This window comes from Neorhizobium sp. 2083 (assembly GCF_031455615.1).
In the GTDB taxonomy this organism is placed as follows: domain Bacteria; phylum Pseudomonadota; class Alphaproteobacteria; order Rhizobiales; family Rhizobiaceae; genus Neorhizobium.
Map to the genome: position 1 here is coordinate 398726 of NZ_JAVDTC010000006.1, position 54555 is coordinate 453280.

Annotated in this window: 53 protein-coding genes and 1 tRNA gene (1 of these 54 running past the window's edge); 24 read left to right on the top strand and 30 right to left on the bottom strand. The window is 62.2% G+C overall.

Features of this window, described 5'->3' with window-relative positions; genetic code table 11:
• From J2X76_RS23735 to J2X76_RS23750, 4 genes are all read right to left on the bottom strand, one after another.
• Positions 1-321, bottom strand: partial view of a hypothetical protein gene (locus J2X76_RS23735; protein ID WP_310219816.1) — the 5' portion only. Its footprint begins 150 nt before the window's first position; only the first 321 of its 471 coding nucleotides appear in the window; its start codon is at positions 319-321; its stop codon lies beyond the left edge, outside the window.
• A 47-nt stretch (positions 322-368) separates the two neighbouring features.
• Positions 369-665 carry a hypothetical protein gene (locus tag J2X76_RS23740; protein ID WP_310219818.1) on the bottom strand — a complete coding sequence of 99 codons (297 nt, stop codon included), beginning with the start codon at positions 663-665 and terminating at the stop codon, positions 369-371.
• A gap of 104 nt (positions 666-769) precedes the next feature.
• Positions 770-1102 (bottom strand): zinc ribbon domain-containing protein, encoded by a 333-nt coding sequence (locus J2X76_RS23745; protein ID WP_310219821.1) that lies wholly within the window; start codon positions 1100-1102, stop codon positions 770-772.
• 16 nt (positions 1103-1118) lie between these two features.
• Positions 1119-1805 carry a zinc ribbon domain-containing protein gene (locus tag J2X76_RS23750; protein ID WP_310219822.1) on the bottom strand — a complete coding sequence of 229 codons (687 nt, stop codon included), beginning with the start codon at positions 1803-1805 and terminating at the stop codon, positions 1119-1121.
• A 161-nt stretch (positions 1806-1966) separates the two neighbouring features.
• Here J2X76_RS23750 and J2X76_RS23755 point away from each other — a divergent pair, with 161 nt between their 5' ends.
• Positions 1967-2164: a helix-turn-helix transcriptional regulator gene (locus J2X76_RS23755; protein ID WP_310219901.1), complete on the top strand. Its 198-nt coding sequence runs from the start codon at positions 1967-1969 to the stop codon at positions 2162-2164.
• Positions 2165-2291: 127 nt separating this feature from the next.
• Here J2X76_RS23755 and J2X76_RS23760 read toward each other — a convergent pair whose 3' ends face one another.
• The 5 genes from J2X76_RS23760 to J2X76_RS23780 form a co-directional block, all read right to left on the bottom strand.
• Positions 2292-3224: a DUF2971 domain-containing protein gene (locus J2X76_RS23760; protein ID WP_310219823.1), complete on the bottom strand. Its 933-nt coding sequence runs from the start codon at positions 3222-3224 to the stop codon at positions 2292-2294.
• 648 nt (positions 3225-3872) lie between these two features.
• The gene (locus J2X76_RS23765; protein ID WP_310219824.1) at positions 3873-4622 is read right to left on the bottom strand and encodes an SDR family oxidoreductase; all 750 of its coding nucleotides are present in this window, start codon (positions 4620-4622) and stop codon (positions 3873-3875) included.
• A 121-nt stretch (positions 4623-4743) separates the two neighbouring features.
• Entirely contained in the window at positions 4744-5658 is a 915-nt protein-coding gene (locus J2X76_RS23770) for an AraC family transcriptional regulator (protein WP_310219826.1), read from the bottom strand.
• A 277-nt stretch (positions 5659-5935) separates the two neighbouring features.
• The gene (locus J2X76_RS23775; protein WP_310219828.1) at positions 5936-6331 is read right to left on the bottom strand and encodes a glyoxalase/bleomycin resistance/extradiol dioxygenase family protein; all 396 of its coding nucleotides are present in this window, start codon (positions 6329-6331) and stop codon (positions 5936-5938) included.
• 67 nt (positions 6332-6398) lie between these two features.
• A complete protein-coding gene (locus J2X76_RS23780; protein ID WP_113126116.1) occupies positions 6399-6833 on the bottom strand; it encodes a tautomerase family protein in 435 nt (144 codons plus the stop codon).
• A 119-nt stretch (positions 6834-6952) separates the two neighbouring features.
• On the opposite strand from J2X76_RS23780, the gene J2X76_RS23785 reads away from it, so the two are divergent.
• Positions 6953-7546 (top strand): TetR/AcrR family transcriptional regulator, encoded by a 594-nt coding sequence (locus J2X76_RS23785; protein ID WP_310219830.1) that lies wholly within the window; start codon positions 6953-6955, stop codon positions 7544-7546.
• Positions 7547-7816: 270 nt separating this feature from the next.
• On the opposite strand, the gene J2X76_RS23790 is transcribed toward J2X76_RS23785, so the two are convergent.
• Positions 7817-7901: transfer RNA gene (locus J2X76_RS23790), tRNA-Leu, on the bottom strand.
• 242 nt (positions 7902-8143) lie between these two features.
• Here J2X76_RS23790 and J2X76_RS23795 point away from each other — a divergent pair.
• Positions 8144-8782, top strand: coding sequence for a hypothetical protein (locus tag J2X76_RS23795; RefSeq protein WP_310219832.1), 639 nt, complete (start codon positions 8144-8146; stop codon positions 8780-8782).
• Positions 8783-8914: 132 nt separating this feature from the next.
• Complete coding sequence (locus J2X76_RS23800) at positions 8915-10549, top strand: AMP-binding protein (protein WP_310219834.1); 1635 nt, start codon at positions 8915-8917, stop codon at positions 10547-10549.
• Here the strand turns inward: J2X76_RS23800 and J2X76_RS23805 are convergent, their stop codons facing one another.
• From J2X76_RS23805 to secA, 3 genes are all read right to left on the bottom strand, one after another.
• Complete coding sequence (locus J2X76_RS23805) at positions 10550-11770, bottom strand: GNAT family N-acetyltransferase (protein WP_310219902.1); 1221 nt, start codon at positions 11768-11770, stop codon at positions 10550-10552.
• Positions 11771-11829: 59 nt separating this feature from the next.
• On the bottom strand, positions 11830-13242 hold the full coding sequence (locus tag J2X76_RS23810) for a lipopolysaccharide biosynthesis protein (protein ID WP_113126111.1): 1413 nt from the start codon (positions 13240-13242) through the stop codon (positions 11830-11832).
• A gap of 294 nt (positions 13243-13536) precedes the next feature.
• Positions 13537-16248: a preprotein translocase subunit SecA gene (secA, locus tag J2X76_RS23815; RefSeq protein WP_310219836.1), complete on the bottom strand. Its 2712-nt coding sequence runs from the start codon at positions 16246-16248 to the stop codon at positions 13537-13539.
• 254 nt (positions 16249-16502) lie between these two features.
• On the opposite strand from secA, the gene J2X76_RS23820 reads away from it, so the two are divergent.
• The 6 genes from J2X76_RS23820 (at position 16503) to J2X76_RS23845 (ending at position 20539) form a co-directional block, all read left to right on the top strand.
• Positions 16503-17375, top strand: a complete 873-nt coding sequence (locus J2X76_RS23820) for a peptidylprolyl isomerase (protein ID WP_113126110.1) — start codon at positions 16503-16505, stop codon at positions 17373-17375.
• A gap of 62 nt (positions 17376-17437) precedes the next feature.
• Complete coding sequence (argJ, locus tag J2X76_RS23825) at positions 17438-18679, top strand: bifunctional glutamate N-acetyltransferase/amino-acid acetyltransferase ArgJ (protein ID WP_310219840.1); 1242 nt, start codon at positions 17438-17440, stop codon at positions 18677-18679.
• A 6-nt stretch (positions 18680-18685) separates the two neighbouring features.
• Positions 18686-19468: a GNAT family N-acetyltransferase gene (locus J2X76_RS23830; RefSeq protein ID WP_310219841.1), complete on the top strand. Its 783-nt coding sequence runs from the start codon at positions 18686-18688 to the stop codon at positions 19466-19468.
• Positions 19465-19878 (top strand): 8-oxo-dGTP diphosphatase MutT, encoded by a 414-nt coding sequence (mutT, locus tag J2X76_RS23835; RefSeq protein WP_113126107.1) that lies wholly within the window; start codon positions 19465-19467, stop codon positions 19876-19878. Before J2X76_RS23830 ends, mutT begins: the two co-directional genes overlap by 4 nt.
• A gap of 108 nt (positions 19879-19986) precedes the next feature.
• On the top strand, positions 19987-20307 hold the full coding sequence (locus J2X76_RS23840; protein WP_113126106.1) for a hypothetical protein: 321 nt from the start codon (positions 19987-19989) through the stop codon (positions 20305-20307).
• 58 nt (positions 20308-20365) lie between these two features.
• On the top strand, positions 20366-20539 hold the full coding sequence (locus J2X76_RS23845; RefSeq protein ID WP_310219844.1) for a Flp family type IVb pilin: 174 nt from the start codon (positions 20366-20368) through the stop codon (positions 20537-20539).
• Between the two features lie 16 nt (positions 20540-20555).
• Here J2X76_RS23845 and J2X76_RS23850 read toward each other — a convergent pair whose 3' ends face one another.
• Positions 20556-21431 carry a methyltransferase domain-containing protein gene (locus J2X76_RS23850; protein ID WP_310219845.1) on the bottom strand — a complete coding sequence of 292 codons (876 nt, stop codon included), beginning with the start codon at positions 21429-21431 and terminating at the stop codon, positions 20556-20558.
• 58 nt (positions 21432-21489) lie between these two features.
• On the opposite strand from J2X76_RS23850, the gene J2X76_RS23855 reads away from it, so the two are divergent.
• The 4 genes from J2X76_RS23855 (at position 21490) to J2X76_RS23870 (ending at position 23884) form a co-directional block, all read left to right on the top strand.
• Complete coding sequence (locus tag J2X76_RS23855) at positions 21490-22266, top strand: ComF family protein (protein WP_113126151.1); 777 nt, start codon at positions 21490-21492, stop codon at positions 22264-22266.
• Between the two features lie 68 nt (positions 22267-22334).
• Positions 22335-22592, top strand: coding sequence for a glutaredoxin 3 (gene grxC, locus J2X76_RS23860; protein WP_113126103.1), 258 nt, complete (start codon positions 22335-22337; stop codon positions 22590-22592).
• Positions 22593-22604: 12 nt separating this feature from the next.
• The gene (locus tag J2X76_RS23865) at positions 22605-23459 is read left to right on the top strand and encodes a carbon-nitrogen hydrolase family protein (protein ID WP_310219848.1); all 855 of its coding nucleotides are present in this window, start codon (positions 22605-22607) and stop codon (positions 23457-23459) included.
• A complete protein-coding gene (locus tag J2X76_RS23870) occupies positions 23456-23884 on the top strand; it encodes a DUF1178 family protein (protein WP_310219850.1) in 429 nt (142 codons plus the stop codon). The genes J2X76_RS23865 and J2X76_RS23870 overlap by 4 nt, the downstream gene beginning before the upstream one ends.
• Positions 23885-24181: 297 nt before the next feature.
• On the opposite strand, the gene J2X76_RS23875 is transcribed toward J2X76_RS23870, so the two are convergent.
• Genes J2X76_RS23875 through J2X76_RS23890 form a run of 4 tightly spaced genes read right to left on the bottom strand, consistent with a single transcriptional unit; the run spans position 24182 to position 25986 of the window.
• Positions 24182-24481 (bottom strand): type II toxin-antitoxin system RelE/ParE family toxin, encoded by a 300-nt coding sequence (locus J2X76_RS23875; RefSeq protein ID WP_113284319.1) that lies wholly within the window; start codon positions 24479-24481, stop codon positions 24182-24184.
• A 7-nt stretch (positions 24482-24488) separates the two neighbouring features.
• Positions 24489-24734, bottom strand: coding sequence for a type II toxin-antitoxin system ParD family antitoxin (locus J2X76_RS23880; RefSeq protein WP_310219853.1), 246 nt, complete (start codon positions 24732-24734; stop codon positions 24489-24491).
• 50 nt (positions 24735-24784) lie between these two features.
• The gene (gene ubiG, locus J2X76_RS23885) at positions 24785-25549 is read right to left on the bottom strand and encodes a bifunctional 2-polyprenyl-6-hydroxyphenol methylase/3-demethylubiquinol 3-O-methyltransferase UbiG (protein ID WP_310219903.1); all 765 of its coding nucleotides are present in this window, start codon (positions 25547-25549) and stop codon (positions 24785-24787) included.
• Between the two features lie 5 nt (positions 25550-25554).
• Entirely contained in the window at positions 25555-25986 is a 432-nt protein-coding gene (locus tag J2X76_RS23890; protein WP_113126098.1) for a hypothetical protein, read from the bottom strand.
• A 492-nt stretch (positions 25987-26478) separates the two neighbouring features.
• Here J2X76_RS23890 and J2X76_RS23895 point away from each other — a divergent pair, with 492 nt between their 5' ends.
• Positions 26479-27372 (top strand): dienelactone hydrolase family protein, encoded by an 894-nt coding sequence (locus J2X76_RS23895; protein WP_310219854.1) that lies wholly within the window; start codon positions 26479-26481, stop codon positions 27370-27372.
• A 60-nt stretch (positions 27373-27432) separates the two neighbouring features.
• Here J2X76_RS23895 and J2X76_RS23900 read toward each other — a convergent pair whose 3' ends face one another.
• The 8 genes from J2X76_RS23900 to J2X76_RS23935 all read right to left on the bottom strand — a co-directional run bounded on the left by J2X76_RS23900 (position 27433) and on the right by J2X76_RS23935 (position 36916).
• Positions 27433-27675: a DUF6719 family protein gene (locus J2X76_RS23900; protein WP_310219855.1), complete on the bottom strand. Its 243-nt coding sequence runs from the start codon at positions 27673-27675 to the stop codon at positions 27433-27435.
• Between the two features lie 108 nt (positions 27676-27783).
• Complete coding sequence (locus J2X76_RS23905; RefSeq protein WP_310219856.1) at positions 27784-28866, bottom strand: sn-glycerol-3-phosphate ABC transporter ATP-binding protein UgpC; 1083 nt, start codon at positions 28864-28866, stop codon at positions 27784-27786.
• Between the two features lie 9 nt (positions 28867-28875).
• On the bottom strand, positions 28876-29928 hold the full coding sequence (locus J2X76_RS23910) for a carbohydrate ABC transporter permease (protein ID WP_113126095.1): 1053 nt from the start codon (positions 29926-29928) through the stop codon (positions 28876-28878).
• Positions 29928-30944, bottom strand: a complete 1017-nt coding sequence (locus tag J2X76_RS23915) for a carbohydrate ABC transporter permease (RefSeq protein ID WP_113126148.1) — start codon at positions 30942-30944, stop codon at positions 29928-29930. Before J2X76_RS23915 ends, J2X76_RS23910 begins: the two co-directional genes overlap by 1 nt.
• 192 nt (positions 30945-31136) lie before the next feature.
• Complete coding sequence (locus J2X76_RS23920; protein ID WP_113126147.1) at positions 31137-32402, bottom strand: ABC transporter substrate-binding protein; 1266 nt, start codon at positions 32400-32402, stop codon at positions 31137-31139.
• Positions 32403-32490: 88 nt separating this feature from the next.
• Positions 32491-34974 (bottom strand): hypothetical protein, encoded by a 2484-nt coding sequence (locus J2X76_RS23925; RefSeq protein ID WP_310219859.1) that lies wholly within the window; start codon positions 34972-34974, stop codon positions 32491-32493.
• Positions 34975-34982: 8 nt separating this feature from the next.
• Complete coding sequence (kduI, locus tag J2X76_RS23930; RefSeq protein ID WP_310219861.1) at positions 34983-35819, bottom strand: 5-dehydro-4-deoxy-D-glucuronate isomerase; 837 nt, start codon at positions 35817-35819, stop codon at positions 34983-34985.
• Positions 35816-36916, bottom strand: coding sequence for a glycoside hydrolase family 88 protein (locus J2X76_RS23935; protein WP_310219863.1), 1101 nt, complete (start codon positions 36914-36916; stop codon positions 35816-35818). The genes kduI and J2X76_RS23935 overlap by 4 nt, the downstream gene beginning before the upstream one ends.
• 147 nt (positions 36917-37063) lie before the next feature.
• On the opposite strand from J2X76_RS23935, the gene J2X76_RS23940 reads away from it, so the two are divergent.
• From J2X76_RS23940 to J2X76_RS23970, 7 genes are all read left to right on the top strand, one after another.
• Positions 37064-38113, top strand: coding sequence for a LacI family DNA-binding transcriptional regulator (locus J2X76_RS23940; RefSeq protein WP_113126091.1), 1050 nt, complete (start codon positions 37064-37066; stop codon positions 38111-38113).
• A 141-nt stretch (positions 38114-38254) separates the two neighbouring features.
• Complete coding sequence (locus J2X76_RS23945) at positions 38255-39025, top strand: SH3 domain-containing protein (protein ID WP_310219865.1); 771 nt, start codon at positions 38255-38257, stop codon at positions 39023-39025.
• 237 nt (positions 39026-39262) lie between these two features.
• Positions 39263-40537, top strand: coding sequence for an aspartate kinase (locus J2X76_RS23950; protein ID WP_310219867.1), 1275 nt, complete (start codon positions 39263-39265; stop codon positions 40535-40537).
• Positions 40538-40618: 81 nt separating this feature from the next.
• Positions 40619-42886: a phosphoenolpyruvate--protein phosphotransferase gene (gene ptsP / locus J2X76_RS23955; protein ID WP_113126145.1), complete on the top strand. Its 2268-nt coding sequence runs from the start codon at positions 40619-40621 to the stop codon at positions 42884-42886.
• A 107-nt stretch (positions 42887-42993) separates the two neighbouring features.
• Positions 42994-44076 (top strand): peptide chain release factor 1, encoded by a 1083-nt coding sequence (gene prfA, locus J2X76_RS23960; RefSeq protein ID WP_113126089.1) that lies wholly within the window; start codon positions 42994-42996, stop codon positions 44074-44076.
• Positions 44073-44936, top strand: coding sequence for a peptide chain release factor N(5)-glutamine methyltransferase (prmC, locus tag J2X76_RS23965; RefSeq protein WP_113286572.1), 864 nt, complete (start codon positions 44073-44075; stop codon positions 44934-44936). Before prfA ends, prmC begins: the two co-directional genes overlap by 4 nt.
• A 301-nt stretch (positions 44937-45237) precedes the next feature.
• A complete protein-coding gene (locus tag J2X76_RS23970) occupies positions 45238-46095 on the top strand; it encodes a DUF4167 domain-containing protein (RefSeq protein ID WP_310219869.1) in 858 nt (285 codons plus the stop codon).
• A 180-nt stretch (positions 46096-46275) separates the two neighbouring features.
• Here the strand turns inward: J2X76_RS23970 and J2X76_RS23975 are convergent, their stop codons facing one another.
• Entirely contained in the window at positions 46276-46854 is a 579-nt protein-coding gene (locus tag J2X76_RS23975) for a TetR/AcrR family transcriptional regulator (RefSeq protein ID WP_310219870.1), read from the bottom strand.
• A gap of 120 nt (positions 46855-46974) precedes the next feature.
• Here J2X76_RS23975 and J2X76_RS23980 point away from each other — a divergent pair, with 120 nt between their 5' ends.
• Positions 46975-47757, top strand: coding sequence for an SDR family oxidoreductase (locus J2X76_RS23980; protein ID WP_310219871.1), 783 nt, complete (start codon positions 46975-46977; stop codon positions 47755-47757).
• 73 nt (positions 47758-47830) lie between these two features.
• On the opposite strand, the gene J2X76_RS23985 is transcribed toward J2X76_RS23980, so the two are convergent.
• Positions 47831-48907, bottom strand: a complete 1077-nt coding sequence (locus J2X76_RS23985; protein ID WP_310219873.1) for a 3-deoxy-7-phosphoheptulonate synthase — start codon at positions 48905-48907, stop codon at positions 47831-47833.
• A 383-nt stretch (positions 48908-49290) separates the two neighbouring features.
• On the opposite strand from J2X76_RS23985, the gene clpB reads away from it, so the two are divergent.
• Positions 49291-51891, top strand: a complete 2601-nt coding sequence (gene clpB / locus J2X76_RS23990) for an ATP-dependent chaperone ClpB (RefSeq protein ID WP_310219875.1) — start codon at positions 49291-49293, stop codon at positions 51889-51891.
• Positions 51892-52006: 115 nt separating this feature from the next.
• On the opposite strand, the gene J2X76_RS23995 is transcribed toward clpB, so the two are convergent.
• Together J2X76_RS23995 and J2X76_RS24000 are read right to left on the bottom strand one after the other, a co-directional pair.
• On the bottom strand, positions 52007-53947 hold the full coding sequence (locus tag J2X76_RS23995) for a M23 family metallopeptidase (RefSeq protein ID WP_310219878.1): 1941 nt from the start codon (positions 53945-53947) through the stop codon (positions 52007-52009).
• Between the two features lie 355 nt (positions 53948-54302).
• On the bottom strand, positions 54303-54555 hold a 253-nt coding region (locus J2X76_RS24000; protein ID WP_310219879.1), incomplete at its 5' end, for a hypothetical protein.

Genomic DNA, 54555 nt, shown 5'->3' on the forward strand with positions numbered 1-54555 from the left:
GGTATACCAGCGCGCCAACATGAGTTTGCTCTTGAGGTCGAATTTCACTTCAAGACCTTGGTTTGTTTCGCCGCCACGTGGAAAATCGAAAAGCTCGCCGGTCCTATTGTTTGCCACAACCACCGTCGTGCAACTGGCGCCACATCCAAACTGGATGACAGAGTATTCACCAGCGAATGTCGAACCTCCCTTCATTCCGGCTAAAATGAGCGTTTTGAAAAGCGAAAAAGCCTTATCTCGTGCCGCGAAATCCGGCGTTTTTGGCTTCCCCCGGTAAACGCTCTCAACTGGATATGCTGAAAACCCAATATCATCCGCCAAGGACGTGAATGGCAGGAGGCATACGCACAAGATCAGCGATACCCGTCTCACTCGCCTTCCCCGTCGCCTTCGAATTGATAACGCTCTTCGTACTGCCGTTCAGTAAGGAACGTAGGCTCGAAAAAGCATTTTCCATTTTGTTTCACCGAAAGGAATTTCTTCGTCTTTGAATTGATATAGGCGTGGTCCGAAATTTTCGGGCCTAACTCCATGGTGCCATAGCGCCTAAGACCGTTCGACTTTGCCAGCTGAATGACTTCTTGCTCGGTAAAACAATTTGTTCGCGCCATGCAAGGAGGTGCGAGGGCAAAGAAACCGGCAGCAACAATGAAATAGCGGTGCATCTATCCTCTCTTAACGTTCGATCAGAAATCCCTTGTTAGGTGGCGCGCCGAAGCTTTCGTCTGTGGAAACGGTGGAGCACGGAAGCGCCATCAGGCAATTGAAGTTATGCAACCTTTGGACGCGTGAACAAAACGAACATTCCCAAAATGATCGCACCGAGTACCCAAACGACGAGCACCATCGCCATTCCGATTCCGGTCCCTACAGCAGCTCCGGCTTGTTCAGCAGCTGAAAGCGAATTGAAATCCTTTGTTGCCGAGTTGAATCCAGCAACGGCCCATATCGCCATAAGGAAGTTGAATGCGATGAATGAGAACTTGAAGATTTTTCCGAAGAATCCTCTCTTTGCCTTACGAAGCTGAGTCCCGCACGATGGGCACTTGAGCGCTGTATCGCTCACGTCGTTTTTGCACTCCGGGCAACTGATAATCGCCATGCTTTTTAGTCTCCTACTATTTTGATATGGTGTTGAAGCGAAAAAGAAATTCGGGAGCCGTCATCGCTCCTTTGATCGTGAGGCTTTGCTCAAAGATGCCGTCGTTCTCAGCCCGAACGAAGGTGCCGGAAACCGTGACCCTGTCGCCGACAGCCATGTTCATCAGAGCCGCATAGAGAGGCGTCCCCTTTTCGACCATGGTTGAATGCAGGACATCGGAGACCGCATTATTCCACGTCAAAATATCGAGGTCTGGCGCGAGGCGAACCGTTATGACAGCCTTCCCGTCCATATTGGTTTCGAGCTTGCGAAGAGTACCGACCCAGCCGTCTACTTGAAGCTGCGAACCGAGAGCCGACAAGATAGCAACGCGCCTTTGGTCACGGAGTGAGCTTTGCTGAAGCTCATTCGAAGCTGAGTTGAAACGCTTGCTGTAATCCGAGATTGCCGAAATGAAGCTGGTTTGCTTGCTCGGCAAAGGCGCCGGCGCAGACTGAGCTGCTACAACGGAGGCTGCTTGCCGGTCCGATTTGCCGGGCGCCAAAGCCGCCGAAACTATGACCAGCCCAATGAAGCCGCCGCCAATCCATTTAAGCGCGCGAAACCGAGAACGCTTCGCACCGCAATTCGGGCACGACTTTGCTTCGACTGCGATCTGCTTGCCGCAGGCCTTGCAATCCATCCATAAACGATCTGACGTCACTCGACCCCTCACAACGCACCCAAAGTCCCCTGCGCTGATATTATCAATTCTGCTATTTTGGGATAATTGATTTCTCGTAATAGGTGAAGACCCCATTTCCAAAATTGGGGTATTTCTTGTCGAAAACTTTAAGGTCCCCGGAGCATTTAGAGCTGATCAAAATGATCACGCGGAGGAGAAATGCAGCGGGCTACACGCAAGAGTACGTTTCTCGGGCTCTTGGGCAGCATCAATCCTATATTGCTAAGCTGGAAACGGGGCAGCGTCGTCTGGACGTAGTGGAATACATGCAGCTTGCGAAAGTCATTGGCTTCGACGCGGCACTGGAATTACACGCGATAGCTTCAAAGTTTGAATGACATCCACGAAAAAAAACTTCACACCCAATGAGTTCGCAATGAAAATGGCTATGGAAAAACAGGCCGCATAAGGCCAGATTGAAAACCCAACACTCTCCTAAAAACTGGAGGGACGATGGGTTTCAGGTCACAGGCTTTGCAGTCGGTACGTATGGCTTGTACGATCAGGGATGGCACGAACGAGTTCAGCACTTGGATAGGACGAAGCTGCGACCTTAACTATCTCGTCTACTGTGGACGAAGACGCTTTGTGTCCAATGACAATGCGACGTACCGCATCTGAGGGAAAATCGAAAAGATGAATTTCATCGTCGGGCAGGCTGATAACCCGCGCTGCCTTATCTCTACTAGAATAGAGCCGCCATTCTTTCTCGTAGGACCAATCCGTAGTCTTTGATCCGAACGCAGCGTGCGGATTTTCTAATACTTCTTCCAGTTGTCCGTCGACATAGGCTACTTTTTGCAATCGGCTTTTTTTAGTTCCTTTATCGTCTCGTTGAAACCATTCGTGGGACGTATTGAATCCAACAATAAAACCTGAGTGGTTGCCTGCGTAGTGTGCCCACATTGGGGGCGAGTCGAAGCGTTCCGAGAGCGAGAAGCAGAGCAAATCGTTTCCAAGCTTCGACAACATGTCTTGGATTGCTGCCTGATCGTTAAGGTGAGGCGCGACGTGGTCAAGCATCCCCTTTGTCTCTCGTTTCAGCATAGTAGTAACCGGTTCGCCCGTCTGCTGCTCGATCAGCTTCTTCGCCACCGAATACGGAATGGACGCCAGCCCGAGCGAACTGAGCCGCTTGGTAATCTCCGCTTCGATGAACTGATCTGTGATACGTGCTTCCATCTCGCTCAAAAGGAATTGAATAAAGCGTGGACCAGCAATCTTTTTGAAGGTTGCGCGAACTTCAAAGATATCATTCGTGCTGATCAAAGGAGTGAAGCGAACAGTTCCCTCTTCTAGTACGTTCCTAACCCGCTCCGCGACCAGATACTTGTATAAAAGACTTGGTGGCGGCTCAACGGGCTGATCGAAATCATCCGCATTAAACGGCTTTACCATTCCATGCCACCTTTCTGAAACTGACGGCTCCTAGCCGTTGATGGTGCATTCCATTATGGTTTCGCATCTCGCGGAAGAGAATACTCAACGTTTACAGTCTTAATCTCCTGCAACCGCATTGCAACGACGCGTCGTAAAAGTGCCTGACTTATGTCGTCAATTCCGCCCTTTTGGCTGCATATCAGACGGGATTAAATTGCTTCAGGTACCGGACCGGCGATGAGAGCCGTACTTTTGAAGGCCGCCAAAAATCTACTCGCGGAAAAAGGGCGAATGAGATCAGGACAAGAAACGCTATCACGGAAGGCAAGGGGGTGCCCCGCCGGTGCGTGCCAATAGCTTGCGGGGCTTTGCCCGCGATCGGTAAAGGTCTGTCGTTGAGGAGCCCAAAGGACAGTTCGGCGCCTAGAGAAAATCTATTTCTTTAGCTAAACCACGCTACGTTTTGATGCTACATACTGGCTTGACGGAGCCTCGATAATATGTTGAATTTATTAATGAATTTCACAATATCAAATCCTGTCGGGTGCGCCAAATTCCGCCGATTGTACGCTATCATGCGGAAGTAATTATTGAAGATTACAGAGAAACAGGTGGCACCGGCCGGTGGGCCGATGCCATACTGTGATTGTCACTGGGCGCCCTGCATCACCCCTGGCGGGCTTCGTACAGAGCCACCGCGTCGGGTCCGCCGGGAAACTGAAGGCGGCTGGATGTATCGTGGACGGCAGCCCAGACCGCCTCTGCGACATCCGCTTCCTTCGTTGTCATGGCCGGGCGTGCGAATGCCTCGAAGATCGGCGTTGCAAAACCGGCATAGGCTGGCGGGATGAGGTCCTCGATCCGCACATCCGTATTCTGTGCAAAGCGCGTCGTCGGCGCATAACCCGGTTCCACCAGCTTCGCCCGGACATCGAAATAACCGAGCTCATGCGCGAGCGATCCGGTGAAGCCCTCGATGGCCTGCTTGCTGGCGGTATAGGCGGCGGCCAGCGGCATGGCGGCCAGCGTCACGCTCGAGGTCACGTTGACGATCACGCCGGATCGACGCTGACGCATTTGCGGAATGACCGCCTGGCATATCGCCATGACGCCAAACGTGTTGGTGGCGAAGACCTTGCGGATATGCGTCATGGGCGTCGCCTCGAATGCGCCAACCACACCGATGCCGGCATTGTTGACCAGCACGTCGATCGGCCCGGCCGCTGCGACGGTTTCCGCGATGCTCTCGTCACTCGTCACGTCGAGCGGCAGGAGACGCAGCCTCGGCGAGGCGGGGAAAAGGCTGGCGTCAGGGCGGCGCATCGTGGCGATGACATTCCAGCCCCTGTCGAGGAAGTGGCGTGCCGTCTCCAGGCCGTAGCCAGAGGATGTGCCGGTAATCAGGATCGTCTGCATGGGAACCTCCATTCGTTTCGGATGGTTCCTTGATAGGCCCGATCCATAAGACGACCTATAATTCAGGATCCATATATCTTTACCAATCGTCCAGAACGGCGATCTAGGGCGCGCTTTGGGCTCAGGCGTGATGGCTACTGCCGTTGATCCGGGCGAATTGGCCCGGCGGGCAGCCGAGCCGCTTGCGGAAGGCCGTGCTGAACGCGCTGGCGGATTCGTAACCGATCTCGTCCGCAATCCGGTCAAGCGTCTTTGCGCCGCGCAGCAGCGCGTCTTTCGCAAGAGCCATTCGCCAGCGGGCGAGATATTCGATCGGGCCACAGCCGAGCACTGCGCCAAAGCGTGCGGCAAAGGCGGAACGCGACTGCCCGGCGATGCGGGCAAGGCTTGCCACCGTCCAGTCGGCGCGCACATCGGAGTGCATGGCAGCAAGCACTCGCGTCAAAGCTGGATCGCGCATGCCATGTAGCAGACCGGCGCGGTCATCATCCATCGTCGTGCCATGCGAGCGGAGCGCCTCGATAAGAAGAACCTCAAGCATACGTTGAAGGATCATGTCCTTGCCGGCCTCTTCGCCACGGCATTCCTCGGCGATGAGATCGATCAGCCGGCCAAGCCGCGCCGATCGACCCTCGGACGGCGGCACGTGGATCATGCGCGGCAACATGGCGAGCAGCAGCGGGGCATTCGCCGTCTCGATGCGAAACGTGCCGCCCAGCGCCATGAAATCCGCTTCACCATCCTGCTCACCGTGCCGAACCGGCATATCCATCGGCTCCGTGGGTGTCCCGTCCATACCGGGAAGACTGCTGAGCGTGAAGGCGGGCGTTGTGGGCAGTAGCAGAAAGGCACCTGTTTCAAGCTTCAAGGGCGTCTCGCCCTCAAATGTCACCCAGCACACGCCCTTCAGAGCGATGGTGAAACCGGGGGCATCATGGGCTGCATAGCGCACGGCCCATGCACCCCGGCCCGAAATTGGTTTGGAGATGGCCGTGTTTGGCCGAAGCAGGGCAATCACATCGCTGAGGGGGTCCATCTGGACGATCCGTATATTATGTCGGAGCAGAATTATGGATCGTCCAACGGGGCAAGTCCAGTGCCTGCCGAGGGGCATGACTACACCTTGCGACAGGCAAACATGCTCGTTTTACACGGGAAGGAAATCTCACCGGTCTTTAAGAGCTCAGGGGTAACAGGCCAGAGCCTCGACTTCTGGAAAAGTCGGCCATGAGTTGCGCGCGCATGGAATCGATAGGCTCGACGGTTTTTAGCTTGTTGACATCGACAATCGATGCGCGCTGGCGGCAGTATAATTAATTGATGCAGTCCAGCATCCACTGAACCTCAAATTTATCGGTGAGCTTTCCGTAGAAGCTTCCCCAGGGCTGCTTCGCGAGAGGCGTTGTCACACGCCCTCCTTTCGCCAGCTTGGCAAACAATTCTTCGGTCTTATCCCGATCATCCATGAGGAGAATGTGCGACGAGCCACGCATCGGCTCCGCATCGTGGTTGTCCGATGCGAAAAAGAGGACACCTGGTCCCTCGAAACGAGCATGCATCACTTTACCAACCATCGCTTCGTCCTGGACAGGGATATCCAGATCACCATGGCGCATCAGCGCAGTCACCTCTCCCAGTCCGCAATCCCTGTAAAAGGACAGAGCGGCTTCGCATTGGGTTGTGAAAAACAAATAGTTGGCAAGCTGCATGATATGCTCTCCCGTTTCGGATCCGTGCCGGACCTTCCGAGTCCGACACGATATGTCTTGAGCTCGCTCAGGCGTTATCCTGCGCAGAAGATTCGGCGATAGCTTTGCCGAGATCGGCGTTCGCATAGCTCCGTCCCGCGATGCCCCAGGCTCCTTCGGGCGCGTAAACAATGTTCGACCAGATATGCTCGCGCCTGATCTTACCTCCCGCCGCTTTTTCCACGACATCCGTCGCCCTTTCTATAAAGGCGCGCTTTGCTTCCGGTGTCGCCAAGGCGACTTCAGGCAGTTTCAATTCGACAAATGCGGCGTCGACCGGTTTGCCTCCCGCCAAGACGTGACCTGACGGCAATGTGTGTATGGAGCCGACGATATTGGCCATCATAAAGCGATTTTCGTTGAGCCCGGAAACGTCCAACAGGGCATCCGTCAATCCTGCAAAGGCTTCCGCCTGCGCAGCGGGCGATAAGAGACCTTCCGGCAGCGTAAGTGTGATGGGCATATTCTCTCCTTGTTTGAATGAGGCGGCGTGGGCATATATACCGAACGCTCTCTATTGATACATACCGATCGCTCTCTATGCAATAGATAAAGAGCGATCACTCTTAAAGGAATTTGACAATGCGCTACAGCGACGAGCACAAGAAAGAGACCCGAGCCAAGGTTCTGCTCGCCGCCGGACAAGTGTTCCGCAAAGAAGGCTACGGCGGAGCCGGCATTGATGCGCTGACGAAGGCGGCAGGCGTTACCAATGGTGCATTCTACGGTCACTTCAAGTCCAAGGGTGAAGCCTTTCTCACAGCTGTCCTTGCGGGGATGGAAGAACTCCTGCAAGGAATTGTAGCCTTGAAGGCCGAAGGAGCTGGAGGCTGGCTGAAAGCCTTTGTCAGTTACTATCTCGGCTACAAGCGAACCTGTGATCTAGGAGATAGCTGCGCCTTACCGACGCTCTCGGTCGACGTTATGCGATCGGATGAGGATACGCGGCTTGCCTATACCCGGGCGCTGGAACGTCTTGTGACTGAGATTGCCACCGGCTTGCCGAAAGATGCATCGCGGGAGGCGGCGGGAGTTTCGCCGGAAGACCGGGCCCTTCTATTGCTTGCCTTGCTCACAGGCGGCGTCACGCTTGCGCGCGCCGTGAACGATGCCGGGCTGTCAGATCGAATTGCGCGGCTCGTGGCGGTCGAAGCATTGCGCGACGCCGGGTGCTGAGGGGAGCGGCCGGTCAAACGCCGGGTGAAGCCTACCCAGCGGAGCGGCTCGCGAAGCCGGGCAGCCGATATGCCAAGGTGGCTGACTGAACAAGGCAGGTTCAAACGCGCCCGGAGGAGGCTATGACGTAGGAATAGTCTCGTCTTCATCCGGCGCGGCGCGCCACCTTCCCCATATTGATGCCAAGCTCATTCGCGACCCCAGTCGGGTGCGCCGCGCGCGGTTGCCGTGCCGAAAAAGCGCAACCATATCAAAGCTTTTAAAGAGAAATGGTGCCCCGTGCCGGAATCGAACCAGCACTCCTTTCGGAACCTGATTTTGAGTCAGGCGCGTCTACCAATTCCGCCAACGGGGCACTCGGGTAGCGGTATGGGCTCTATCACGGTGTCGCACCGGCATGCAAGGATGAAGTGAGGCTGCTATCTCGCATGCCTGATCCGGCAGAAAATGTCCCGCATCAAGACAGCCGGATGTGGTTTTTCCCTTTCCTTAACGGCATATCGCCGTTGTTTAGCGCCTCCTGAAACATGCGTGCCGCCTGGGTATTCGGTCCTGGAGGCCCGGCAATGGTGCCGGGTTTGGAAGGAGAAAATTATCATGCGGAAATCATGGCGTGTGCTGCTGCTGTCCGGATGTTTTGCCCTGCCTCTTGCCGGGCAGAGCGTTGCACAGGGCCTGTCGGTCGGCGGTGAGAACGGTATCAGTGCCGATGTGAATACGAGCGACGGGATTGGTGCCGACGTCTCGGTCGGTGGAGGAGATGGCGTCAATGCCGATGTCGGCATCGGCGGCAGCAGCGGCGTGGCGGATGTCGATGTGTCGGCGGGCGGCGGTGACGGTGCGAGCGCCAGTGCCAATGTCGGCGGGGGTGGTGGGCTCGATGCCGATGCCGCCGTTTCGCTCGGCGGCAGAAACGGGGTCAATGCCGGCGCCACGCTCGGCACCGGCTCCGGTGTCGATGCCGGGACCACGGCGTCGATCGGCGGCGGACGCGGCGTGGCTGCCGAACCCGGCCTGTTAGGCCTTCGAAGCACGGGGATCGGCGCCGCGGCGGTCGATGGCACGGGCGCTCCGGGCGCCGGCGGGCTTACCGCACCGCAGCGCGAGGCCTTCCAGGCGATGTCCGAAGCCGACCAGCGAACCCTTTTGAACCGCTGCGCCGACATCGCCTCCGGCGGCGGAGATGCGGCCCTCGTATCGCTCTGCCGCATGCTGCGGATGAGCGCCTCGCGTTGATCGAGCGGATGTTCCGAAGCCCATCTCCGCCCGAGGGGATGGGTTTCGTCATATCAGGTCCCCTCCGATGTCCCCCTTGTATTTTCGGCATTCTGGATGTTAGCTGGTGCAGCAAAAATAGAAGCGCTGCCCATGAAACTGCCTGCCCGCACCACCTATGAAGACCTTTTTGACGATTTCGCCTGGGAGATCCCTCGGCGATTCAACATGGGGGAGGTGGTCAGCGATGCCTGGGCGAAAGAGTCTCCGGATCGCATCTGTCTTCAGCATTTCAGCCCGGATGGCGCTCACCGGGCCATGACCTATGGCGAGCTCGCCGGGCGGTCCGCCTCTCTCGCGAATGCCTTCGTCGCGCTCGGCCTGAAGGCTGGCGACCGGGTGGCGCTGCTTTTGCCGCAGAGTTTCGAGACGGTGATCGCCCATGTGGCGATCTACAAGATGGGCGGCATCGCCCTGCCGCTGGCGCTTCTGTTCGGGGCGGAGGCGCTCGAATACCGGCTGAAGGCATCGGGTGCGACGGCGATCGTCACCAATCCCTTCGGCCTGTCGCGGCTCGCGGACCTGCGCGACAAGCTGCCGGAGCTGCGGCATGTGATCGTTACGGGCGAGACGCCCGCCGGTGAAGGGCTTCTGAGGCTCGATGCGCTGATAGCGGCCCATCCTCCGGTGTTCGAGGTTGTCGACAGCGGTCCCGACGATCCGGCGCTGATGATTTTTACCTCCGGCACGACCGGCCCGCCGAAGGCGGCGCTACATGGTCACCGGGTGCTGGCCGGCCATATCCCGGGTTTCCAGCTGGCGCACGAATTCGCGCCGCAGCAAGGCGACCGGATCTGGACGCCGTCCGACTGGGCCTGGGCGGGGGGCCTGCTCAACGTGCTTTTGCCGGCGCTGATGCTCGGCATTCCGGTCGTCTCCTCGCCGGCCCAGAAATTCGATGCCGACATGGCCTTCCGGATCATGAGCGAGATGGATGTGCGCAACGCCTTCATTCCGCCGACGGCGCTCAGGCTCCTGAAATCGGTCGAAAAGCCGCTCGAGAAGTACGATCTCAGGCTCAGGACGATCGCGTCGGCGGGCGAGGCGCTCGGCCGCGAGACCTATGACTGGGCAAAAGCGGCGCTGGGGCTGACGGTCAACGAGTTCTACGGCCAGACCGAGTGCAATTTCGTGCTTTCCTCGGCCGCCAATCTCGGCGTGTCGCGCGGCGGGGCGATCGGGCGGGCGGTGCCGGGCCATCACGTGGCGGTGGTCGATGGCCGCGGCATCGAGCTTCCGGCCGGCAAGATGGGGCAGATCGCCATCCGCCGACCCGATCCGGTGATGTTCCTCGGTTACTGGAACGACGAGGCGGCGACGGAGACCAAGTTCGTGGGCGACTGGCTGATCACGGGCGATCTCGGCCGCCAGGATGCCGACGGTTATGTGGAGTTCATCGGCCGGGACGACGACGTCATCACCTCGTCCGGTTACCGCATCGGCCCGAGCGAGATCGAGGACTGTCTGAGCGGGCATCCGGCGGTGCGGCTGGCGGCCGTGGTCGGCAAGCCGGACCCGATCCGCACCGAGATCGTCAAGGCCTATATCGCGCTCGCCCCGGGCTATCACCCGAGCGAGGCGCTTGCCGCGGAAATCCGCGACTGGGTGAAGACGCGGCTGTCGATGCACGAATATCCGCGCGAGGTGGCCTTCGTCGATGACATCCCGCTGACCACCAGCGGAAAGGTTATCCGCCGGCTGCTGCGCGACAAGGCGGCCGCCGAGTAGCTATTCCGAGCGGCCGGCCAGCGACATGATCTTTTCCCGGAGCATGCGGGCCATGTTGCGGGTGTTGCGGTAGAGGTGAAGCTGGGCCGCTACCTGGCGCACGTCGCGGTCGCCGTTCTGGCGCAGGCCGATCACCAGCGTGCCCATTTCCTCGCGCTCTTCCCAGAAACGGCTCATGATCGGATGGTCGGGAACCGCGCAGCTGTCGGTGCGCATGATGTTGGCGTCTTCGAGATGCCATTCGGTCAGTTTCACCATCAAGAGCTTGCCGGGTGAGAACTGGGCAAGGCTCTCGTCGTAGGCGGTCTTCCACGTATAGGCCTCGCCGGCCATGATGAAGACGATCAGCGAAGCGATCGCGCGGCCGTCGAAATCGATGGTGTGGATGCGGACTGCGTCGACTTCCGCCAGGTTGGTGATCGCCTCGCGGGCGAAGGCGGCGCGGTAGCGGTCGTTGATCAGGGCCGAACGTTTGCGGCCCTTCCAGCCCTTGGCTTCGAGCGCCAGGAATTCCTCCATCCGCAGGCGGATCTCTTCCGGCTGGCGGGCGACGGAATAGGAAAGCGAGCCCCTGGAGGCGAGATTACGCCAGAGGCGGCGCATTTCGCGATAATGGTGCGAAGAGATCGCGTGCTTGAGATAGGCCTCGCCGTCGAGCAGGCTTTCCAGCATCGGCCGCAGATAGGGATCGGTGACGGTGACCGGCAGGTTGCGGCCGATGGCGACCGCCTTGGCGAGCTGCGCGAACGGGCCGGAGAGCCGCACGTCAGGCATGACCAGAACGGAGGGCAGGCGGGCTTCGCGCATGCTCAGCGCATCCAGCAGATTGTCGATCGTCTCGGCCGGCTCTTCCGCATCGACGAGCGGCGTGCCGATCGGGCCGAAGGGATTGGCCCAGGCGCGGATGATCGAGGCGCCGACGGAAAAGCCCGGTTTTTCGATCGTGAACGGCATCAGCAGCCGCATGCGGCTGCGGGCGCCCGTCTCGTCGCGGATCACCGCCAGGCGGACCTGCTTGTCCTCCACCCGCGGCATGGCCGGGGCGAGCAGCCGGGCGGAGAAGAAGATGTTCGGCTCCAGCGCGCGGTTGGAGAGGAATTCCAGTTCCTCCTGCAGGTCGTAACCGAAGGCGGCGGGATAGAGGCAGAGTTCGCGGCCGGGCCGGCCGACCTCAAGATGCGTATCGGCATCCGGCCGCTCGGCGCGGAACGCCTGGACCATGCCCACGCGGCCGCCGCCATTGCCCTCGAATTCGCTGCTGAACGGAGGTTGCGCCATGGTCAGGAAGCCTTTGAAGGAGCAGGGGGCGTCGGATCGGCAAACGCGAAGAGCACGATGCCGAGGGTGCGGCGCACTGCGATATGCAACAGGATCGCCTCGATCATCATCGCGGATGCAGTGGCCATCGCAGCACCGGTCAGGCCGAAGCGGGGGATCAGCACGATATTGAGGCCGATGCTCGCCGACAGCGTGACCGCGTAGAGCAGGACGCAGAGCTTCTGGCGGCCCGCCATGCTGAGCAGGACCTCGCCGGGGCCGACCATCGATTTGGCGAGGATGCCGCAGAACAGGATCGCCATCAGCCAGTAGCCGGCCGTGAACGCGCTGCCGAACAGCGACAGGAGCAGTTCACCGGATGCCAGCGCCGCCAGCCCGACGGCAAGCGACGGCCAGAAACTCCAGCGCACGGTCTGGCCGGCAAAGGAGGCCAGCGCTGTCATGTCCTCTTCGGCCATGATCGCTGAAAAGCGGGGGCCGGCTGCGGCCTTGATCGAGAAATAGACGAACTGCACCAGCACGATCGTCTTTGCGGCGGCGTAGTAGATGCCGACCTGGTCCGGCGGCAGGTAGAGGCCGACGACGACGACGTCGGCATTGGTCAGGAGGAAACCGATGCCGTCCACGAGGAAGAGCGGCAGCGAATAACGGAACCAGGCGCCGATCTCGAACTGCATCGGGCCTTTTCCGTAGAGCCGGCGCAGGCGTAATGTCAGGCGCAGCAGCTGCGAGAGCGTCGTGACATAGGTTGCCAGAAGCGCCGCCTCCATGGCGGTGACGGCGGTATGCGGCGCACCGAACCAGAGGGCGGCCAGCATGAAGGCGAGGATCAGGGTCGGGCGGATCAGGTAGGTGGGCGAGAGCGCCGTCGCCGTCCAGCCGTTCGAGCGCGCGGTGCCGTCGAGCACGTCGCCGAGCGCGATCATCGGCATGGTGAAGAAGGCGAGCGACACCGGCACGAGATAATAGGGCTCGACCGTGTGGCCGTAGAAATTCAGGAACAGGAAACCGAGGCCGGCCACCGTGCTTGCCGAGATGAGCGCCACCAGCCGGACGGCGAGATTGAGCCCGCGCACCGTCGCCACCTCGCCGCGTGCCTTGTGCTGGTGCAGGAAACGGATCACGGACGTGTGGAAGCCGAGGCAGGAGAGATTGCCGGCGAGCACGACCAGAACCCAGACGAAGGCGAAGATGCCGTATTCGAACTCGCCCATCAGGCGGGCGAGCACGATCTGCGACACGAAGGCGATGGCGGCGCTGGCGACGCGGATGACGAAGGCGATAAGGGCGCGGCGCTGGGCAAGTGCCGTCTCGTCGTCGTCGGTCAGGATCTTTTCGAGCTTGCGGGTCAGCGGGGCCAGCCGGGTCCTCAGACCAGGCGGAAGCAATCTTTCCGCTGTTTCGATAACCGCCATGATGGGCACGCAATACTCGTAACGACGACGGGAACAATGGGCAAAAGTGTTGCCACAGCAGGGTTAAGAAAGGGTTCGCCCGGGGGTTGGGGAGGAGCCGCCCGACAATGCCGCCATGCGCTCCTCCGTCATGCCCGAGCTTGTCCCGAACATTCGCAACGATATGATTTTATTGAGGAAAGCAGATCCTCTGCACAAGGTCGAGGATGACGCCGGCCAGGAGGCGAGGTTTGCCAAAAAAACTAACGCCGCCCGGAGGCGGCGTTTTCAACGGTGCGGATCGTATGCGCGGCCTCAGGCCTGTTCGAAGGCGCCGTGGCAATGCTTGTATTTCTTGCCGGAGCCGCAGGGGCAGGCCTCGTTGCGGCCGATCTTGCCCCAGGTGGAGGGATCTTCAGGCCGGCGGTCTTCCGGTGCGGCGATGAAGTTCTCGCTGTCGAAGCCGGTGATCTGGTTGATGCCGGTCGTCGGATCGACGTGCTGTTCGTCGTAGATTGCCGGCGGCTGCGGCGGCTCGGGGTTCTGCACCAGCTCGACGCGCATGAGCTGGGCGGTGACCGCTTCGCGCAGGTTGGCGAGCAGGGCCTGGAACAGCTCGAAAGCTTCCGCCTTGTATTCCTGCAGCGGATCGCGCTGGGCGTAACCGCGGAAGCCGATGACCGAACGCAGGTGATCGAGATTGACGATATGCTCGCGCCACAGGTGGTCGAGCGTCTGGAGCAGCACGGAGCGCTCCACATAGGTCATGATCTCGGCGCCGAAGCGCTCCTTGCGGTCGGCCGCGGCGGCATCTGCGGCAGCGGTGACGCGTTCGCGGATATCATCTTCGCCGATGCCCTCTTCCTTGACCCAGTCCTCGATCGGCAGGTCGAGATTGAGGAGGCGGCCGACATCTTCGCGAAGACCCGGGGCATTCCACTGTTCGGCATAGGCGCGCTCAGGAATATGCTTGGCGACGATAATCTCGATCACCTCGGCGCGCATTTCCTCGACGACCTCGGAAACGTCCGGAGAATCCATCATCTCGATACGCTGTTCGAAGATCACCTTGCGCTGGTCGTTGGTGACGTCGTCGTATTTCAGAAGGTTCTTGCGGATGTCGAAGTTGCGGGCCTCGACCTTCTTCTGGGCGCGTTCCAGCGCCTTGTTGATCCAGGGATGGACGATCGCCTCGCCTTCCTTCAAGCCCAGCTTCTGCAGCATGCCGTCCATGCGGTCGGAGCCGAAGATGCGCATCAGGTCGTCCTGGAGCGACAGGTAGAATTTCGAGCGGCCGGGGTCGCCCTGACGGCCGGAACGGCCGCGCAACTGGTTATCGATGCGGCGGCTTTCATGGCGTTCGGTGGCGATGACATAGAGACCGCCGGCGGCCAGCGCCGTTTCCTTGAGCTGCTTTACCTGCTCGCGGATGGCAGCTTCCTTTGCCGCGCGTTCGCCCTCGTCCTCGATGCCTTCGAGTTCGCGTTCGAGGCGCATGTCGATATTGCCGCCGAGCTGGATGTCGGTGCCGCGGCCGGCCATGTTGGTGGCGATCGTCACGGCACCCGGGACACCGGCCTGCGAAACGATATAGGCTTCCTGCTCATGGTAGCGGGCGTTCAGGACCTGGAAGTCGCTGAAGCCGGACTGACGCAGCATGGTCGCCAGAAGTTCGGACTTCTCGATCGAGGTGGTGCCGACGAGAACCGGCTGGCCGCGCTGATGGGCGTCCTTGATCTCGGTAATGATAGCCTTGAACTTCTCGTCGAAGGTTCGGTAGACCTCGTCGTCCTCGTCGATGCGCTGGATCGGCAGGTTGGTCGGCACTTCGACCACTTCGAGCTTGTAGATGTTGCCGAACTCTTCCGCTTCGGTCTGCGCCGTGCCTGTCATGCCGGCTAGCTTTGAATACATGCGGAAATAGTTCTGGAAGGTGATCGAGGAGAGCGTCTGGTTCTCCGGCTGGATCTGCACCTTTTCCTTGGCTTCGAGCGCCTGGTGCTGGCCTTCCGAATAGCGGCGGCCCGGCATCATGCGGCCGGTGAATTCGTCGATGATGACGATCTCGCCGTTGCGGACGATATAGTCCTTGTCGCGGGTGAAGAGCTTGTGGGCCTTCAGCGCGTTGTTGATGTGGTGGACGATTGCGACGTTTTCGACGTCGTAGAGGGATTCGCCCTTCAGGAGGCCCGCCTGGCGCAAGAGGTTCTCGAGCTTTTCGGTGCCGGCCTCGGAGAAGTTGGCGGAGCGCTGCTTTTCGTCGATTTCGTAGTCTTCCGGCGTCAGCGCCGGGATGAAGGCGTCGATCGTGTTGTAGAGTTCCGAACGGTCGTCGAGCGGGCCGGAGATGATCAGCGGCGTGCGCGCCTCGTCGACCAGGATCGAGTCCACTTCGTCGACGATCGCGTAATTGTGGCCGCGCTGGACCATCTGGCTGCGCTCGTACTTCATGTTGTCGCGCAGATAGTCGAAGCCGAGTTCGTTATTGGTGGCGTAGGTGATGTCGCAGGCATAGTTGGTGCGGCGCTCGTCATCGTTGAGGCCATGGACGATGACCCCCGTGCTCAGGCCGAGGAAGCCGTAGAGCCTGCCCATCGTGTGGGCGTCGCGCTGGGCGAGGTAGTCGTTGACGGTGACCACGTGCACGCCCTTGCCGGCGAGCGCGTTCAGATAGACCGGCAGCGTCGCCACCAGCGTCTTGCCTTCGCCGGTCTTCATCTCGGCAATCGCGCCATCGTGAAGGATCATGCCGCCGGTCAGCTGCACGTCGAACGGGCGCATGCCGAGCACGCGGCGGGACGCCTCGCGCACGACCGCGAAAGCCGGGATCAGGATGTCGTCCAGCGTCTTGCCTTCGGCGAGCAGTTTCCTGAACTCGGCCGTCTGGCCTGCAAGCTGTTCGTCGGAGAGAGCCTTGGTCTTCTCCTCGATTGCATTGATGGCGTCGATACTTGGCCGATAGCCGCGCACGCGGCGATCGTTAGCCGAACCGAACAATTTGCGGGCGATGCCGCCAATGCTGACCATACGAATGGTCCTTTCTGAAATCTGTCCCATGGGGGCGCCGGACCGGTCGATCCATCGGTTTTCGATGCCGATAAAATGACCCGTCACGCCCGGAAACTCTGCTGGACGCGAAGTTGCGTGACAGATAAGAGGGGGGTCGAATGATGTCAACGGTGGCGGCCGATACAGAATGGCCACAATCCGGTGTTTGTGAAGGTTTTCTGGCCGGAATCAGGGCTTCTGAAACCGGTATCCTTATCGAAAGGTCTTTATCGATGTTGCGCCACAAATTCCTCATGACGGCCGCGCTGGCCGCCGCGATCCTCTGCCAGGCTCCCGCGTTCGCGGCAGAAGATCCGGTCGTTGCCAAGGTCGGTGACCTGGAAATCCACCAGTCGGAACTGGATATCGCGGTCCAGAATCTCGATCCGCAGCTCGCCCAGCTTCCCGATGACCAGAAGAAGGTCGCAGCCCTGTCCGGCGCCATCGACGTCAAGCTGCTCGCCAAGGGCGCGCTTGCCGAAGGCATCAAGGACACGCCCGATTTCAAGAAGCGGATGGACTATATCGCCGACCGCGAACTGCATAACGCCTATTTCCGCAAGCACGTGATCGATGCCACCACCCCGGCAGAGGTCAAGGCCCGTTACGACAAGGAAATCGCCTCCCTGCCGAAGCAGGAAGAAGTGCATGCCCGCCACATCCTCGTAAAGACCGAGGACGAGGCGAAGGCGATCATCGCAGATCTCGGCAAGGGCAAGGATTTCGCCGCCATCGCCAAGGAAAAGTCGCAGGACAGCAACAAGGATGAAGGCGGCGATCTCGGCTGGTTCGGCCGCGGCCGCATGGTTCCCGAGTTCGAAGAGGCCGCTTTCGCGCTGAAGAAGGGCGAATACACCAAGACCCCGGTCAAGTCGCAGTTCGGCTTCCACGTCATCAAGCTCGAAGACACCCGCGATGCTCCGGCGCCGGCTTTCGAGCAGGTCGAGGACCAGGTCAAGCAGCTCGTGATGCGCGACAAGTACGTCGCTCTCATCACCAAGGCCAAGAGCGAGCAGAAGATCGACATCATGGATGCCGGTCTCAAGAAGGGTTATGACGACGTCAGCAAGATGCAGGAAGCGGGCGACGCGCCGGTCCAGCAGTAACCTTTTGACAACGGGCCCGGATCTTCCGGGCCCTTTTCCTATTTGAGCCAGGTAGTTTTCCGATGTCCGCTTCCGTCTCGCCGCTTGCTCCGAAATCCTATCCCGACATGCCGGTGATCCGCGGCGTGCGCATGGCGACCGCCGCCGCCGGGATCAAGTACAAGAACCGCACCGACGTGCTGCTGATGGTGTTCGACAAGCCGGCGACCGTCGCCGGCGTCTTCACCCGGTCCAAATGTCCTTCGGCGCCGGTCGATTTCTGCCGCGCCAATCTGTCGCATGGCGTTGCCCGTGCCGTGGTCGTCAATTCCGGCAATGCCAACGCCTTTACCGGCGTCAAGGGCAAGGCCGCGACGGCGCTCACCGCAAAGTCGGCTGCGGAGGCGGTCGGCTGTGGCGAGAACGAGGTCTATCTGGCATCCACCGGCGTGATCGGCGAACCGCTGGACGCGTCGAAGTTCGCGGGCGTGCTCGGCGACATGAACAGCGGTGCCACAGGCGACTTCTGGCTCGAGGCCGCCAAGGCGATCATGACCACCGACACCTATCCGAAGGTCGCGACCCGCACCGCCGAGATCGGCGGCGTCAAGGTGACGATCAACGGCATTTCGAAGGGCGCGGGCATGATCGCGCCCGACATGGCGACCATGCTCTCCTTCGTGGCGACGGATGCCGACATCGCATCTCCGGCGCTGCAGAGCCTGCTTTCGGCCGGCGTCGGCCCGAGCTTCAACTCGGTCACCGTCGACAGCGACACCTCAACGTCCGACACGCTGATGCTGTTTGCGACGGGTGCAGCGAGCGCCGACGGCCAGGTTCGTGTCGAGACCGCCGACGATCCGCGTCTGGCAAGCTTCCGCGCGGCGCTCAACGACCTGCTCAAGGACCTCGCCCTGCAGGTGGTCCGAGACGGCGAAGGTGCGCGCAAGATGGTCGAGATCACCGTCACCGGCGCCGAAAGCGATGCGGCGGCCAAGGTGATCGCGCTGTCGATCGCCAATTCGCCGCTCGTCAAGACCGCGATCGCCGGCGAGGACGCCAATTGGGGCCGTATCGTCATGGCCGTCGGCAAGTCGGGCGAGATGGCCGACCGCGACCGGCTGGCGATCTGGTTCGGCGATGTGCGCGTCGCCGTCGACGGCGAGCGCGATCCGGCCTATTCCGAAGCCGCGACCACCGCTGTCATGAAGGAACAGGATATTCCCGTGAAGGTCGATATCGGTCTCGGCAGCGGCCGGGCGACCGTCTGGACCTGCGACCTCACCAAGGAATATGTTGCCATCAACGGCGACTACCGGAGCTGACAGGAATTGAACGAAGCATCATCTCCCCAGAACGATCTGCCGCTGGTCCGGCGGCTCGAAGCCGTCGGCTTTCGAGCCTGGCCGGCGGCATCCGTCGTCTATGACGGAAGCTGGCAGGTGCGGCTGACCGGCGGTCATCCTTCGAAGCGATTGAACTGCATCGTGCCGCTCGATCCGTCCGATCACCGCGACATGGCGGTGAGGCTCGAGAAGGCACGCAAGCGTTTCGAGGATTACGGCCGTCCGCTGGTCGTCCGGGAGACGCCGCTCGCTCCTCCGAAGCTCATCGGACATCTCGACGCCGCCGGCTGGCGGGTGTTCGAGACCGTGGACGTGCTCACCGTCAATCTCACCGAACTGGAACTGCCGGACACGCTCGATTACCTGCCGAGCCACGATATCGGCCGGTTCTGCGATGCGAGCCTTGCCGTCGAAGGCGAGGATGTGGGCCTGAAGCCGGCGCTTGCCGAGATCCTGAGCTCGATCAAGCCGACCTCCGGCTTCTTCATCAAGGAGAACCCGCAGGAGGGGGCGGCGGCCGTGGCGCTCTGCGTGCAGGACAACGATCTCGCCGGCATCATCTCCTTTGCAGTCGCCAAGGCGCATCGGCGTGAGGGTCTCGGCACCGAGATCTTTTCCTCCGCGCTGCGCTGGGCCCGGATCAGCGGCGCCCGCTCGGCCTGGCTGCAGGTGGTCTCCACCAACGAACCGGCTCTGGCGCTCTATCGCAAATTCGGCTTCCGCAAGGCCTACGAATACCGCTACTGGCGGCAGGAGAGCCGGGCATGAGCGATACGCCCCGCAAGATCCTGCTGGTCGCCGCCTGCGCGCTGATCGACACCGACGGCCGCATCCTTCTGGCGCAGCGGCCCGAAGGCAAGTCGCTGGCCGGCCTCTGGGAATTTCCCGGCGGCAAGGTCGAGCCCGGCGAGACGCCGGAGGAGACACTGGTACGCGAGCTCGAGGAGGAGCTCGGCATCGTCACCAAGATCCCGTGCCTTGCTCCGCTGACTTTCGCGAGCCACACTTACGAGACCTTCCATCTGCTGATGCCGCTTTACGTCTGTCGGCGGTTCGAAGGCATTCCGACGGGGCGGGAAGGCCAGGCGATCAAGTGGGTGCGGCCGAACGCGCTGCGCGATTATCCCATGCCGCCAGCCGACGAGCCGCTGATCCCGATCCTTCAGGATCTGCTCTGATCGATAAAATTAGAACAATCGAATTTATACGGCGTTAAGGGATCGTTTAGCCGATTGTGGCACCTTCAAGGCTCATCACGTAACTGCGTTGACGAGGCTTTAGAAGGCATGGACGAGGAATTCTGGAAAACTGTGCGGGTCCGTCAGCGGACGGCGCATGGCTCCGGCAAAACCGGCGCGCTCAATATAGCACTCCTGTTCGGGACGGCCGCGATCGCTCTTTCGCTGATCGTGACGCCGATGCTCGCGAGCCGCAATGACGAGCGCCGGCTGGCGCATGTCCAGGAAGATTTCGACCTGATCAGCACGGGCTCCATCAAGCCCGGCGACAAGAGCGGAAAACATTATACGATCCGGCGCAGCGTATTGCAGGAAACGCCTGGCTCAGTCTGCATCGTACAGGGCTATGGCGTGGGCAACGACTGCTGATTGAATATCGTAATGTAATCCGGCGGCTTGCGAATTCTTTCGCTCAAAAGGACAATTCATGCGTCTCTTCTGGTCCTTCATACGCGACGAGCGGGGAGCGACAGCTGTGGAATATGGCCTCATCGTTGCGGTCCTGTCGCTGTCAATGATCGCCGGGTTCACCGTTTTTGCCGACGCATTGACGAATATGTTCGGAACCATCTCGAACAACGTTGATAAGCCCATCCCCTGAATCCCGGTCGGGCTACTCAGCGCGGGTCACGGTTGTTTAGGGCGTCCGCGAGCCGCATCTTGGCGGAGCCCGGCTTCAATGGTTTCTGCTGGCTTTCGTGCGGTGCCCAGCCCGATGCGTAGATGATCGAGAACGTCGCGCGGATGCGGCCGTCCGGATCGGAATAGCGCTCCGCATAAAGCTCCGCGGCCCTGACGAAAAAACGCCTCGTGACCGGCACCCGGCTGCGTCCCGCCAGCGGGTTGGTCATGCCCATGGCGCGCAGGTCGCGCATCAGCGGAAAGAGCGAGTCGTAACGCACGGTATGGGTTTCGGCGTCAACGACCGGCAGTGAAAAGCCGGCCCGCTGTAGCAGAGCGCCGACATCGCGCACATCGGCGAACGGAATGACGCGGGGGCTTGCGCCGCCGGTCAGCTCCGCCTCGGCGGAGAGAAGCACGTCGCGCAGCTCCTGAAGAGTGCCCGAGCCCGGGATGGCCGCCAGGAAAAGCCCGTCCGGTTTCAGCGCCCGGCGGATGCGGATCAGCGTGCCGGGCGTATCGTTGACCAGATGCAGCGAGAGCGGCGACAGGACGAGATTGGCGCTCTCGGGTTCGAGCGGCACGTCTTCCAGCGGGGCGATAGTGAAGGCGTCGCCGGGCCTGGCGAAGGCGGTATCGGTCTCGACCCGACGGATGGTTCCGACCTTGCCGGTAGCCAGCGCCTCGCGGGCGGCGATACCGGTTCCGCCATGGAGTTCGACCGCCGTTTCGAACCGGCGCTCGACCACGGCGAGGCGGTCCGCAAGTTCGCGTCCGGCGATGTCCAGGAGGAATGCCGCATTGCTGTCGCGTGCGGTTATCGCGCGTCTGCGTCGCGCGCTTACAAGCTGTTCGTCGAAAAGAATTTCCATGGCCGTCCACTCGTATTCTGCCGTCGCAAAGGCGCGCTCCGTCCGCTATTGTCAAGTCATGTCCGTGGAGCCGAACGTCAATCCCTTGCGACTTTTAACATCGCTCGCCGCAGGGTGGACGAGATGGGTCGGCGATCTCGTCTATCCGCCGACCTGCCCTGGTTGCGGGGTCAGGACCGGGGCGCATCAGGGCTTCTGCCCCTCCTGCTGGCGAGAGATCCGTTTCATCGAACGGCCCTATTGCGAGAAGCTCGGGCTGCCGTTTTCCTACGATCCGGGACCTGGCATTCTGTCCGCGCAAGCCATCGCCGAGCCGCCCGTTTTCGACCGCCTGCGTTCGGCTGCGATCTTCGAGGGGGCGGCGCGCGACCTCGTCCATTCGCTGAAATACCGGGACCGAACCGACCTTGCGGGAATGATGGCCGGCTGGATGCTGCGTGCCTCCGACGGACATGTCGCGGCCTGCGACGCCATCCTGCCGGTGCCGCTGCATCGCGCACGTTTTGCCTCGCGCAAGTTCAACCAGGCTGCGGAACTCGCGCGGCATATGTCGCAGAAATCCGGCCGGCCGTTCCTCGCTTCCACCCTCGTCCGCGTCAAACGCACGAACCGGCAGGTGGGGCTTTCGGCACGGGCTCGCGAAGACAATGTCCGGGCGGCTTTCGCGATCGCTCCGGGGCACGAGGACCGGGTGTTCGGCAAGCGGCTGGTGCTGGTCGACGACGTCTATACGACCGGTGCGACGGTTTCCTCCGCCGTGAGGACATTGAAAAAAGCAGGCGCCGCTGAGGTCACGGTTTTGACCTTTGCAATGGCTGTTACCGGGCCTATATGACAGAAGAAGACATTGTTGCGCGGCCTTTCCCCGACATCCTTTCCCTTGGGTCGCGCCCGGAGACGTTCATGGCCGAGGTCACTATCTACACTCGCGAATATTGCGGTTACTGCGCACGCGCGAAGGCTTTGCTGGACACCAAAGGTGTCGCCTATACCGAGCATGACGCCACTTATTCGCAGGAATTGCGCCAGGAGATGATCGGCAAGTCCAACGGCCGGGCGACCTTCCCGCAGATCTTCATCGACGGGACGCATGTCGGCGGCTGCGACGACCTGCACGCGCTCGAACGGGCCGGCAAGCTGGACCCGATGCTGGCGAACTGAGAGGTGTCTCCCATGGCTTTCAAGGTTGCCGCCATACAGATGTGCTCCGGCGTTGTTCCGGAAAAGAACGCCGCCGACATGGCGCGGCTGGTGCGCGAGGCTGCGGCGCAAGGGGCGGTCTACATCCAGACCCCGGAAATGACCGGCTTCCTGCAGCGGGACCGCAAGGCGATGCGGGCGGTGCTGCGCGACGAGGCGGCCGATATCATCGTCTCGACCGCCTGCGGTCTTGCGAGCGAACTCGGCATCCACCTGCATGTCGGCTCGACGGCGATTGCGGTCGAGGGCGGCAAGATCGCCAACCGCGGCTTCCTGTTTGCGCCGGACGGGCGCAAGGTCTGCACCTATGACAAGATCCATATGTTCGATGTCGATCTGGACAATGGCGAAAGCTGGCGCGAGAGCTCGGCCTACGAGCCGGGCAGCGAAGCCCGGGTCGCCGACCTGCCGTTCGGCAAGCTCGGTTTTGCGATCTGCTACGACGTGCGTTTCCCGCAGCTTTTCCGCACGGAAGCGCTTGCCGGCGCCGAGATCCTGACCGTGCCGGCCGCCTTCACCCGGCAGACCGGTGAGGCCCATTGGGAAATCCTGCTGCGTGCCCGGGCGATCGAGAATGGCGCCTTCGTGATCGCCGCGGCCCAGGCCGGCGTCCATGAGGATGGCCGCGAAACCTTCGGCCATTCGATGATCGTCGATCCCTGGGGCAAGGTGCTGGCATCCGCCGGCGGCACCGGCGAAGGCGTCGTGCTGGCCGAGATCGACATCGCCGCCGTCGCTTCGGCGCGGGGAAAAATCCCGAACCTCAAGAACGCCCGCGAGTTCTCGCTTGATGCGGTGCCCGCCGCGGCGGGAGAGGTGGCCGCTTGATCAAGTATTCCCTTTCCTGCGAAAATGTCCATACGTTCGAAGGCTGGTTTTCGACAAGCGCGGACTTCGATACCCAGGTGGCAAGCGGGTTCCTCACCTGTCCGGTCTGCAATTCCGCCTCGATCTCCAAGACGCTGATGGCGCCATCCGTTTCGACCGCCCGTAAAAAGGAGGAGAAGCAGGCGATGGTGATGGACATGGCGCGCCAGGAGGCGATCGCCAAGCTCAAGGAAGCGGTTGCCGCCATCAAGGCGACGGCCGAGGATGTCGGCGAGAAATTTCCCGAGGAAGCCCGCAAGATCCACTATGGCGAGGCGGATGCCCGCGGCATCATCGGCCAGGCGAGCCTCGGCGAAGTGCGTGACCTGCTCGACGAGGGCATAGAGGTTGCACCGCTGCCGGTCATTCCCGAAGACGCGAACTGAATGAGCGGGACGGCGAAACGGTTGACAGCTTGAGCGGCAATGGCCGGCCGCTGGCGCTGTGGTGGGTGCAGCATCGAGCTGACTGGCCGAGGCAGCCACGCGGTTCGAACATCTCCCCGGCCATTTGGCCGGGCACCAGAGCTTTCCATTTCAAAGAACCCTACGGGCCGGATCGGAGGTAACCATCGACCGCGCCCGAGTGCGCCAGATCGTGGCGCGCAATGCGTGGAAGAAGAGGGATCTGCCTGCGCATGTGCTTTCGGCTGAAGTGTAGCCGAGCGGGAGAGGGTGGGGACGTTATTCTTGCCGGAAGAGGATGCTTTCGTAGTCCTGTGCGCCGTGGAAGATATGGAGGATTTCGACCGTCGCATCCGTAATCCTGTAGAGGATTACATAACTGCCGTAAGGACGTCGCCGGATGCCGCTTTCCGGATAGTCGGACAGGGCCGCAAATGCGCTTGGCGAATTTCCGAGCTGTCGGCAGGCGTCACGAAGTTCCAATGCGAAAGAGATCGCGCGTGGAGGATTGTTCTTCTTGATAAATTTGGTGATCGAGGAAATGTCCGAAAGCGCTTCATCCGTGATGACGACTTTCACAGGCCTTCTACTTTTCCAGGTCGCTCAGAATGCGGTCAAATGCCTCTTCGAGCGGGGTGACGCGACCGGCATCGGCGTCGGCTATCGCTCGATCGAGGGACTCATGCATCTTTAGCCTTTGCATATCACGGTCATAGCGATCGCGAAGCGCGTCCTCGATATATCGATCGCGCGATTTGGTCTCACCTCGGTCGATCGCGTTTTGGATATGATCGTCCAGCACTGCGTCAAGCTTTACAGTTACTTGTGGCATCTGCAGCTCCTTCTGGCTCGGCATGCTAACACAAGCGCCATGAATTTCCATCACGCCGGACGTTTCGCCAGCATCATGTAGTTCACATCCATGTCCGGCGAGAGGTTCCAGCGATCCTGGAGCGGATTGAAGAAGACGCCGGTGCGATGGATGATCTCCATGCCGGCAGAGGAGATCGGCTTTTCCAGCTCTTCCGGGCGGACCAGCTTTTCGTATTGGTGGGTGCCGCGGGGCAGCCAGCGCAGGATGTTTTCGGCCGCGAAGATCGCCAGCGCGCCGGCCTTGAAGGTGCGGTTGATGGTGGCGACGAACATCAGGCCGCCGGGGCGGACCATGTTGGCGCAGGTGGTGATGAAGAAATTGACGTCCGCGACATGCTCGACCACTTCCATGTTCAGCACGACGTCGAAAGTCTCGCCGGCTTCGGCGAGCTGTTCGGCGGTGACGGGGCGGTAGTCGACCGAGGTCCCCGTCTCGGCCGCATGGGTGGAGGCGATGCCGATGTTCTTTTCCGAGGGGTCGGCGCCGACGACGGTGGCGCCCATGCGGGCGACCGGCTCGGAAAGCAGGCCGCCGCCGCAGCCGATATCGAGGATGCGCAGGCCGGAAAGCGGCAGGTGGCTCTTCGGGTCCCGGCCGAAATTCTCGCAGATGCGGTCGCGCAGATAGGCAAGGCGAACGGGGTTGAACTTGTGCAACGGCTTGAACTTGCCGGTCGGATCCCACCATTCCGCGGCCATCGCGGAAAACCGGTCGACTTCGCTCTGGTCGATCGTGGTGCGGGGATCGATCGTGCTGCGGGCGGCTTCGGTCATGGTCTTCATCCCTTCGTTTCCTGTTTGAAGTCGGACGAAGGAGCCGGGAAGTCAAGAGCGCTTCTCGGCAGGCGCCGTCTTGCCGCAACTTTGAGGCAGGCGGGGATCAGATCCGTTTCGGGCTCGTCGAGCGTCAACTGCTGAAGGTCGGTCATCAGTTTCTTGTAGGGAGCGAAGATCCACGCGTGCTGGTTTGCTATACAGAGGGGAAGTTTCGCGCAGGCCTTGCCGCTAAGGCCGATCTCCTCATGGGCGCGTACGGCCCATGCCTGATGCGGCGAAGGCAGCATCGGGCCGCTGCACACGCGCTTGCGGCGGCACGAACGCAAGCGGCACAGGCGTAAATCGACGCGCATGAGTGAAGAGGCGGCGCGGCACAGTTCCTCGTGCTGTTCGGCACGAAGTTTTTCGTATTCGCTGAAATCAGGATCGTTCATATGTCATTCCCTTCTGCGGCGAACGGATTCACCCCTTGGTGCTACGCGGTTTTTGAGTTTCGGCCGGGACACGTCGTGTGCCTCGATTGAAATTTTAATAGTGACACGCGACGTGCCCCGTTCGGTGTATTTATCCGCGCAACTCCGGTCCCTCTGCGGCGGTATGGAATTTAACTCCGTGGAAATGAGCACGGATGCCATACCGGGTTGTGTGCGACACACGCACGCCCCGCCCGAAGGCGAGAGGGGGACCATTTTCTGCGCAGCCCCTGACGACCCGCCTGCATGACGGCAGACCACCAGGGCACCGGTCCCGCCTCGCCGGTCATGCGGGCCGGTGTAGCCGAAGCGGGACGGGATAATTCTAGGCACGGCACGAGAGGACGGGGATGAAAGGGGACGCGATTTCGTCTATGTCTCTGAAAAGCCGCAGAGCGCAGACGGCAATCATCCCCGCTTGGAGGGCGGGATGGCAGGCCGGGAGGAGGGACGATGGCGATCACGGTCGAGCGATTGAAGGAGCTGCTCGCCTTCGAGGAGGTCTCCTTGACGCTGGCGGACAGTTCCACGGAAATCCGCGACGGCTATATTCTCGAGAGGCTGCAGTTTCGCCTGGACGACGGCACGGACGTGCGCGGTTTCCTGACCCGGCCGAGCGAGGGGTTCCTCACCGCCGGACCGGCGATCCTGCATGCCCACGCCCACGGCGCCCGCTGGGATATCGGCGCTTCCGAACTGATCGACGGGCGGCCGGCCCTTCTCGATGCGCCGGGGCCGGCGCTGGCGCGGGAGGGGTATGTGGTCCTGTGCATCGACATGCCGACCTTCGGCGAGCGTGCCGGCCAGACCGAGGACGCGGCGACCAAGGCAGCGCTCTGGCATGGCAAGACGCTGTTCGGGCAGATGCTTTCCGAACAGGCCGCGGCGCTGACCTGGCTTGCCGGACGGCCGGAGGTCGATCCGCAAAGGATCGGCGTCGCCGGCCTGTCGATGGGGGCGACGCTCGCCTATTTCCTCGCAGCGCTCGATCGCCGTGTGAAGGCGAACGCGCATTTATGCTGCTTCGCGGATTTCGCGACCCTGGTCGAAACCGGCGCCCATGACCTGCACGGCCATTACCTGACCGTGCCGGGACTGCTCAAGGAAACCTCGATCGGCGAGATCGCCGGGCTTGTAGCGCCGCGGCCGCAGCTGATCTGCATCGGCTGGGACGACCCGTTGACGCCGCCCGATGCGGTGGAGCGGGCCTTCGCCGAGACCGAGGCGGCCTATCTGAAAGCCGAAGCCCTCGGCGCGCTGGTCTTCCTGCCGGAGGCAGGCGTCGGGCATCGCGAAACGGAGGCGATGCGGCGGGCGATGCTGGCCTTCTTCAAAGGTTATCTCTGAAGGCATCCGTCACGACAGCGGCATCTTTCGAAAGCGCGATCCCGCTATCGGTCCCATGCACTATCGCGTGCCGTTCATATGCACGCATTTCTTGGCAATCTGCTCCTTGCGCTGCGACTTGGTGAAACGCGCGATCATGCCGGCGGGGCAGGCCTTGTCGTCGAACAGGACGGACTCGCCTGCCGCCATCGTCGCCGGTGTCGGCTTGGCCTTGACCATTCTGGTCTGGGCATTGGCCGGGGATAGCGTGACCGGTGCCGCGAAGACCACGGCCAATAACAGGATCAGGGACATACGGAACATCGGAACCTCTCCTCCCGCTGCGGTTGGTGAGGGATTGTACCGTTCGCGCAATCGGCCGGCCATTCCATCGTCCGGTTGAGGTGGGATCGATGGAATGGGGGGAGCGGGCTAGCTCCCCTTGACGCGCAATCCGTTCCGGTCGAACAGGTGCAGAGGCGCGCCGGCGACGGAGAAATAGGCTTCGTCTCCGGGGGAAAGCTGCTTCTGGCCGGGCACGACGGCGAGGAGTTTTTCGCTGTTCAGGTCCGCATGGATGACCGTTTCGGAGCCCAGCGCCTCGACCAGCCGGACTTTTACCTTCAGGCTGCCGGGATCGTTGGCGAGCGTGATGTGCTGCGGACGGATGCCGATCGTCAGCTTGTCGCCGACGGACAGGGAATGGCCCGAGAACGGCACCAGCAGGCGATGGCCGCCTGACGTCGTCAGCGTCGCGGTGCCGGTCTGCAGTTCGGCGACCTCTCCTGCCAGGAAATTCATGTGCGGCGCGCCGATGAAGCCGGCGACGAAGCGGTTGGCGGGCGTGTTGTAAAGGTCGAGCGGCGTGCCGACCTGCTCGATCTTGCCGGCGCGCATGACGACGATGCGGTGCGCGAGCGTCATCGCTTCCACCTGGTCGTGGGTGACGTAGATCATCGTCGAGCCGAGGCGGGCATGGAGTGCGGCAAGCTCGGCGCGGGTCGAGACGCGCAGTTCGGCATCGAGGTTCGACAGCGGCTCGTCGAGCAGGAAGGCGGTCGGGCGGCGCACGATGGCGCGGCCGATCGCGACGCGCTGGCGCTGGCCGCCGGAAAGCTGGCCGGGGCGACGCTCCAGATAGGGTTCGATTTCCAGCATGCGGGCGGCTTCCGCGATGCGCTCGGCGACCTCGTTCTTCGGCATGTTGGAGTTTTCAAGGCCGAAGGCGAGGTTCTGGCGCACGCTCATATGCGGATAGAGCGCATAGGACTGGAAGACCATGGCAAGGCCGCGATCGGCGGCCGAAACCTCGTTGACGCGCTTGCCGTCGATCTCGATGACGCCGCCGGTGATCTTTTCGAGGCCTGCGATGGTGCGCAGGAGGGTCGACTTGCCGCAGCCCGACGGGCCGACAAAGACGACGAATTCGCCGTCCTTGATGTGCAGGTCGATATCCTTCAGGACATGGACCGAGCCGAAGGACTTGTTGACATCGCTGAGTTTGATTTCGCCCATCGGTGATCCTTACTTCAGGCCGGTGCCGGCAATGCCGGTGGTGATGAAACGCTGCAGGAAGATGAAAACCAGCACGACCGGGATCATGGTGACGACGGTCATCGCCAGGATGAAGTGCCATTGCACGTTCAGTTCGCCGGAATAGATGCTGAGGCCCACCTGCAGGGTGTAAAGTTCGCGGCGCGACAGCACGATCAGCGGCCACAGGAAGTCGTTCCAGCGCCAGACCACCGAGAAGATGGCGAGCACGGCCAGCGCCGGCGCCGTCAGCGGCAGCACGATGCGCCAGTAGATCTGCCATTCGGAGGCCTTGTCCATGCGCGCCGCGTCGATCAGCTCGTCCGGTATGGTCAGCATGTACTGGCGCAGGATGAACACGCCGGTCGGCGTGGCGACCGTCGGCAGGATGACGCCCCAGAGATTGTTGAACAGGCCGAGCGACGAGATGATCGAATAGAGCGGCACCATGATGACCGACAGCGGCACCATCAGCGTCGCGAGGATGATCAGCATGGCGAGACTGCGGCCCCTGAACTCGTATTTCGACAGCGCGAAAGCGGCCATGGAATTGACGATCAGGGTGATCAGCGTCGCCGTCACCGTCACGAAGACCGAGTTCCACAGGTAGCGCAGGAAGTCGAACTGCGTGAAGGGCGTCGTGTAGTTTTCCGTCGCGAACGAGACGGAGCGCACCGGCGTGCGGTCGTTGATGTTGACGCGCACGATCTCGCCCGGGGTCTTCGGATCGACCATCTGGGACATGGTCCCGATCCGGCGCACCTCGGCCAGTACCTTGGTCGAGCCGTCCGGCATCTTCGCGTCGAAGAGCTGCAGCGGCTTGTCATAACCCTGCACGGTCGCCTGGCTGGTGACGTATGGCAGGATCGACGGCGGGAACTCGGCGAGTGCTGCCGGCGTCTTGAAGGACGAGAAGGCGAGCCAGACGGCGGGGCCGAACATGATGATCAGTCCGCCGACAAGCCAGACCCAGGTGACGATGTCCGTCCAGTGCCAGCCGTTGCCGCCGCGGCGGCGCAGAATGAAGCGGGAAGCCACACCCATTAGCGTTTCCCCTTCTTTTCGCCGCGCTGGCCGATGCCGAGCTGGACCAGTGTCAGGACAACGAGCACGAGGCCCATCAGGATCGAAGCGGCTGCGGCAAGGCCCGGGTTGCGGAGCGCCGAGGCAAAGCCGGTCTCGTAGATATATTGCGTGAGGTAGAGCGTGCTGGTGCCCGGACCGCCGCCGGTGAGCACATAGACCTCGTCGAAGATCTGCACGGCGCGGATCAGCGCCAGCACCACGACGACCAGAAGATTGGGCATGAGCAGCGGCAGGGTGATGCGCCAGAAGACGCGCGCCGGCTTCGTGCCGTCCATTTCGGCGGCTTCATAAAGATCCTTAGGGATCGCCTGCAGGCCGGCGAGCAGGATCAGCGCGTAAAAGCCCATATGCGCCCAGAGCGAGACGCCGATCGTGGCGACGAAGGTCCAGTTGCGGTCCGTCAGCCAGGTATAGGGCTCGACGCCGAACTGGTAGAGGCCGAAGTTCAGGAGGCCCTGGCGCTGCAGGATCCACTTCCAGATCAGGCCGACGACAACAGGCGACAGAAGCACCGGGAAGAAGAACACGGCGCGCCAGAAGGAGCGGGCGGCGAGATCGCGGTTGAGGATCAGCGCGGTGATCAGCGCCGTCAGGATCATCAGGCTGACCTGCAGGACGACGAACCAGAACGTGTTGCCGACGGCGGTCCAGAAGGCATCCTCCTGGCAGGACATCGGATCGAGATAGTTGGCGCACTGGAACAGGCGCTCGTACTGGGCGGCGCCGACGAACTCGCGTTCGGAGAGGAAGAAGGCCGTGCCGCCGGTCATCGAATAGACGAAGTTGATGACGAGGGGCAGGAGCACGAAAATGCCGAAGATCAGCATGTTCGGGGCAAGGAAAACCGCCGCCATGCCGCCGATGCCCGCCGCCTTCTGGACGGCGCGCAACGGTATGTCGAGGACGCGCATCAGGAGATTCACGGGCGCCATCAGCAGGCCGCCGAGGCGGGAGGTGAGTGTTGCAGTGCTCATGTTGGTATTCCATCCCTCCCTGTCTTCTTGTCGCGATGGTGCGGCTTGCCCCTCATCCGCCTGCCGGCACCTTCTCCCCGCAGGCGGGGAGAAGGGATATGCCGCGCCGGCGCCGTTTCCCCTCGCCCCGCTTGCGGGGAGAGGGTGCGCCGAGCGGAGCGGAGGCGGGGTGAGGGGCTCACCCCAATGCCGTCACTTCGCGTCCTTGACCTTCTGGGCAATGTCGGCGTCGATGCGGGCAAACGCGTCGTCGAGCTTCAGCTCGCCGGCGAGCGTCTGGCCGACGCGGGTAACGATCGCGGCATAGACCGTGTCGGACCAGCGCCAGCCGGGCAGCTTCAGCGCGGTGTCGGACGTGGTCTTGGATGCCTCGACATATTTGGTCAGGGCAGCCTTGGCGAAGGCGTTGTCGGTCTTGAAGTCGAGACCGCCCTTGTCGACGACGCCCTTGTGGCCGGGCAGGAAGAGGGTGCGCTCGGAGAATTCCTTGACGATCTTCTCCTGGGCGAACCAGTCCATCACGGCTGCGACGTCCTTCGGGTTCTTGGTGTACTTCACGGCAACAAGCGCCGCGCCGCCGGGCATGCCGGTGCAGGCTGCCGGGCCGCAGGGGCTGCCGACGGCCACCCAGTCGAAGCTGTTGCCGATCTTGGTCGCGAGGTTCGCCACCTGCCAGGAGCCGGAATAATAGAAGGCGAGCTGGCCGTTGATGAAGTCGTCGGCGGCGGCGCGGTAGGTCGAGCCGGCGGCGGAGACCCAGACGTCCTTGGAGAAGGAGCCTTCCTGGTTCCAGCCGACGAACTTGGTCAGGAAGTCCTTCGCGCCCTTGTCGAGCGGGGCCGGCTTGCCGTCCTGGCCGACATAGTTGGCGCCGTAGGACAGGAGCGGAGCGGTCAGGCGGTGGCCGGAACGGTCGATCGCCATGGCGAACGGGATCTTCTGGCTTTCCTTGACCTTCTTGGCGGCGGCCGCCCATTCTTCCCAGGTGGCCTTCGGGCCCGGAAGCGGAACGCCTGCCTGGTCGAACAGGGTCTTGTTGGCGTAACCGCCGGTCAGCGTGATCTGCGTCATGAAGCCGGAGATCTGCTTGGAACCGTCCGGACGCATCCAGTCTGCCTGGGCGCCGAAATTATCGTCCCAGTACTTGGCGTCCTTGACCAGCGGGCGCAGGTCGAGCCAGTGCTTGGAAAGATCCTTGATCGCCGTGACGCGGGCGATGTCCGGGCCATTGCCGGCTTCGAGCTGGACGGGCAGCTGGTCCTTGATGACGCTGTAGGCAACGTTGTCGAGCGTCACGTTGATGCCCGGGTTTTCCTTCATGAAGCGGCCGACGAGATCCTTCATGACGTCGCCTTCGACGCCGTCCGAATACCACATGATCCGCACGTCGCCGGCATGTGCCGCCGTCGACATGAGAAGGGCGAACGCCGCGCCCGCCAGAAGCGATTTGGTTTTCATGCTCATTTCCTCCTCTGAATGGACGGGGCCTCCTCCCGTCCGGTTTCTTAAAGCGCACGCTTGTGCGCCTTAACTTGAATTCTTCTTGTCAGGCGCGGCTCAGCATCGCTGCTTCGCCCTTGACGGTGTAGTCCGCTCGCGCAATGACGCGGCCTTCGGCTTCCACGGAGCCGTCCTTCCTGAAGCGGACGGTACCATATTCCGGGTCGTCGATGACAACGGTGCCGTCGGATTCCTGCCTCGGTGCCAGCGCGCTGAAACGGTATTCGACGGTCGCGAGATTGTCGGCCTCGCAGACGCGGACGATCCAGCGGGTCTTCTGCCCGTACTGCCGCAATTCGGCCCCTGCCGACGGACCCTCGGTGACAACCTCGAGCTTCGAGGGGGCCCGCAGCATGACGGCGCCCCGGCCGGAACGGGCGAGCGCAACGCCGCCGGAGATGCTGGTTTCGTCGAATTCGGCCTTCGGGAACCAGGCATGGGTGAAATCCGGCTGCTCCTCGTAGGTGGTGAATTCGAGGATCGCCAGGCCGCGATACTGCTGGGCGCGCGGGATGGTGCCGCAGCCGCCCCAATAGGACGGGCGGCCGTAGCCGAACTGGATGGTCTCGCCCGGATGGTTGATCCAGATCGCCGCTTCCGGCTTCTCGCCGAGACGCAAGTGAAGGACGGTTTCCTGGTAACCCCATTCGTCCCAGCGGTAATGAACCGTCGAGCCCATGGCGAAATGCTCGCCCTTGTAATGATAGAGGGCCGCGAAGGAGTTTTCGCCCTGGGCGAAACGCCATTCCTGATGCTGGGCACCGCGATGATCGGCGACGGCAGCAAGCTCGGCCGGGATTTCGAGCCCGTGGTCGCGCAGGCACACCGCCATCTGCGGCAGGCAGTGGACGCGGCGGCCATACCAGCCCTTGCCCCAGAGCAGGCGGGCGACGCCGGAAAGTTCCAGCGAGCGGCCGGCGCAGAGCGTGTGCTCATAGGAGCGTCCCTGTGCCGCGGTGACCATGCCATGATGGGCGGAGCGGGCGATGATCTCGCAAAGCCGCACGATGCCGGCCTTGGCGCGGTCGGCGATATCCTTGTCGGGCGAGAGCGCGGCAAGCGCGGTCAGGCCCTTGAGGTCGATCGGGAAATAGGGGGCCGAGTTGAATTCGGCCATTTCCCAATGCTCGAAATGGTCGAGCCATGCGCGGACGCGGGCGGCACCAACCTTCGCCTGCTCCGAACCTTTACGGCCGGAACGGACGAAGGTGGCGTCTGGGAGGAGGCTGCCGGCGAGGTAGGCGGAGGTGTGGAAGAGCAGGGCGTGGTTTTCCGAGAAATACCACTGCACGTCATTGCCCGGCTCGTCCATCCAGTAGCGATAGTTGAGGATGGCGCCGTCGATGCGGGCGCGTGTCTTCTCGTTGATATCCTTGCCCCAGACGGTGCGCGACCAGATGAGCGGCACCAGCGAGAAATCGGCGCAATCGTGGCAATCCTCGATCGAGGGCAGGATTTCCTCGATCATCGCATCCGTATCGGGGCCGGAGCGGCCGCTTGCGAGACGGGCGAAGGCGCGCACGGTGTCGCGCTCGGAGTTTTCCGAGACCTCGGTCAGCGTTTCGACGATGCGCTCGGCAAGCGACGCCGGGGCCTCGCCCTGGCGGGCCGCATGGCAGATCTCGACGCCGAGCGAGCGGGAGACGACGAAACCGCCGGCATTCAGCGTGATGCGGAAATGGCGGAAATCGGCGGGTGCCTTTTCCGAGGGGCCGACATTGAGGCGGGTGGCGCCGGCAGGAAGCGTGAAGTCGTAATCGAAGCGTTCACGCGACATGAAATCGCCTTCGACCGCGACATTGACCTTGACCTCGACCGGCAGCGGCTCGGAGAGGAGCAGGGTGATGTCGCCGCCGAAATAATGCTGGCGGTCGAAATACATGGTGTCGAGCGCCTGTTCGAGGCTGGCTGCGACCGCGCTTGCGACCGGGACTGGCAGGGCGACGCTGGCCGCCGGGCCGGAGAGATAGTCGAACTGGTAGAAGTAGCGGGCGTCGCGCTCGGCGAGATCGTCGAAGAACAGGGTGATTTCATTCAGGCCGGCGACGAGCGGCAGTTCGAATTCCTGCTTGGCTTCCAGATTGCGGCTATAGGGCGCCATCCAGCCGGCTTCCTTGCCGTTGACCCAGATGACGGCGCCGCCGCAGGTGCCGAGGCGAATCTTTGCGGTGCCGGCGGTTTCCGCCTCGATATAGGTGCGGGTCCAGGTGGCGAGCCGGGTGGGGCGGAACCAGAAGCCGGAGAGATCGAGCCGTGGCGAGCCGAAAGGCAGCCACCAGCGGCTCGCATCGAAGGAGCCGCGGACATCCGGGCGTTTGCCGCGATAGGTTTCGGCAAAGATGGTGCGGCAGGGATATTCGTGCGGAATGAAGTTCTTGACCTTGGTGAGGAAGAAGAACGGATCCATCTCGCCCTTCATCGGGGCGTCCGGCACGTCGAAGCGCTCCTGCGCGATGGCGCCGAGCTGCCAGTACCGGACAGCTTCGCCCGGCTTCAAGGTTTTCCGCATCCAGTTTGCTTCGGGATTCATGGTCGTCTTCACTTCAGTTCGCTGAGGGCCACGGGGGCCACGTCGTTATATTCCTGGTTTTCGCCGGTCATGCCCCAGACGAAGGCGTATTGTGCCGTGCCGGCGCCCATATGGATCGACCAGGCGGGAGACAGAACGGCGTCGAGGTTCTTGACCACGAGATGGCGCGTTTCTTCCGGGCGCCCCATCAGGTGGATAACGCGTTCTTCCTCCGGCAGGTCGAAATAGCAATAGGCTTCCATGCGCCGCTCATGCAGATGCGGAGGCATGGTGTTCCAGATGCTGCCGTCGGCCAGATCGGTAATGCCGAGCAGAAGCAGGCAGGACGGCGTGACCTCCGGATGGATGTACATGCGCAGATTGCGCAGGTTGGCGCGCTTGGCATCGCCGAAGGTCAGCATCTTGGATTCGGCGCGCTTGATGAGGCGGTGCGGGATATCGGCGCCGGCGGGAACCGAGTTCATGTAGAAGCGGGCCGGCTTGTCCGCGGAGGCGCTGGCGACCGAGATTTCCCGGGCGCCGCGGCCGATATAAAGCACGTCGCGGTTTTCCAGGGTGAAACTCTTGCCATCGACCGAAACGACGCCGGTGCCGCCGAGATTGGCGATGCCCATTTCGCGCGCCGAGAGAAAGAAGGGCGTGCCGATGTCCTCGCCCGAACCGAAGGTCAGCGTTGACGATACCGGAACCGCGCCGCCGACGATCAGACGGTCGACATGGGTATAGGTGAAGGAGACCTTATCGGCCTGGAACAGGTCTTCCATCAGGAATTCGGCGCGCAGGCGCGCGGTGTCATAGGTCTTGATGTCGTTGGGGCCGGCCCCGTAGAGAACTTTCATCGTCATGCCGTCTCGCCTCCCGGTTCCACATGCCGGATGGCTTCGGAGAGGCAGAGGATCGAAAGCGCCTGTCCGTAGCCGGTCGGCTGGATGGGGATATCCCGATAGAATTGCAGGTCATGGCCCATGCGCGTGCCGTAGGAGACGTTGAGCACGGTGCCGGTTTCATCGATATTGGCGAGCACCGCCTCGACGGCCTTCAGGCCCGCGGTGCGCCATTCATGGGTGCCGAGGCCGAGGCGATAGCCCTTCAGAAGGCCATAACCGAAGCCGGCGGTCGCCGAAATTTCCTCGTAGGAGGACGGATCGTCCAGCAGGGTGCGCCAGGCGCCGGACGCGGTCTGCAGCGGCAGCAGCGCATTGACCTGCGCGGTCAGCACGCCGAGGAGATAGTCCTTCACCGGCTTGCCCATTTCGGCGAGATCGAAAAGATCGAGCATGCCGGCGGTGATCCAGGCATTGCCGCGCGCCCAGCGGGCCTCGGCGAAATTGTGATGGCCCTGGAAGGTCCAGCCGTGGAACCACAGGCCGGTCTTCTTGTCGGCGAGATAGCGGGTGTGGACGAGGAACTGCTTTGCCGCCTCGTCGACCAGCTCGCGGCGGCCGCTCGCTTCGCCGTAGGACGCGAGGAAGAGGGCGACCATATAAAGCGTGTCGTCCCAGAGCTCGTCGTCGTTGACCTTGTCGGAGACGTGATGCTCGAAGGCGCCTTCCTCGGTGCGGCCCATCTCGCTCATGACGCGGGTCGCCCAGGCGTCGAGCACCGGCTGCCAGCGCGGGTCGCGGGTTTCGCGCCAGAGGACGGAGAGGCCGAGCATGGGCGCCGTGGTATTGACGTTGAGCGTCGGGAGGCCGGCTTCGATGCGGGACGCGTACCAGTTCTCGATCAGCGTCTTCAAATCTTCGCGACCAGTGAACAGCCACAGCCGGATCAGGCCGTAGAGGCCGACGCCCTGCGGCCATTCCCAGCTGTTGAAAGAGATATAGTCGCCGGCGGTTCCGTCGAGATTGGGTTCGTGGAAACGGCCGTCGTCGCGAAGCCCGGTTATGCCGGCTACGAGGCGGTCAAGCTTTTCACGGATGTCCCGGGCTGAAAGGCCCATGTCTCAATTCCTCCCTTTGCTGCAGCATCTGCCACGCAGCCTGTCGATCCGCTTCTCCCGAGCGATGATCTTATGAAAACATCTGAAAATTGATTGCGCAATCTGAAAATTTTTTGCAGTGTGCGCATCGGTGGATGGGAGGATGTCATGGCGGCCACGATCGTGCCGGGTAAACGCGGCAAGAAAAGCCGGCGGGTGCGGCTGGAGGATATTGCGGAAAAGGTCGGCGTATCGCTGAGCACGGTTTCGCGGGCGCTGGCCGGCGAAAAGGGCGTGCGCGCCGACATCCGCCAGCGGATCCTCGAAGCCGCCAAGGACGCCAATTACGCCATGCCCGCCCCCGTGGCGGGAAAGAAGGTGATCCTTGCCGCCTCGAGCGCGGCGATGATCGATTACGTGCGCAACCAGTTCACGCTCTATGTCCTTGAGGGTCTGCGGGACCGTGCCCAAGCGCTGGGGCTCGACATCGTCACCCGCGCGGTCGCCGACCAGTCGGAGGAAAAGGCGGTGCTGGAGGAGGCGCGGGTCGATCCCGACGTCGCGGGCTTGCTGTTCCTGACCGTCGATGACGAAGGCATGCTCGAAGCCACCCGCGGTTTCGGCAAGCCTGTGGTGATGATCAACGGCGACGATCCGATGATGCGGCTTTCCAGCGTGACGCCCTGCAATCGCTCGGCCGCGCACCTGGCGACGGATTATCTGATCCGGCTCGGACACAAGCGCATCCTGTTCCTGATGCGCCCAGGCCGCCGGACGATCGACCGGCGCCGCGAAGGCTGGCAGGACGCCTTCCAGCATCACGGGTTGCCTTGCCCGCCGGACCTCGTCGTGCCGGTCGACGACTGGCTGCCGGAGCTTGCCGCCCAGGCGATCAGCGACCGGATACGCAAGAACGGGCTCGATTTCTCGGCGGTGCTGACTGCCGGCGACAGCCTGGCCGTCGGCGCGATGATGGGCGTGCAGCAGATGGGCTGCACGGTGCCTGGCGACGTTTCGGTGATGGGCATGGACGACCTGCCGCAGGCTGCCTTCCTCAATCCGCCGCTGACGACCGTGCATATTCCGATGCGCGAACTCGGCGCCGTGGCACTCGATCTTCTGAGGGACGGGATGACGGGATTTGCAAACCCGGCGCGGCGGGTGGAACTCGCCTGCCACATCGCCGAACGGCAGTCGACCGGGCCTGCCAAAGGTTAACGCCTGCCAACGGCTTATTCATGCGTCATTCAGAGGCACCCTGGAACAATGGGGATGTCTCGAACATTGATATCCGACGAAATCCGTTCGGAGGACGCTCAGCGCGGCTCGAACGCCATTCGGTTTCTCAGGAGGAAGCCCGTGAAGAAAATTCTGATGTCCGTTGCGGCACTTTGCGCCCTGTTCGTGGCGCCGTCGATTGCGGATGCGGCCGTGCGCGGGGTCGCCACGGCCAATGTCAACATGCGGTCCGGTCCGAGCACCGGCTATCCGGCCGTCGACGTCATTCCGGTCGGTGCGCCGGTGACGATCTATGGCTGCATGAGCAGCGTCAACTGGTGCGACGTGGCCTTTGTCGGCGGGCGCGGCTGGGTTTCGGGCAATTATGTCCAGGCCACCTACCGCTCCAACCGCGTCTATGTGGCGCCCGACTATTATGAGGGCCTCGGTATTCCGATGGTGACCTTCGATGTCGGCAGCTATTGGGGCCGCTACTATCGCGACCGCGACTTCTATCGGGATCGCGACCGGTGGAACCGCTACGACTGGAGACGTGATGCACGTATCGCGCCGCCCCCGCCCCCGCCGCCGCGCTGGGACCGTGATGGAGCTCCGCGCTGGGACCGCGACCGCAGCTGGAGCCCCGGCGACCGGCAGCCGCCGCGCCCGCCTGTCTGGCAGGGAGATCGCGATCGGTTCGACCGGGATCGTTTTGACCGGGATCGGGACCGGGTTGATCGGAGCCCGCCACCTCCGCCGCGTTTCGATCGCAGCGGCGATGACCGGCGCGCGATCCAGCGGGCTGAACGCAGCAACAACCTCCAACCGCCGCCGGACGCGAATGGCGTGGTGCCGCCGGACGAGGGCGGGCGCCCCTGCCGTCTCGGTCCGGGATGCAACCCGAACCGCTGATCCGCCGACGATCTCGAAAGGCCGCCTCCGGGCGGCCTTTTTCGTGCCCGGCATGTGCTTCCTTTATACGGAGCGTACCGTTCGCCTATGTTCTGACCATTGCGCCTTTTCAGCCTTTTCGATAAGAGACCCCGCAACTTGGATTTCCTGTCACAAATGGCGGGATTTCGAGGCGGTTTGAAAGCAGACGCCCCAGGCTCCGTGAGCCGTGCGGGCGAAACAGTGGTTTTGGTCGGTATGGCACGCATCGTCATGAAGTTCGGCGGCACTTCGGTCGCCAATCTCGAACGCATTCACAATGTCGCGCGCCATGTGAAACGCGAGGTCGAGGCCGGACACGAGGTCGCGGTGGTCGTCTCGGCGATGTCCGGCAAAACCAACGAGCTGGTCGGCTGGGTTCAGGACATGCCGAAAGCCTCTGGCGCCAATTCTCCTTTCTACGATGCACGCGAATATGATGCGGTCGTCGCATCCGGCGAGCAGGTGACATCCGGCATTCTGGCGATCGCCCTGCAGTCGATGGGCATCAACGCGCGGTCCTGGCAGGGCTGGCAGATTCCGATCCGTACCGACAGCGCCCATGGCGCGGCGCGTATCCTGGAGATCGACGGTGCCGAGATCGTCAAGCGGATGGGCGAGGGCCAGGTCGCCGTCGTCGCCGGCTTCCAGGGGCTTGGCCCCGACAACCGGATCGCGACGCTCGGCCGCGGCGGTTCCGATACGTCGGCTGTCGCGATCGCGGCCGCGGTCAAAGCCGACCGCTGCGACATCTATACGGACGTCGACGGCGTCTACACGACCGACCCGCGCATCGTGCCGCAGGCGCGGCGCATGAAGAAAGTCTCCTTCGAGGAAATGCTGGAAATGGCATCGCTCGGCTCGAAGGTTCTGCAGGTGCGCTCGGTCGAGCTCGCCATGGTCCACAAGGTTCGCACCTTCGTGCGCTCCAGTTTCGAGGATCCCGATGCACCGGGCATGGGCGACCTTTTGAACCCGCCCGGTACTTTGATTTGCGACGAGGAAGAAATCGTGGAACAGGAAGTCGTCACCGGCATCGCCTATGCCAAGGATGAAGCGCAGATCTCGCTCCGGCGTCTGGCCGACCGGCCGGGCGTGTCGGCGGCGATCTTCGGCCCGCTCGCCGAAGCGCATATCAATGTCGACATGATCGTGCAGAACACGTCGGAAGACGGCTCGCGCACCGACATGACCTTCACGGTCCCGTCCGGAGACGTGCAGAAAGCCATGAAGGTGCTCGACGACAACAAGGAAAAGATCGGCTTCGACGTGGTGCAGACCGAATCAGGTCTCGCGAAAGTGTCGGTCATCGGCATCGGCATGCGCAGCCATGCGGGCGTTGCCGCGCATGCTTTCAAGGCACTTGCCGAAAAAAGCATCAACATCAAGGCGATCACCACCTCGGAAATCAAGATTTCGATCCTGATCGACGGTGCCTATTCGGAACTCGCGGTTCGGACTTTGCATTCCGCTTACGGTCTCGATAAGAGTTGATAATGAGCCGGTTCGGCGCGCCGGCAGTCGGGCGTGCCGTCTTCCGGTTGGGGTGACCTCGTTTCGGGAGAGCATATGCCGATGAGAGACCTGTCGGCAGGTCCGCGCGTTCTGTTGAAGCGGCTACGCGAGTTGATGGCGGAGCCGCTCGAGCCGCAGGAGCGCCTTGACCGGATCGTCCGCCAGATCGCGAGCAACATGGTGGCCGAGGTGTGCTCGGTCTACGTGCTCCGCTCCGACGGCGTCCTCGAACTTTATGCGACCGAAGGCCTCAAGAAGGAAGCGGTCCACACCTCGCAGCTGAAGATGGGCCAGGGCCTCGTCGGCACGATCGCCGCCTCCGCCCAGCCGCTCAATCTTTCCGATGCGCAGGCGCATCCGGCTTTCCGTTATCTCCCGGAAACCGGCGAAGAGATCTACCATTCCTTCCTCGGCGTGCCGATCCTCCGGGCCGGCCGCACGCTCGGCGTTCTCGTCGTCCAGAACAAGGCGAGCCGCAACTATCGCGAGGACGAGGTCGAGGCGTTGGAAACCACGGCGATGGTGATCGCCGAGATGATCGCCACCGGCGAACTCAAAAAGATCACCCGGCCTGGCCTCGAACTCGACCTTACCCGCGCCGTAACGATCGATGCGGACGCCTATAACGAGGGCATCGGCCTCGGCCATGTGGTGCTGCACGAGCCGCGCATCGTCGTCACCAACCTGCTCAACGAAGACGCCGAGAAGGAAGTCAAGCGGCTCGCGGAAGCGCTCGGCTCCTTGCGCATTTCCATCGACGACATGCTGTCGCGCCGCGAGGTCTCCCAGGAAGGCGAGCATCGCGAGGTGCTCGAAACCTACCGGATGTTCGCCCACGACCAGGGCTGGGTTCGCCGCATGGAAGAGGCGATCCATAACGGTCTGACGGCGGAAGCGGCGGTCGAGAAGGTCCAGAGCGACACCAAGGCGCGGATGATGCGCCTGACCGATCCCTATCTGCGCGAGCGGATGCACGATTTCGACGATCTCGCCAACCGGCTCCTGCGCCAGCTGACGGGGTTTTCCGGCCGCGCCTTCGATGAAGGTTTTCCGGCCGACGCGATCATTCTGGCGCGCGCCATGGGGGCGGCGGAACTGCTCGACTATCCGCGCGCCAGCCTGCGCGGCCTGGTGCTGGAAGACGGAGCCGTGACCAGCCATGTGGTGATCGTCGCGCGCGCCATGGGCATTCCGGTCGTCGGCCAGGCGGCGGGCGTGGTGGCACTTGCCGAAAACGGCGATCCGATCATCATCGACGGGGACGACGGCCAGATCCATCTGCGGCCGGTTCTCGATCTGCAGAAGGCCTATGAGGAAAAGGTACGCCTGCGGGCCCGCCGGCAGGAACAGTTCCGGGCGCTCAGGGATGTCGAGCCGCTGACCAAGGATGGCAAGCGCATCAGCCTGCAGATGAATGCCGGCCTGCTGGTCGACCTGCCGCAGCTTTCGGAATCCGGCGCCGACGGCATCGGCCTGTTCCGCACCGAGCTGCAGTTCATGATCGCTTCGACGATGCCGAAACTCGAGGAGCAGGAAAGCTTCTACCGCAACGTCATCAAGCAGGCGGCCGGCCGGCCGGTGACGTTCCGCACGCTCGATATCGGCGGCGACAAGGTCGTCTCCTATTTCCGCGCCCAGGAAGAGGAAAACCCGGCGCTCGGCTGGCGGGCGATCCGCCTGTCGCTGGACCGGCCGGGCCTGCTGCGCACCCAGCTTCGCGCGCTGCTGCGGGCTTCCGCCGGTGCCGAGCTCAAGATGATGCTGCCGATGGTGACCGAGGTTTCGGAAATCCATGCGGTGCGCGACCTGATGCAGAAGGAAGTGCAGCATCTTTCGAAATTCGGCCACAGCCTGCCGCGCAAGCTGCAGTTCGGGGCGATGCTGGAAGTGCCGGCCTTGATGTGGCAGCTCGACGAGCTGATGGCCGAAGTGGATTTCGTCTCGGTCGGTTCCAACGACCTGTTCCAGTTCACCATGGCGGCCGACCGCGGCAATGCCCGGGTTTCCGACCGTTTCGACAATCTCGGCAAGCCGTTCCTGCGCATCCTGCGCGACATCGCGCGGGCCGGGGAGCGCAACAAGACGGTGGTGACGCTGTGCGGCGAGATGGCGGGCAAGCCGCTCTCGGCCATGGCTCTGCTCGGCGTCGGTTTCCGCTCGGTTTCCATGTCCCCGACCTCGATCGGGCCGGTCAAGGCAATGCTGCTCGGGCTCGACATCGACCAGTTGTCGGCGGAATTGAACGCGGCGCTCGACGATATCAGGTCGTCGGAGCCGATCCGCGCGCTGCTCGTACGGTTCGCCGCGGCCAACAATATTCCGGTTTGACGATTGAATGACAGCTATTGGTCGAGCTATGTGCTCTCACCTCATCTGAGGCCGTCATCCTCGGGACAAGCCCGAGGATGACGAATGGCATAGTTGGAGTTTTATAATTGGCGAAGCTTCCTGTCGAAAAGATGCGCGAGCTGGAACGCCGGTTCGGCGAGATCGAAGCGCGCATGTCGGAGGGACCTGCCGCCGACGTCTATGTGAAACTGGCGTCCGAATATTCCGAACTGCAGCCGCTGGTGCGCAAGATCCGCGAATACGAGAAGTCGATCGCCGAGGTGGCCGATCTCCGGTCGATGCTGACCGACAAGGGTACCGATCGCGAGATGCGCGAGCTTGCCGAACTGGAGCTGCCGGACGCCGAGGAACGGCTCGAGGCGCTGGAAAAGGACATGCAGGTGCTGTTGCTGCCGAAGGATGCGGCGGACGAGAGGAGTGCGATCCTCGAAATCCGCGCCGGCACCGGCGGCAACGAGGCGGCGCTTTTCGCGGGCGACCTGTTCCGGATGTACGAGCGCTATGCGTCGACCAAGGGCTGGAAGGTCGAGGTCCTGTCGGCGAGCGAAGGCGAAGCCGGCGGCTACAAGGAAATCATCGCGACGGTGACCGGGCGCGGCGTGTTCTCGAAACTGAAGTTCGAATCCGGCGTGCACCGGGTGCAGCGCGTGCCGGACACGGAAGCGAGCGGCCGCATCCACACCTCGGCCGCCACGGTGGCGGTGATGCCGGAGGCCGAGGAGATCGACATCGAAATCCGGCCGGAAGATATCCGCATCGATACGATGCGGTCGTCGGGAGCCGGGGGCCAGCACGTCAACACCACCGATTCCGCGGTGCGCATCACCCACTTGCCGAGCGGCATCGTGGTGACCAGTTCAGAAAAGTCGCAGCACCAGAACCGCGCCAAGGCGATGCAGGTTCTGCGCACCCGTCTTTATGACATGGAGCGGCAGAAGGCCGACAGCGAACGTTCCGCCGACCGCAAGAGCCAGGTCGGTTCCGGCGACCGGTCCGAGCGTATCCGTACCTATAATTTCCCGCAGGGGCGGGTGACCGACCACCGCATCAACCTGACGCTCTACAAGCTCGACCGGATGATGGAAGGCGATATCGACGAAGTCGTCGATGCGCTGATTTCCGACTACCAGGCCGGCCAGCTGGCGCAGCTCGGCGAGCAGCAGGGATGACGGTTCTGTCCGCAGCCGTCGCTGATGCCAGGTCGCGGTTGTCGGCGGCGGGACTGCCGGATGCGGCGATCGAGGCGCGGCTGCTGATCGGCGGGCTGCTCGGGCTTTCCTCGACCGAGGTCTTCGTCGGCGGCGAGCGGGTGTTGACGGAGGAGGAGATCGCCCGGATCGAGAATGCGGTCGGGCGGCGCTTGAAACGGGAGCCGGTGCACCGCATATTAGGATCACGTGAATTCCATGGCATGGAGCTCCTGATTTCCAGGGAAACGCTGGAGCCGCGCCCGGACACCGAAATCCTGGTGGATTCGATGCTTGCCCATGTGGGGCAGATTGTCGCAGGCAAGGGTTCTGCGCGTATTCTCGATCTCGGTACCGGAACCGGCGCGATCATCCTGGCGCTCCTGAAGGAAAGCCCGAAGGCTCAGGGGATCGGCAGCGATATTTCCCCGGATGCCCTGCAGACGGCGACGCAGAATGCGGCCCGACTGGGGTTGGCAGAGAGATTTCAGGCGATCCGCAGCCACTGGTTCGACGCAATTTCAGGGTGTTTCGACATAATCGTGTCAAATCCGCCCTATATACGAAGCGATGTTATCCCCGCACTGGAACCGGAAGTCCGGGATTTTGATCCGCTGGCAGCGCTAGATGGAGGTCCGGATGGGCTGGAAGCCTATCGCGCGATTGCAGCGGGTGCGGGAGATTTCCTCGAAAAGGACGGCGTTATCGGCGTCGAGATCGGGTTCGATCAGAAGGAAACCGTGACCGCGATTTTCCGCGCCGCCGGCTTTGCGCTGGTCGAGGCGGTTCGCGACTACGGCGACAATGATCGGGTTCTCGTATTTACCGTGAATCATCCCTGATTTTTCAGGCTAAAGAAAAGGCTTGGATTCCCGAAGGAAGCGAGATAGCTTGCAACTACGCACTGGGACGGCTGGGAATGAACAGCGATTCGTTCGGGTTACAGGGCAACCCTTTGATCCTTCTCTTTTCGAAGAGTTGCGAAGGTTGAACAATTCCCGGTGCGTGAATCAGTTAATTTGACTTTCACAAGCGGCAGGACGCTTTGGTCGGCCTGTGCGCGGCACGCGAAGTCTTGTTCGGCTCTGTCCGGCAGGCCGCGTGGCCCCTTATCAGCGAAGACAGAGAATTGGTGAACGATAGATGAGGCCAGGACAGCAGAACAAACGCGGTCGAGGGCGCGGCAATAACAATAACAACAATGGCGGCGGCGGTGGAAACAACAACTTCAACCGCAAGGGCGGCAATCCTCTCAGCCGCACCTATGACAGCTCCGGCCCGGACGTGAAGATCCGCGGAACCGCCCAGCATATCGCAGAAAAATACAGCCAGCTCGCGCGCGACGCCCAAAGCTCCGGCGACCGCGTGATGGCGGAGAACTATCTCCAGCACGCCGAACACTACAACCGCATCATTGCCGCCGCACAGGCGCAGATGCAGGACAGGTTCCAGCACGACAATCGTGGCGACTACCAGGACCGGGACGGCAACGTTCAGGATCAGGACGACATGGACAATGGCGACAGCGAGGACAACGGTTTCTCGCAGCAGCCGTCCGTGGACGAGGCGCCGCAGCCGCAGGTCCAGCAACAGCAGCCCCGCCGGGAGCAGCGTGAACAGCGCGAACCTCGCGAGCAGCGAGAACCCCGCGAACAGCGGGAGCCCCGCGAGCAGCGTGACCAGCAGCGCGAACGTCCCCGCCGGGAAAACCAGAACCGTCAGGAACAGCCGGCCGCTGCAGCGGTCCCGGCCCAGGTCGCGGCACCTCAGCCGGTCGCTCCGGTCATGGATGGTTCCGGCCCGCAGCCGGTGATCGAAGGCACGCCCGCCGAAGTGGCCGTCGAGGAAGAAGCTCAGGCGGAAGCGGCTCCGCGCCGCCGCCGCACGGCGAGCAACCGTCCGCGCCGTCCGCGCCGCGGCGAAGGCGAGGAGGGCGCTTCCGAAGGCGAAGCCTCGGGCGACGGCTCGCAGCCGGCCCTGGCGGATGCCGCCTCGGAATAAACAGCGGTTTTCCAGAAGGACCCGCATCATGAAAACTCCGGCCGCAAGCCGGAGTTTTTGCGTTTTGGGAAAGACAGTGAGAAGCGGGCCCACATCATTTCGCGGTTTCCGGATGAAGGGATCCGGCCATCACGGCTGCTCGGCGCGGAAACACAGGCCCGGCCGCCGAGGTGAATTACCTTAGCGGCTTGCGAAATCCTCGACGAATTCGCGCACCGTCGAGAGGATTTCCGCCGAGAGGGCTTCGTCGTTGGATATCCGCGACAGGCCGAGGGCTCCGGTCATCATGCTCGATACGATGATCGCCTTGCGGCGGGCCTTTTCTTCGTCGGCGGCGGTCATGCGTGCGGTCATCTTGCCGAGATTGGACTTGAGGCGGCCCGTCGCCTGGGACCGGCACTTTTCGCCGCTGCGCGCCAGATCGGCGGTCAAGGCGGCGAAAGGGCAGCCGCCTTCGACGTTATCGCGGTGGCCGAGGCTCAGATACTCCGCAGCATAGTCCTCAAACGACACGTCCGAAGGCGCTTTGCCCTGGGCCAGCATCTTTGCGTCCCAGGAACCGAAGGCCAGTTCCATCGCTTCGGCGACCATGTCGTCGCGGGAGGCGAAGTGTTTGTAGAAACCGCCGACGGTCAGGCCCGCTTCCTTCATCAGGTCGGCGACGCCGATGCCATCCAGCCCCTTCTCACGCAGCCGCCGTGAGGCGATCTCGACGATCCGGTCATGCGTCTTCTGTTTTTCGAGTTGGGAATGGCCCATGAAAATTCTCCTGCCTGCGTGGCTTGACGGTTTTGGATTATAAGCATAATCCATATGGATGTCGATCATAATCCAGATTGACGTCGCCCAGATCGAGTTTTAGCCCCAAGGAGTCATCACATGCGTCTCAACAACAAGGTTGCCCTCGTCACCGGCGGCAATAGCGGTATCGGTCTCGCGACCGCCAAGGTGTTTCTATCGGAGGGGGCGAAGGTGGTCATCACCGGCCGCAATCCGGAAACGCTGGCCGCGGCCGAAAAGGCGCTCGGCGGAAATGTTCTGGCAGTGAATGTCGACGTCACGGACATTGCGGCCACCGAAAAGGCGTTTGCGGAAGCGGCGGAGAAAGTCGGCAAGTTCGATATCGTCTTCGCCAATGCCGGTATCGGCGGCGTAACGCCGCTTGGCCAGACCACGTTCGAACAGTTTAACCGGATCATCAGCACCAATCTCACGGCGGTGTTCTTCACGGTTCAATCAGCGCTGCCGCACCTGAACGAGGGCGCCTCGGTGATCCTGAACGGGTCCGTGCATGCGGTTCTGGGTGCGCCGGGGTGGTCCGCCTACGCCGCGACCAAGGCCGGGGTGCGCGCTATGACGCGCAATCTCGCCTCCGAGCTTGCGCCGCGCGGCATTCGCGTCAACCAGGTGACGCCGGGCGGAACGAAAACGCCGATCTGGTCGCCCTTCGCGCAGACCGACGATGCCATGTCGGCTCTCGAAGAGAAACTCGGCGGCATGAGCGCGCTCGGACGGATGAGCGAGGCGGAAGAGATCGGCAAGGCCGCGCTTTATCTTGCTTCGGACGATGCCGCCAATATTACCGGCATCGAGATCACCGTCGACGGCGGCATGACCAGCGCACCTTCCGGAGCGAAGATTTTCCGCACGGCCGCGGCCTGACCGTTTCGGCGACCAGAATGGAAAAAGGCCGCTTCTCGGAGCGGCCTTCCTGTTTGAGCAATCGCTGATCAGATCAACCGCGGGCCGCGCGACGGTCACGGGCGGTGCGGGCCAGATCTTCGAGCACCGAGACCGATGTCTCCCAGTCGATGCAGCCGTCGGTAATGCTCTGGCCGTAGGTGAGCGGCTTGCCGGGCACGAGGTCCTGGCGGCCGGCGACGATGTTGCTTTCGATCATCATGCCCTTGATGCCCATGTTTCCGGCGGCAATCTGCGCGGCGACGTTTTTCACCACAAGCGGCTGGTTCATGGGATCCTTGCCGCTGTTGGCATGGCTGGCATCGATGACGATGCGGGGGTCGACACCGCGTTTTGCCGCGTCACCGGATACCGCCGCGACATCGGCCGCCTCATAGTTCGGCTTTTTCCCGCCGCGAAGGATGACGTGGCAATCCTCATTGCCGGTCGTCGATGCGATCGCCGCCCGGCCGTCCTTGGTGACTGCCGGAAAATGATGCGGCTGCGAGGCGGCCAACATGGCGTCGAGCGCAACGCCGACGCTGCCATCGGTGCCGTTCTTGAAGCCGATCGGGCAGGAAAGGCCCGAGGCGAGCTGGCGGTGCACCTGGCTTTCGGTCGTGCGCGCGCCGATCGCGCCCCAGCTGACGAGGTCGGCGATATATTGCGGCGTGATCGTGTCGAGGTATTCGCAGCCGGCCGGCAGGCCCACCGCATTGATGTCGAGCAGGAGGCGCCGGGCGATCCGCAGGCCTTCTTCTATGCGGTAGCTGCCGTCGAGATGCGGATCGTTCATCAGGCCTTTCCAGCCGACGGTGGTGCGGGGCTTTTCGAAATAGACGCGCATGATGATTTCGAGATCGCCGCTCAGGCGTCGTCGCTGTTCTTCCAGCCTTGCGGCATAATCCCTTGCGGCCACGGGGTCGTGGATGGAGCAGGGGCCGATGATGACGATCAGCCGGTCGTCCTCGCCATGGAGGATGCGATGGACGGCGTCGCGCGTCCGGGTCACGGTTTCGGTCACGGCATCATTGCGCGGGATTTCGGCGATGATGCCGGCGGGCATGGTCAGCGGGGTGAGTTCGACGATGCGGCGATCGTCGACAGCATTTGCGGGATTGGTATTCGGCACGGGCATGGCTCCTGTTTGGTCATACCGTGCGGAAACAAAAAAGCCGCCAGGTAGACTAGCGGCTTGAGGGACTGTCGTTGCGTCGAAATCAGCTACGCACGGACCCGCATCCGCTTGGGAAAGCGGTAGCTATAAAATCGCGAGGCGTAGGCGGATGTGAACGACATGGGGTTTCTGTATTCGCTCGATTGCGGATTGTCACGCGGAAAATTTGCGGCGTTCCTGCCGACGGATTTTGAGCGTCTGAACTCTTTAAACACCCGAATCCGCTTACCATATCTCCATCAACGCCGAGGCTTCGGCAGGGCTCGCCTTTGAGGGAGCTCAATCTCAATCATCGCTCCGTGCCTTATCAAGGGCGGGTCGATCACTGGAGGTAGCATATGAACATCGAAAAATACTCCGAGCGCGTCCGCGGTTTCCTGCAGTCGGCTCAGACCCAGGCTTTGGCCTCCGGTCACCAGCAGTTCACGCCCGAACATGTGCTGAAGGTACTGCTCGACGATGACCAGGGCATGGCGTCCTCGCTCATCGAGCGTGCCGGCGGCAATGCCAAGGAAGCCCGCATCGCCAATGACGCGGCGCTCGCCAAACTCCCCAAGGTCTCCGGCGGCAATGGCGAGATCTATCTTTCGCCGCCGCTCGCCAAGGTTTTCGCGACAGCGGAAGAAGCCGCCAAGAGGGCCGGCGACAGTTTCGTCACCGTCGAACGCCTGCTGCTGGCGCTTGTCATCGAGACCTCCGCCTCGACTTCGGCGACGCTCAAGAAGGCCGGCGTGACCGCGCAGGGTCTCAACCAGGTCATCAACGATATCCGCAAGGGCCGCACCGCCGATGGCGCCAATGCCGAGGCTGGTTTCGAGGCCCTGAAGAAATATTCGCGGGACCTGACGGCCGAAGCCCGTGACGGCAAGCTTGATCCGGTGATCGGCCGCGACGACGAAATCCGCCGCACGATCCAGGTTCTGTCCCGCCGCACCAAGAACAACCCGGTCCTGATCGGTGAACCCGGCGTCGGCAAGACGGCGATCGCCGAAGGGCTCGCCCTGCGCATCGTCAACGGCGACGTGCCGGAAAGCCTGAAAGACAAGAAGCTGATGGCGCTCGACATGGGCGCGCTCATTGCCGGCGCGAAATATCGCGGCGAGTTCGAGGAGCGCCTGAAGAGCGTTCTGAACGAGGTTCAGTCGGAAAACGGCGAGATCATCCTGTTCATCGACGAGATGCACACGCTGGTCGGGGCCGGCAAGTCCGACGGCGCGATGGATGCCTCCAACCTCTTGAAGCCGGCGCTTGCCCGCGGCGAACTGCATTGCGTCGGTGCGACCACGCTCGACGAATATCGCAAGCACGTGGAAAAGGATCCGGCACTTGCCCGCCGTTTCCAGCCGGTCATGGTCGAGGAGCCCACTGTCGAGGATACGATCTCGATCCTGCGGGGCTTGAAGGAAAAATACGAACAGCACCACAAGGTCCGCATCTCGGATTCGGCCCTGGTCGCCGCTGCGACGCTTTCCAACCGCTACATCACCGATCGGTTCCTGCCGGACAAGGCGATCGACCTCATGGACGAAGCCGCTTCGCGGCTGCGCATGCAGGTGGATTCCAAGCCCGAGGAACTTGACGAACTCGACCGCCGCATCATGCAGCTCAAGATCGAGCGCGAGGCGCTGAAGAAGGAAACCGACAGCGCCTCTGCCGACCGGCTGTCGCGGCTGGAAAGCGAAGTCACCTCGCTCGAAGAGCAGGCGGATGCGCTGACGGCCCGCTGGCAGGCGGAAAAGCAGAAGCTCGGCCTTGCCGCGGACTTGAAGAAGCAGCTCGACGAGGCTCGCAACGAGCTGGCGATCGCCCAGCGCAAGGGTGAGTTCCAGCGTGCCGGCGAACTGACCTATGGCGTCATCCCGGAACTGGAAAAGCGCCTCGTGGAAGCCGAAGCCCAGGACAGCTCGGCCAATGCCATGGTGCAGGAAGTCGTGAACCCGGACGCGATCGCCCATGTGGTGTCGCGCTGGACCGGCATTCCGGTCGACAAGATGCTGGAAGGCGAGCGTGACAAGCTGCTGCGCATGGAAGACGAGCTGGCGAAATCGGTGATCGGCCAGGGCGATGCGGTGCAGGCGGTTTCGCGGGCGGTCCGCCGTTCGCGCGCCGGGCTGCAGGATCCGAACCGGCCGATAGGCTCGTTCATCTTCCTCGGCCCGACCGGCGTCGGTAAGACGGAGCTGACCAAGTCGCTGGCCCGCTTCCTGTTCGACGACGAGAGCGCGATGGTTCGCCTCGACATGTCGGAATACATGGAGAAGCATTCTGTCGCGCGGCTGATCGGCGCCCCTCCGGGCTATGTAGGTTACGAGGAAGGCGGTGCGCTGACCGAAGCGGTGCGGCGCAAACCTTACCAGATCGTGCTGTTCGACGAGATCGAGAAGGCGCATCCGGATGTGTTCAACGTTCTCCTGCAGGTGCTCGACGACGGGCGCCTGACGGACGGGCAGGGCCGCACGGTCGACTTCAAGAACACGATGATCATCATGACCTCCAATCTGGGAGCGGAATATCTGACCGCTCTTCGCGAGGACGAGGATTCCGAAAGCGTGCGCGAGCAGGTGATGGAGGTGGTGAAAGCCTCGTTCCGGCCTGAATTCCTCAACCGCGTCGACGAGATCATCCTGTTCCACCGCCTGAAGCGCAACGAGATGGGCGCGATCGTCGATATCCAGATGAAGCGGCTCCTGTCGCTGCTGGCGGAGCGGAAGATCACCATCGATCTCGGCCCGGACGCCCGCGAATGGCTGGCCGACAAGGGTTACGACCCGGTCTATGGCGCGCGTCCGCTGAAGCGGGTGATCCAGAAGTTCGTGCAGGATCCGCTCGCCGAGCAGATTCTCGGCGGCCAGATTCCGGACGCATCGGCGGTCGCCGTCAGCGCCGGTTCGGACCGGCTGCTCTTCCGGGTCAAGCGGGTGGTGAGCGAGGCTGCGTAAGCCGAACCGGACATAAGAAGCAGAATGGCGGCCTCGGCCGCCATTTTCGTCTGCGCTCGGATCCGCTCGAAGCCTTCGATCGTTTGCGGCAGAACAGCCGCAAGGGGAGGATGACCTAGCGGCTTGCGACCTCGTCGGAAGCCTGGGTGTTGAGCAGTGCGTCGATGCGCTTGCGCTCTTCCTCGAAGCGCGCCAGCGCCTTGCCGGTCAGCGAGCTGCCGCCCGGCAGGCGGACCTTCATCGCATCGACCTTGGTGCCGTTGACGATCAGTTCGTAGTGAAGATGAGCGCCGGTCGACTGGCCGGTGGAGCCGACGTAACCGATCACCTGGCCCTGGGTGACCTTGGCGCCTTCGCGAACACCCGGCGCGATGGCGCTCTGGTGGTTGTAGGAGGAGACGTAACCGTTGGCATGGCGGATGAGCGTCTGGTTGCCGAAACCGCCGGAGTCCCAGCCGGCCTTTTCGACGATGCCGTTGCCGGTGGCGATGATCGGCGTGCCGCGCGGGGCGGCCCAGTCGGTGCCCGTGTGCATCAGAGCCCGGCCGAGGATGGGATGGCCGCGCATGCCGAAACCGGAGGTCATTCGGCCGTTCGGAAGCGGGTTGCGCAGCAGGAACTGCCGGATGCTCTTGCCGTCCTCGTCGAAATAGTCGACCGAATTGTCGTCGGAATTCTGGAAGCGGTAGAAGCGGGTGGTCGTGTCGCCGAAACGGGCGTTCACGTAGAGCAGTTCGGAATCCTTGCTGGCCTGGCCTTTTTCGTCGGTGACCGAGAAGAAGGCCTCGATCTTGTCGGTAGGCTTCAATTGCGCCTGCAGATCGACATTGCTGGCAAGCAGTTTTACCAGCGTGCCGGTCATCTCCTTGCTCATGCCGTAGGAGAGGGCGGCGCGGTAGATGCCGTCGTAGACGCGCGGCAATTCGCGGCCGGCGACGATTTGCGGCGATTGTTCGCTGAAGGCCGAGGCGATTGCATCCAGCATCGGCGGCTCTTCGCCGTCCACGAAGCGGCCGTGATCGTCGAGGGCAACCGTGACCCGGTGATTGCCGCGCCGATAGAGGCTGGCCCGGACGACCAGAACCATGTCGCCTTCCTGGATGACGCCGATGCGCAGCACGTCGCCGACCGAAAGACCGGCCTCGCCGAGGCGAGATTGCAGGTAGCCGGAGATTTCCCGCGCCTTGCCTTCCGGATAACCGACTTCGGTCATCGCCTGGCCGACCGTTTCGGCCTTGCGCACGGGAATGACGTCGTCGGCATATTCCCTCGTATGCGAATTGATCGGTTCGGGGGTCGAAACCGAGATGTTCTCTTCGACGACCCGGGCAGCGAGGCCCGCGGTGATGTCCAGGCCGGCGCCGTCATCCTTCGAGGAGAAGCGCTGTGGATCGACATAGGAGAGCCCCGACAGCTGGCTGTTGCCGTCCGTGAGCACGGAACCGTTGGAACGGACGTTTTCCTCGACCTCTTCCAGCGTCATCGCCGGCGCGAACGCGTACATGCTGCCCTTCACGGGGAAGGCGACGGTCTGGAGGCTGACTTCGGATTCGACGTTCGAGCCGTAGATGACGCCGGCGCGGGCGGCCGGCGGCGGCGGTGTCTCGCTCGACGAGAAGATCGTCATCGGATCGAAATTCGGATAATCTTCCTGTGCCACGTGGTTGGCGGCCAGGTTCATCTTCACATGCGCGAAGGGCTTGCGGCGGATGACTTCCTTGTTGCCCTCGTGCACGACGGTCGAGACTTCCATCACTTTGCGGTCGGTGGGCATGGCGACGATATTGCTGCCGAGCAGCCGCTTGCCGCGCGAGGCGGCATCCGCATCGTGCGCGGGGAGGGCGGCCGATGCCTCCGCCGGGATCGCAAGCTGCTGCCGGCCGTCGAGAGCGGCAAACAAAGCAACGCCCATCAGAATGGAAGATGTAATGCCCGTGAGAAACGTGCCGGAAAGCCAACGCAACGAAATTTCACGTCGATCCGGGGCGCGACGGCCGTCGGCGAGGATCGGCGGTTCGTTGCCGAGCGAGCGGATCATGCTGCGGGCCGTTATCATGCCAGTTTAAGCCAGTCCCTGATACTCGTTATTGCCGTAAGCAGTTTTTATACTGCCTGCGGGACCTTGGGCCAAACATGTGCCCCTTTCAGCCTGGAGAGTCAAATCCGGCACCTTGCAAACGGGTACATTCGCAGAGACGCTTTTTCGATTCCCTATAGAGAGCGTGGTAACCATGAGATTGTGAATTTGTCGGGGCGGTTTTGAGGCAGGGGCCAAAAGGGCACTGTTTATACACGCCGCGAGGGCCCGAAAGTCGCTGGAAAAGCGTCCTCCGCATAATTTTTCGGAGATTGTTTATTTATATCAATAACTTGTCGTTTTTCTCGATTTTTCTGAATCAAGCCTGTTGACTTCAAATGGTGGTGGGATCTATAACCCGCTCACTGAACGAGGGCGGCGGCGCTGCTGGCGACGACGACTTTCGTTCTAAAGAAATCACTGATTGATTGGCGCATGCTGGTTGGGACCGGGTTACGGTTTGGTCTCTGGAAGTTGTGCTGTTCTTGAAGTTTTGACGGTTGGGCCTTTTGGTTTTGAAGCGTCGGTTATTTGACAATTGAAGATGAGAAGAAAGAGAAACGTGGTCGGCGGTTTTCGCGGATTGG

Coding starts and splice junctions, on each gene's coding strand:
- J2X76_RS23740 (WP_310219818.1), bottom strand. CDS start 665: ATGCACCGCTATTTCATTGTTGCTGCCGGTTTCTTTGCCCTCGCACCT.
- J2X76_RS23745 (WP_310219821.1), bottom strand. CDS start 1,102: ATGGCGATTATCAGTTGCCCGGAGTGCAAAAACGACGTGAGCGATACA.
- J2X76_RS23755 (WP_310219901.1), top strand. CDS start 1,967: ATGATCACGCGGAGGAGAAATGCAGCGGGCTACACGCAAGAGTACGTT.
- J2X76_RS23760 (WP_310219823.1), bottom strand. CDS start 3,224: ATGGTAAAGCCGTTTAATGCGGATGATTTCGATCAGCCCGTTGAGCCG.
- J2X76_RS23765 (WP_310219824.1), bottom strand. CDS start 4,622: ATGCAGACGATCCTGATTACCGGCACATCCTCTGGCTACGGCCTGGAG.
- J2X76_RS23770 (WP_310219826.1), bottom strand. CDS start 5,658: ATGGACCCCCTCAGCGATGTGATTGCCCTGCTTCGGCCAAACACGGCC.
- J2X76_RS23775 (WP_310219828.1), bottom strand. CDS start 6,331: ATGCAGCTTGCCAACTATTTGTTTTTCACAACCCAATGCGAAGCCGCT.
- J2X76_RS23780 (WP_113126116.1), bottom strand. CDS start 6,833: ATGCCCATCACACTTACGCTGCCGGAAGGTCTCTTATCGCCCGCTGCG.
- J2X76_RS23785 (WP_310219830.1), top strand. CDS start 6,953: ATGCGCTACAGCGACGAGCACAAGAAAGAGACCCGAGCCAAGGTTCTG.
- J2X76_RS23795 (WP_310219832.1), top strand. CDS start 8,144: ATGCGGAAATCATGGCGTGTGCTGCTGCTGTCCGGATGTTTTGCCCTG.
- J2X76_RS23800 (WP_310219834.1), top strand. CDS start 8,915: ATGAAACTGCCTGCCCGCACCACCTATGAAGACCTTTTTGACGATTTC.
- J2X76_RS23805 (WP_310219902.1), bottom strand. CDS start 11,770: ATGGTCCAGGCGTTCCGCGCCGAGCGGCCGGATGCCGATACGCATCTT.
- J2X76_RS23810 (WP_113126111.1), bottom strand. CDS start 13,242: ATGGCGGTTATCGAAACAGCGGAAAGATTGCTTCCGCCTGGTCTGAGG.
- secA (WP_310219836.1), bottom strand. CDS start 16,248: ATGGTCAGCATTGGCGGCATCGCCCGCAAATTGTTCGGTTCGGCTAAC.
- J2X76_RS23820 (WP_113126110.1), top strand. CDS start 16,503: ATGTTGCGCCACAAATTCCTCATGACGGCCGCGCTGGCCGCCGCGATC.
- argJ (WP_310219840.1), top strand. CDS start 17,438: ATGTCCGCTTCCGTCTCGCCGCTTGCTCCGAAATCCTATCCCGACATG.
- mutT (WP_113126107.1), top strand. CDS start 19,465: ATGAGCGATACGCCCCGCAAGATCCTGCTGGTCGCCGCCTGCGCGCTG.
- J2X76_RS23840 (WP_113126106.1), top strand. CDS start 19,987: ATGGACGAGGAATTCTGGAAAACTGTGCGGGTCCGTCAGCGGACGGCG.
- J2X76_RS23845 (WP_310219844.1), top strand. CDS start 20,366: ATGCGTCTCTTCTGGTCCTTCATACGCGACGAGCGGGGAGCGACAGCT.
- J2X76_RS23850 (WP_310219845.1), bottom strand. CDS start 21,431: ATGGAAATTCTTTTCGACGAACAGCTTGTAAGCGCGCGACGCAGACGC.
- J2X76_RS23855 (WP_113126151.1), top strand. CDS start 21,490: ATGTCCGTGGAGCCGAACGTCAATCCCTTGCGACTTTTAACATCGCTC.
- grxC (WP_113126103.1), top strand. CDS start 22,335: ATGGCCGAGGTCACTATCTACACTCGCGAATATTGCGGTTACTGCGCA.
- J2X76_RS23865 (WP_310219848.1), top strand. CDS start 22,605: ATGGCTTTCAAGGTTGCCGCCATACAGATGTGCTCCGGCGTTGTTCCG.
- J2X76_RS23880 (WP_310219853.1), bottom strand. CDS start 24,734: ATGCCACAAGTAACTGTAAAGCTTGACGCAGTGCTGGACGATCATATC.
- ubiG (WP_310219903.1), bottom strand. CDS start 25,549: ATGACCGAAGCCGCCCGCAGCACGATCGATCCCCGCACCACGATCGAC.
- J2X76_RS23890 (WP_113126098.1), bottom strand. CDS start 25,986: ATGAACGATCCTGATTTCAGCGAATACGAAAAACTTCGTGCCGAACAG.
- J2X76_RS23895 (WP_310219854.1), top strand. CDS start 26,479: ATGGCGATCACGGTCGAGCGATTGAAGGAGCTGCTCGCCTTCGAGGAG.
- J2X76_RS23900 (WP_310219855.1), bottom strand. CDS start 27,675: ATGTTCCGTATGTCCCTGATCCTGTTATTGGCCGTGGTCTTCGCGGCA.
- J2X76_RS23905 (WP_310219856.1), bottom strand. CDS start 28,866: ATGGGCGAAATCAAACTCAGCGATGTCAACAAGTCCTTCGGCTCGGTC.
- J2X76_RS23910 (WP_113126095.1), bottom strand. CDS start 29,928: ATGGGTGTGGCTTCCCGCTTCATTCTGCGCCGCCGCGGCGGCAACGGC.
- J2X76_RS23915 (WP_113126148.1), bottom strand. CDS start 30,944: ATGAGCACTGCAACACTCACCTCCCGCCTCGGCGGCCTGCTGATGGCG.
- J2X76_RS23920 (WP_113126147.1), bottom strand. CDS start 32,402: ATGAAAACCAAATCGCTTCTGGCGGGCGCGGCGTTCGCCCTTCTCATG.
- J2X76_RS23925 (WP_310219859.1), bottom strand. CDS start 34,974: ATGAATCCCGAAGCAAACTGGATGCGGAAAACCTTGAAGCCGGGCGAA.
- kduI (WP_310219861.1), bottom strand. CDS start 35,819: ATGACGATGAAAGTTCTCTACGGGGCCGGCCCCAACGACATCAAGACC.
- J2X76_RS23935 (WP_310219863.1), bottom strand. CDS start 36,916: ATGGGCCTTTCAGCCCGGGACATCCGTGAAAAGCTTGACCGCCTCGTA.
- J2X76_RS23940 (WP_113126091.1), top strand. CDS start 37,064: ATGGCGGCCACGATCGTGCCGGGTAAACGCGGCAAGAAAAGCCGGCGG.
- J2X76_RS23950 (WP_310219867.1), top strand. CDS start 39,263: ATGGCACGCATCGTCATGAAGTTCGGCGGCACTTCGGTCGCCAATCTC.
- ptsP (WP_113126145.1), top strand. CDS start 40,619: ATGAGAGACCTGTCGGCAGGTCCGCGCGTTCTGTTGAAGCGGCTACGC.
- prmC (WP_113286572.1), top strand. CDS start 44,073: ATGACGGTTCTGTCCGCAGCCGTCGCTGATGCCAGGTCGCGGTTGTCG.
- J2X76_RS23970 (WP_310219869.1), top strand. CDS start 45,238: ATGAGGCCAGGACAGCAGAACAAACGCGGTCGAGGGCGCGGCAATAAC.
- J2X76_RS23975 (WP_310219870.1), bottom strand. CDS start 46,854: ATGGGCCATTCCCAACTCGAAAAACAGAAGACGCATGACCGGATCGTC.
- J2X76_RS23980 (WP_310219871.1), top strand. CDS start 46,975: ATGCGTCTCAACAACAAGGTTGCCCTCGTCACCGGCGGCAATAGCGGT.
- clpB (WP_310219875.1), top strand. CDS start 49,291: ATGAACATCGAAAAATACTCCGAGCGCGTCCGCGGTTTCCTGCAGTCG.
- J2X76_RS23995 (WP_310219878.1), bottom strand. CDS start 53,947: ATGATAACGGCCCGCAGCATGATCCGCTCGCTCGGCAACGAACCGCCG.